At 67.5% G+C, this 57395-nt stretch carries 54 protein-coding genes and 1 riboswitch (2 of these 55 cut by a window edge); of the genes, 43 read left to right on the top strand and 11 right to left on the bottom strand.

From position 1 onward, the window contains the following. From AB0I14_RS18325 to proB, 9 genes are all read left to right on the top strand, one after another. On the top strand, positions 1-1883 hold the 3' portion of the coding sequence (locus tag AB0I14_RS18325; protein WP_358024265.1) for a valine--tRNA ligase. The gene continues 769 nt to the left of window position 1, outside the view; 1883 of the gene's 2652 nt are visible here — the last part of the coding sequence; its start codon lies off the left edge, out of view; its stop codon occupies positions 1881-1883. Further along, on the top strand, positions 1880-3286 hold the full coding sequence (locus AB0I14_RS18320) for a folylpolyglutamate synthase/dihydrofolate synthase family protein (protein ID WP_358024262.1): 1407 nt from the start codon (positions 1880-1882) through the stop codon (positions 3284-3286). The genes AB0I14_RS18325 and AB0I14_RS18320 overlap by 4 nt, the downstream gene beginning before the upstream one ends. Beyond that, positions 3283-3702: a DUF4233 domain-containing protein gene (locus AB0I14_RS18315; RefSeq protein ID WP_358024258.1), complete on the top strand. Its 420-nt coding sequence runs from the start codon at positions 3283-3285 to the stop codon at positions 3700-3702. The genes AB0I14_RS18320 and AB0I14_RS18315 overlap by 4 nt, the downstream gene beginning before the upstream one ends. 86 nt (positions 3703-3788) lie before the next feature. Beyond that, a complete protein-coding gene (gene ndk / locus AB0I14_RS18310; RefSeq protein ID WP_064930728.1) occupies positions 3789-4211 on the top strand; it encodes a nucleoside-diphosphate kinase in 423 nt (140 codons plus the stop codon). Between the two features lie 289 nt (positions 4212-4500). Further along, a complete protein-coding gene (locus AB0I14_RS18305; protein ID WP_358024254.1) occupies positions 4501-7521 on the top strand; it encodes an Rne/Rng family ribonuclease in 3021 nt (1006 codons plus the stop codon). A 166-nt stretch (positions 7522-7687) separates the two neighbouring features. Next, complete coding sequence (gene rplU, locus AB0I14_RS18300) at positions 7688-7999, top strand: 50S ribosomal protein L21 (protein WP_135456321.1); 312 nt, start codon at positions 7688-7690, stop codon at positions 7997-7999. A gap of 13 nt (positions 8000-8012) precedes the next feature. Next, positions 8013-8279 carry a 50S ribosomal protein L27 gene (gene rpmA, locus AB0I14_RS18295; RefSeq protein ID WP_358024251.1) on the top strand — a complete coding sequence of 89 codons (267 nt, stop codon included), beginning with the start codon at positions 8013-8015 and terminating at the stop codon, positions 8277-8279. Between the two features lie 90 nt (positions 8280-8369). Further along, the gene (gene obgE / locus AB0I14_RS18290; RefSeq protein ID WP_358024249.1) at positions 8370-9818 is read left to right on the top strand and encodes a GTPase ObgE; all 1449 of its coding nucleotides are present in this window, start codon (positions 8370-8372) and stop codon (positions 9816-9818) included. Beyond that, on the top strand, positions 9815-10936 hold the full coding sequence (gene proB, locus AB0I14_RS18285) for a glutamate 5-kinase (RefSeq protein WP_358024246.1): 1122 nt from the start codon (positions 9815-9817) through the stop codon (positions 10934-10936). The genes obgE and proB overlap by 4 nt, the downstream gene beginning before the upstream one ends. Before the next feature lie 48 nt (positions 10937-10984). On the opposite strand, the gene AB0I14_RS18280 is transcribed toward proB, so the two are convergent. After that, entirely contained in the window at positions 10985-11620 is a 636-nt protein-coding gene (locus AB0I14_RS18280) for a TetR/AcrR family transcriptional regulator (RefSeq protein WP_358024243.1), read from the bottom strand. Positions 11621-11687: 67 nt separating this feature from the next. On the opposite strand from AB0I14_RS18280, the gene AB0I14_RS18275 reads away from it, so the two are divergent. Continuing rightward, positions 11688-12965, top strand: a complete 1278-nt coding sequence (locus tag AB0I14_RS18275) for a cytochrome P450 (protein WP_358024240.1) — start codon at positions 11688-11690, stop codon at positions 12963-12965. On the opposite strand, the gene AB0I14_RS18270 is transcribed toward AB0I14_RS18275, so the two are convergent. Continuing rightward, positions 12937-13776 carry an NAD-dependent protein deacetylase gene (locus AB0I14_RS18270; RefSeq protein WP_358024237.1) on the bottom strand — a complete coding sequence of 280 codons (840 nt, stop codon included), beginning with the start codon at positions 13774-13776 and terminating at the stop codon, positions 12937-12939. The two genes, AB0I14_RS18275 and AB0I14_RS18270, sit on opposite strands and share 29 nt — an antisense overlap. 22 nt (positions 13777-13798) lie before the next feature. After that, positions 13799-14338, bottom strand: coding sequence for an isochorismatase family cysteine hydrolase (locus AB0I14_RS18265; RefSeq protein ID WP_358024234.1), 540 nt, complete (start codon positions 14336-14338; stop codon positions 13799-13801). Positions 14339-14395: 57 nt separating this feature from the next. Between AB0I14_RS18265 and AB0I14_RS18260 the strand changes: the two genes are divergently transcribed. Continuing rightward, positions 14396-16438, top strand: a complete 2043-nt coding sequence (locus tag AB0I14_RS18260; RefSeq protein ID WP_358024230.1) for an NAD(+) synthase — start codon at positions 14396-14398, stop codon at positions 16436-16438. A 134-nt stretch (positions 16439-16572) separates the two neighbouring features. Beyond that, positions 16573-19284 carry a CocE/NonD family hydrolase gene (locus AB0I14_RS18255; protein ID WP_358024227.1) on the top strand — a complete coding sequence of 904 codons (2712 nt, stop codon included), beginning with the start codon at positions 16573-16575 and terminating at the stop codon, positions 19282-19284. A 20-nt stretch (positions 19285-19304) separates the two neighbouring features. On the opposite strand, the gene AB0I14_RS18250 is transcribed toward AB0I14_RS18255, so the two are convergent. Together AB0I14_RS18250 and AB0I14_RS18245 are read right to left on the bottom strand one after the other, a co-directional pair. After that, on the bottom strand, positions 19305-20129 hold the full coding sequence (locus tag AB0I14_RS18250) for an enoyl-CoA hydratase/isomerase family protein (RefSeq protein WP_358024224.1): 825 nt from the start codon (positions 20127-20129) through the stop codon (positions 19305-19307). A gap of 45 nt (positions 20130-20174) precedes the next feature. Beyond that, positions 20175-21035 carry a PfkB family carbohydrate kinase gene (locus AB0I14_RS18245; RefSeq protein ID WP_358024221.1) on the bottom strand — a complete coding sequence of 287 codons (861 nt, stop codon included), beginning with the start codon at positions 21033-21035 and terminating at the stop codon, positions 20175-20177. An 84-nt stretch (positions 21036-21119) separates the two neighbouring features. Between AB0I14_RS18245 and AB0I14_RS18240 the strand changes: the two genes are divergently transcribed. The 10 genes from AB0I14_RS18240 to AB0I14_RS18195 all read left to right on the top strand — a co-directional run bounded on the left by AB0I14_RS18240 (position 21120) and on the right by AB0I14_RS18195 (position 29164). Further along, a complete protein-coding gene (locus tag AB0I14_RS18240; protein ID WP_358024218.1) occupies positions 21120-22379 on the top strand; it encodes a glutamate-5-semialdehyde dehydrogenase in 1260 nt (419 codons plus the stop codon). A gap of 30 nt (positions 22380-22409) precedes the next feature. Beyond that, entirely contained in the window at positions 22410-23297 is an 888-nt protein-coding gene (locus AB0I14_RS18235; RefSeq protein WP_358024215.1) for a MoxR family ATPase, read from the top strand. A 13-nt stretch (positions 23298-23310) separates the two neighbouring features. Then, positions 23311-24765, top strand: coding sequence for a VWA domain-containing protein (locus tag AB0I14_RS18230; protein WP_358024212.1), 1455 nt, complete (start codon positions 23311-23313; stop codon positions 24763-24765). A 69-nt stretch (positions 24766-24834) separates the two neighbouring features. Then, positions 24835-25485: a nicotinate-nucleotide adenylyltransferase gene (nadD, locus tag AB0I14_RS18225; RefSeq protein ID WP_358024209.1), complete on the top strand. Its 651-nt coding sequence runs from the start codon at positions 24835-24837 to the stop codon at positions 25483-25485. Then, on the top strand, positions 25482-25859 hold the full coding sequence (gene rsfS / locus AB0I14_RS18220) for a ribosome silencing factor (protein WP_358024206.1): 378 nt from the start codon (positions 25482-25484) through the stop codon (positions 25857-25859). The genes nadD and rsfS overlap by 4 nt, the downstream gene beginning before the upstream one ends. A gap of 7 nt (positions 25860-25866) precedes the next feature. Then, the gene (gene gpgP, locus AB0I14_RS18215) at positions 25867-26556 is read left to right on the top strand and encodes a glucosyl-3-phosphoglycerate phosphatase (protein WP_358024203.1); all 690 of its coding nucleotides are present in this window, start codon (positions 25867-25869) and stop codon (positions 26554-26556) included. Then, a complete protein-coding gene (gene octT, locus AB0I14_RS18210; RefSeq protein WP_358024200.1) occupies positions 26546-27298 on the top strand; it encodes a diglucosylglycerate octanoyltransferase in 753 nt (250 codons plus the stop codon). The genes gpgP and octT overlap by 11 nt, the downstream gene beginning before the upstream one ends. 2 nt (positions 27299-27300) lie before the next feature. Then, positions 27301-28146: a DegV family protein gene (locus AB0I14_RS18205; protein WP_358024197.1), complete on the top strand. Its 846-nt coding sequence runs from the start codon at positions 27301-27303 to the stop codon at positions 28144-28146. A gap of 200 nt (positions 28147-28346) precedes the next feature. Then, positions 28347-28811 (top strand): hypothetical protein, encoded by a 465-nt coding sequence (locus AB0I14_RS18200; protein WP_358024194.1) that lies wholly within the window; start codon positions 28347-28349, stop codon positions 28809-28811. After that, positions 28808-29164 (top strand): transcriptional regulator, encoded by a 357-nt coding sequence (locus tag AB0I14_RS18195; RefSeq protein WP_358024191.1) that lies wholly within the window; start codon positions 28808-28810, stop codon positions 29162-29164. The genes AB0I14_RS18200 and AB0I14_RS18195 overlap by 4 nt, the downstream gene beginning before the upstream one ends. On the opposite strand, the gene AB0I14_RS18190 is transcribed toward AB0I14_RS18195, so the two are convergent. Beyond that, on the bottom strand, positions 29142-30194 hold the full coding sequence (locus AB0I14_RS18190; protein ID WP_358024189.1) for a dihydrodipicolinate reductase: 1053 nt from the start codon (positions 30192-30194) through the stop codon (positions 29142-29144). The genes AB0I14_RS18195 and AB0I14_RS18190 overlap by 23 nt on opposite strands. 163 nt (positions 30195-30357) lie before the next feature. Here AB0I14_RS18190 and AB0I14_RS18185 point away from each other — a divergent pair, with 163 nt between their 5' ends. The 4 genes from AB0I14_RS18185 to holA all read left to right on the top strand — a co-directional run bounded on the left by AB0I14_RS18185 (position 30358) and on the right by holA (position 34613). Beyond that, positions 30358-31149 carry an SPFH domain-containing protein gene (locus AB0I14_RS18185; RefSeq protein ID WP_358024186.1) on the top strand — a complete coding sequence of 264 codons (792 nt, stop codon included), beginning with the start codon at positions 30358-30360 and terminating at the stop codon, positions 31147-31149. A 99-nt stretch (positions 31150-31248) separates the two neighbouring features. Beyond that, positions 31249-32085 carry a ComEA family DNA-binding protein gene (locus tag AB0I14_RS18180; protein ID WP_358024183.1) on the top strand — a complete coding sequence of 279 codons (837 nt, stop codon included), beginning with the start codon at positions 31249-31251 and terminating at the stop codon, positions 32083-32085. 52 nt (positions 32086-32137) lie between these two features. Continuing rightward, positions 32138-33637, top strand: coding sequence for a ComEC/Rec2 family competence protein (locus AB0I14_RS18175; protein ID WP_358024418.1), 1500 nt, complete (start codon positions 32138-32140; stop codon positions 33635-33637). Positions 33638-33650: 13 nt separating this feature from the next. Next, entirely contained in the window at positions 33651-34613 is a 963-nt protein-coding gene (holA, locus tag AB0I14_RS18170) for a DNA polymerase III subunit delta (RefSeq protein WP_358024181.1), read from the top strand. A 33-nt stretch (positions 34614-34646) separates the two neighbouring features. Here the strand turns inward: holA and rpsT are convergent, their stop codons facing one another. Continuing rightward, positions 34647-34907 carry a 30S ribosomal protein S20 gene (rpsT, locus tag AB0I14_RS18165; protein ID WP_358024178.1) on the bottom strand — a complete coding sequence of 87 codons (261 nt, stop codon included), beginning with the start codon at positions 34905-34907 and terminating at the stop codon, positions 34647-34649. Between the two features lie 396 nt (positions 34908-35303). Here rpsT and AB0I14_RS18160 point away from each other — a divergent pair, with 396 nt between their 5' ends. Genes AB0I14_RS18160 through AB0I14_RS18150 form a run of 3 tightly spaced genes read left to right on the top strand, consistent with a single transcriptional unit; the run spans position 35304 to position 38640 of the window. Next, positions 35304-36806 carry a circularly permuted type 2 ATP-grasp protein gene (locus tag AB0I14_RS18160; protein WP_358024415.1) on the top strand — a complete coding sequence of 501 codons (1503 nt, stop codon included), beginning with the start codon at positions 35304-35306 and terminating at the stop codon, positions 36804-36806. A gap of 19 nt (positions 36807-36825) precedes the next feature. Continuing rightward, on the top strand, positions 36826-37800 hold the full coding sequence (locus AB0I14_RS18155; RefSeq protein ID WP_358024175.1) for an alpha-E domain-containing protein: 975 nt from the start codon (positions 36826-36828) through the stop codon (positions 37798-37800). Then, positions 37801-38640: a transglutaminase family protein gene (locus tag AB0I14_RS18150; protein WP_358024172.1), complete on the top strand. Its 840-nt coding sequence runs from the start codon at positions 37801-37803 to the stop codon at positions 38638-38640. Here AB0I14_RS18150 and AB0I14_RS18145 read toward each other — a convergent pair. Then, the gene (locus AB0I14_RS18145) at positions 38624-39121 is read right to left on the bottom strand and encodes a MarR family winged helix-turn-helix transcriptional regulator (protein ID WP_358024169.1); all 498 of its coding nucleotides are present in this window, start codon (positions 39119-39121) and stop codon (positions 38624-38626) included. The genes AB0I14_RS18150 and AB0I14_RS18145 overlap by 17 nt on opposite strands. Before the next feature lie 87 nt (positions 39122-39208). On the opposite strand from AB0I14_RS18145, the gene AB0I14_RS18140 reads away from it, so the two are divergent. Together AB0I14_RS18140 and AB0I14_RS18135 are read left to right on the top strand one after the other, a co-directional pair. Further along, entirely contained in the window at positions 39209-39916 is a 708-nt protein-coding gene (locus tag AB0I14_RS18140; RefSeq protein WP_358024166.1) for a hypothetical protein, read from the top strand. Positions 39917-39924: 8 nt separating this feature from the next. Then, positions 39925-40776: a TIGR03560 family F420-dependent LLM class oxidoreductase gene (locus AB0I14_RS18135; protein ID WP_358024163.1), complete on the top strand. Its 852-nt coding sequence runs from the start codon at positions 39925-39927 to the stop codon at positions 40774-40776. Here AB0I14_RS18135 and AB0I14_RS18130 read toward each other — a convergent pair. Beyond that, a complete protein-coding gene (locus AB0I14_RS18130) occupies positions 40773-42302 on the bottom strand; it encodes a HEAT repeat domain-containing protein (protein WP_358024160.1) in 1530 nt (509 codons plus the stop codon). The two genes, AB0I14_RS18135 and AB0I14_RS18130, sit on opposite strands and share 4 nt — an antisense overlap. Before the next feature lie 84 nt (positions 42303-42386). Continuing rightward, on the bottom strand, positions 42387-43247 hold the full coding sequence (locus tag AB0I14_RS18125) for a ribonuclease Z (RefSeq protein ID WP_358024157.1): 861 nt from the start codon (positions 43245-43247) through the stop codon (positions 42387-42389). A gap of 104 nt (positions 43248-43351) precedes the next feature. Here AB0I14_RS18125 and AB0I14_RS18120 point away from each other — a divergent pair, with 104 nt between their 5' ends. From AB0I14_RS18120 to AB0I14_RS18095, 6 genes are all read left to right on the top strand, one after another. Then, on the top strand, positions 43352-43783 hold the full coding sequence (locus AB0I14_RS18120) for a CBS domain-containing protein (protein ID WP_358024155.1): 432 nt from the start codon (positions 43352-43354) through the stop codon (positions 43781-43783). A gap of 61 nt (positions 43784-43844) precedes the next feature. Next, entirely contained in the window at positions 43845-44453 is a 609-nt protein-coding gene (locus AB0I14_RS18115) for a GNAT family N-acetyltransferase (RefSeq protein ID WP_358024152.1), read from the top strand. A gap of 20 nt (positions 44454-44473) precedes the next feature. Continuing rightward, positions 44474-44606: riboswitch (cobalamin riboswitch) on the top strand. Between the two features lie 40 nt (positions 44607-44646). Then, a complete protein-coding gene (locus AB0I14_RS18110; protein WP_358024149.1) occupies positions 44647-45684 on the top strand; it encodes an ABC transporter substrate-binding protein in 1038 nt (345 codons plus the stop codon). 44 nt (positions 45685-45728) lie between these two features. Then, positions 45729-46703: an ABC transporter substrate-binding protein gene (locus AB0I14_RS18105; protein WP_358024412.1), complete on the top strand. Its 975-nt coding sequence runs from the start codon at positions 45729-45731 to the stop codon at positions 46701-46703. Beyond that, on the top strand, positions 46700-47725 hold the full coding sequence (locus tag AB0I14_RS18100; protein WP_358024146.1) for an iron chelate uptake ABC transporter family permease subunit: 1026 nt from the start codon (positions 46700-46702) through the stop codon (positions 47723-47725). Before AB0I14_RS18105 ends, AB0I14_RS18100 begins: the two co-directional genes overlap by 4 nt. Next, on the top strand, positions 47722-48522 hold the full coding sequence (locus tag AB0I14_RS18095; protein ID WP_358024143.1) for an ATP-binding cassette domain-containing protein: 801 nt from the start codon (positions 47722-47724) through the stop codon (positions 48520-48522). The genes AB0I14_RS18100 and AB0I14_RS18095 overlap by 4 nt, the downstream gene beginning before the upstream one ends. Here AB0I14_RS18095 and AB0I14_RS18090 read toward each other — a convergent pair. Continuing rightward, on the bottom strand, positions 48496-49131 hold the full coding sequence (locus AB0I14_RS18090) for a type II toxin-antitoxin system PemK/MazF family toxin (RefSeq protein ID WP_358024140.1): 636 nt from the start codon (positions 49129-49131) through the stop codon (positions 48496-48498). The genes AB0I14_RS18095 and AB0I14_RS18090 overlap by 27 nt on opposite strands. A 79-nt stretch (positions 49132-49210) precedes the next feature. On the opposite strand from AB0I14_RS18090, the gene lepA reads away from it, so the two are divergent. The 6 genes from lepA to AB0I14_RS18060 form a co-directional block, all read left to right on the top strand. Next, positions 49211-51100 carry a translation elongation factor 4 gene (gene lepA, locus AB0I14_RS18085; protein ID WP_358024137.1) on the top strand — a complete coding sequence of 630 codons (1890 nt, stop codon included), beginning with the start codon at positions 49211-49213 and terminating at the stop codon, positions 51098-51100. A 77-nt stretch (positions 51101-51177) separates the two neighbouring features. Beyond that, complete coding sequence (locus tag AB0I14_RS18080) at positions 51178-52482, top strand: NtaA/DmoA family FMN-dependent monooxygenase (RefSeq protein WP_358024134.1); 1305 nt, start codon at positions 51178-51180, stop codon at positions 52480-52482. Next, on the top strand, positions 52479-53861 hold the full coding sequence (locus tag AB0I14_RS18075; protein WP_358024131.1) for an LLM class flavin-dependent oxidoreductase: 1383 nt from the start codon (positions 52479-52481) through the stop codon (positions 53859-53861). The genes AB0I14_RS18080 and AB0I14_RS18075 overlap by 4 nt, the downstream gene beginning before the upstream one ends. Positions 53862-53986: 125 nt before the next feature. Continuing rightward, complete coding sequence (locus tag AB0I14_RS18070) at positions 53987-55474, top strand: APC family permease (protein WP_358024128.1); 1488 nt, start codon at positions 53987-53989, stop codon at positions 55472-55474. After that, entirely contained in the window at positions 55471-56472 is a 1002-nt protein-coding gene (locus AB0I14_RS18065; protein ID WP_358024125.1) for a GNAT family N-acetyltransferase, read from the top strand. Before AB0I14_RS18070 ends, AB0I14_RS18065 begins: the two co-directional genes overlap by 4 nt. Then, a protein-coding gene (locus AB0I14_RS18060) for an acyl-CoA dehydrogenase family protein (RefSeq protein ID WP_358024121.1) crosses the window boundary here: on the top strand, positions 56473-57395 show its 5' portion. The gene runs 313 nt beyond the window's last position; 923 of the gene's 1236 nt are visible here — the first part of the coding sequence; it begins with the start codon at positions 56473-56475; its stop codon lies beyond the right edge, outside the window.

Here is a 57395-nt window from a genome sequence, read left to right as displayed (position 1 = left end):
ACCCGTTCGTCGACCACGAGATGATCGTGGTCGCCGATACCCACGTCGACCCCGAATTCGGTACCGGCGCAGTCAAAGTCACCCCCGCACACGACCCCAACGACTTCGAGATCGGGCTGCGCCATCAGCTTCCGATGCCGACCATCATGGATACCAAGGGCCGGATCGCCGACACCGGAACGCAATTCGACGGCATGGACCGGTTCGAGGCTCGGGTCAAGGTGCGCGAAGCGCTGGCCGGGCAGGGCCGGATCGTCGCCGAGAAGCGGCCCTACCTGCACAGCGTCGGGCACTCCGAGCGCAGTGGCGAGTCCATCGAGCCGCGTCTGTCCCTGCAGTGGTGGGTCAAGGTGGACGGCCTGGCCAAGGCGGCCGGTGATGCGGTGCGCAACGGCGACACCGTGATTCACCCGCCGAGCCTGGAGCCGCGCTGGTTCGCCTGGGTCGACAACATGCACGACTGGTGCATTTCCCGGCAGCTGTGGTGGGGCCACCGGATCCCGATCTGGCACGGACCCAACGGCGAGACGGTGTGCGTCGGCCCCGATGAGACCCCGCCGGCCGGCTGGGAGCAGGACCCCGACGTCCTCGACACCTGGTTCTCCTCGGCACTGTGGCCGTTCTCCACCATGGGCTGGCCCGACCACACCCCCGACCTGGCCAAGTTCTATCCGACCTCGGTGCTGGTCACCGGCTACGACATCCTGTTCTTCTGGGTGGCCCGGATGATGATGTTCGGCACCTTCGTCGGCGACGACCCGGCGATCACGTTCGATGGCGCCCGAGGCGCGCAGGTGCCGTTCGAGAACGTCTTCCTGCACGGCCTGATCCGCGACGAGTTCGGCCGCAAGATGAGCAAGTCGCGCGGCAACGGCATCGATCCGCTGGACTGGGTGGAGAAGTTCGGTGCCGACGCACTGCGCTTCACCCTGGCCCGTGGCGCCAGCCCCGGCGGTGACCTGTCCATCGGTGAGGACCACGCCAGGGCCTCCCGTAACTTCGCCACCAAGCTGTTCAACGCCACGCGTTTTGCGCTGATGAACGGCGCGGCTCCGGCTCCGCTGCCCGAGGTCGCCGACCTGACCGACGCCGACCGTTGGATCCTCGGGCGCCTCGAAGAGGTCCGCTCCGAGGTGGATGCGGCGCTCGACAGCTACGAGTTCAGCCGGGCCTGCGAATCGCTGTACCACTTCGCGTGGGACGAGTTCTGCGACTGGTATGTGGAACTGGCCAAGGTGCAATTGGGCGAGGGGGTCTCTCACACCACAGCGGTGCTGGCGGCGGTCCTCGACGCCCTGCTCAAGCTGCTGCATCCGGTCATGCCGTTCGTCACCGAAACGCTGTGGAAGACGCTCACCGATGGCGAGTCGATCGTCATTGCGCAGTGGCCGGAAGCGTCGGGCATAGCGCTTGATCCGGTTGCGGCGCAACACATTACCGACATGCAGAAGCTGATCACCGAGGTGCGCCGCTTCCGTAGCGACCAGGGCCTGGCCGACCGGCAGCGGGTTCCGGCCCGGCTGTCGGCGATCAACGAGGCCGGCCTGACCGAGCAACTGCCCGCGGTCACCGCGCTGGCCTGGCTGACCGATGCCGGTGACGGATTCACCCCGTCGGCCTCGGTCGAGGTGCGGCTGGCGCAGGCCACCGTGCTCGTCGAGGTCGACACCTCGGGCACCGTCGATGTCGCGGCCGAGCGGCGCCGGTTGGAGAAGGATCTGGCCGGCGCGCAGAAGGAACTGGCCACCACGACGGCCAAGCTGGGTAACGAGGCGTTCCTGGCCAAGGCGCCCGAGAACGTCGTCGACAAGATTCGCGGCCGTCAGCAGTTGGCCGGGGAAGAGGTCGAGCGGATCACTGCCCGCCTGGCCGGTCTGAAATGACGGACCCGATCCCCACTCCAGACGAGATCGCCGCGCTGCTGCAGGTCGAGCACCTACTCGATCAGCGCTGGCCCGAGACCAAGCTGGACCCCAGCACGGCACGGATCGCAGCCCTGCTGGAGCTGCTGGGCTCGCCGCAGCGGGCCTACCCGTCGATCCATGTCGCCGGGACCAACGGCAAGACGTCGGTGGCGCGCATCATCGATGCGCTGCTGACCGCACTGCACCGGCGCACGGGACGCACCACCAGCCCGCACCTGCAGTCCGCGGTGGAGCGCATCTCGATCGACGGAAAGCCCATCACGCCAGCGCAATACGTCAACGCCTACACCGAGATCGAACCGTTCGTGGAACTGGTGGACCAGCAGTCCGAGGCCGCCGGTGGTCCGAAGATGAGCAAGTTCGAAGTCCTGACCGCAATGGCGTTCGCGGCTTTCGCCGACGTGCCCATCGACGTCGCTGTCGTCGAGGTCGGGATGGGTGGACGCTGGGACGCCACCAATGTCGTCAACGCCCCCGTCGCGGTGATCACCCCGATCGGCATCGACCACACCGACTATCTGGGTGACACGATCGCCGCGATCGCGGGGGAGAAGGCGGGCATCATCACCCGGCAGCCCGATGACCTGGTGCCGACCGACACGGTGGCGGTCATCGCCAAGCAGGTTCCCGAGGCCATGGAGGTACTGCTGGAAGAGGCGGTGCGCGCCGACGCGGCCGTCGCCCGTGAAGACTCGGAGTTCGCAGTGCTGTCCAGGCAGGTCGCCATCGGCGGACAGGTGCTGGAGCTGCAGGGGCTGAGCGGGACGTACTCCGACATCTTCCTGCCGCTGCACGGTGAACATCAGGCCCACAACGCCGTTCTCGCACTGGCCGCGGTCGAGGCGTTCTTCGGTGCGGGCGCCGACCGCCAACTCGACGTCGAGGCGATCCGGGCGGGCTTTGCGGCGGTGCACAGCCCCGGCCGCATGGAGCGTATGCGGAGTGCGCCAACAGTTTTCATCGATGCGGCACACAATCCGGCCGGAGCGGCGGCATTGGCGCAGACGCTGCAGCAGGAGTTCGACTTCCGCTATCTGGTCGGGGTGGTGTCGGTGATGGGGGACAAGGATGCCGGCGGCATCCTGACCGCGCTGGAGCCGGTGTTCGACCAGATCGTGGTCACCCACAACGGCTCACCGAGGGCGATGGATGTCGAGTCGTTGGCGTCACTGGCCGAGGAGCGTTTCGGGCAGGATCGGGTGATCACCGCCACGACGCTGCCGGATGCCATCGAAACGGCCACCGCTCTGGTCGAGGAGGGCGGCGCAGACGAAGGCCTGTCCGGGGCCGGCATGGTGATCACCGGTTCGGTGGTGACTGCCGGCGTGGCCCGGACCCTGTTCGGACGGGACCCACAATGAACGATCAGACCCCGAGTGATCAGACGCCCGGCGACAAGCCGGCACCGCCCGACCCCTGGAAGAGCTTCCGCGGGGTGATGGCGGGGACGTTGATCCTCGAAGCCATCGTCGTATTGCTGGCCCTGCCGGTGGTCGGTGCCAGTGGCGCAGGGCTGACCTGGACGTCGGGCGGATTCGTCGTCGGCTTGACCGTCGTGTTGATCCTGATGTCGGGGCTGCAGGGCCGACCGTGGGCCATCTGGGCGAACCTTGGCATCCAACTGGTCGTGATCGCCGGGGCGCTCATCCATGGGGCGATCGGCTTCATCGGCGTGATCTTCGCCGTGGTCTGGGTGCTGATCGTGTACCTGCGGGGTGAGGTCAAACGCAGGCAGGATCGTGGCCTGCTGCCCGGTCAGCAACCGCCCAGCGAATAGCCGCGCCGTAGCTGGGTCAATGTGCGGGCTCCGTCGGGGGGCCCGCGATGGCGCGGCGAGGTTACCGACCGGTACGCTCTCTGCTCGTGACTGAGCAGACCCTTGTGTTGATCAAGCCCGACGGCGTGCAGCGCCACCTGGTCGGGGAGATCCTCGGCCGGATCGAGCGCAAGGGTCTGACCCTGGCGGCGCTCGAACTGAAGAACGTCAGCATCGAGCTGGCCAAGCAGCATTACGCGGAGCACGACGGCAAGCCGTTCTTCGACTCGCTGCTGGAGTTCATCACCTCCGGACCCGTCGTCGCCGCGATCGTGGAGGGTCCGCGCGCTATCGCGGCGTTCCGTCAGATCGCCGGTGGCACCGACCCGGTGGAGAAGGCTGTGCCCGGCACCATCCGCGGTGACCTGGCGCTTGTGACCCAGGACAACCTCGTGCACGGATCGGATTCGCCGGAGTCGGCGGCCCGTGAGATCGCCCTGTGGTTCCCCGGCGAAGCCTCCGCTGGATAGACCTTCTCGCAGTCTGGTCTGTACCGCGTCAGTGATGTGGGATACTGGGTGCGGGTAGCCAGCCTCAACCGAGGCTGAACACCCGAATGAAGACTTCGACGAGCGCGACCACCGCAATCCGGTGCGGCGCGGGCCGTCCAGCCATCATTCAGCCAGGCACCGGGTGGGTTCGGTATCGAACCGCCCGGAGCGAGACCACAACAAGCCCGGGGAAAGTGTCCCGGGCCAATAGCGGAAGCCCTCGCGTGGCCGCGTCGTTACGACGCGCCCGGGGGCTTGAGGAGAATTCGTGGCCGAAGATGCCCAGAATGACGACCTATCAACCCAGACTCCGCAGCAGGAGGGACTGCCCGAGCGGCTGAGAGTCCACTCGCTGGCGCGGGTGCTCGGCACCACCAGCCGGCGGGTGCTCGACGCCCTGGCCGAGTTCGATGGGCGTCGGCGCAGTGCGCATTCCACGATCGACAAGGTCGACGCCGAGCGGGTCCGTGACGCACTGGCCCTCGGCGCGGTCGAACCGGCGCCGGTTGAGCAGGCAGAACCGGTCCAGGTCGAGGCCGTCAGCGTCGCCGTGACCGAGTCCGACGCGGCTCCGGTCGAGACCCCAGTTGACGCCCCGACGACCGAAACCCAGCTGGCGGCCGAGGCCGACGCCGTCCTGGTGGCCGATGAGCCCGAGTCGCGGTTGATCCTGGAGACCGCGAACATCCCCATGGTCCGGGAAGCCCACTCCGAGCGGGCCGATTATCTGCCGCTGTTCGTCGCGCCGCAGCCCGTCAGCTTCGTGCCGGTGCGCGTCCAAGAAGTCGATGACGACGAGGACGACGACGAGGACGAGGACGACGACGGCGATGCCGGCAGCGATGCCGACTCCGACACCGACGACGACCAGGCGGATCGCCCCGCCGCGCGTCGACGCCGTCGGGGCCGTCGGGGCCGCGGTCGTGGCCGCGGCGAGCAGAGCGATGAGAACGGGCCTGATGGCGGCCCGGATTCCGACCTCGACAACCCCGATGATCAGGGCGAGCCCGGCGACCAGGATTCCGACGACGACTCCGATGAGTCGGACGACAGCAACGACGAGGACACTGCGGGCGGCGACGGAAACACCCGTCGTCGTCGGCGTCGTCGTCGGCGCAAGTCCGGCTCCGGTGACAACGACGACGCGAGCTCGCCCGATGACCCGCCCAACACCGTGGTGCACGAGCGTGCGCCCCGGCCCGAGCGGTCGGGCAAGAGCAGCGATGACTCGGAGATCCAGGGGATCAGCGGATCGACCCGCCTGGAGGCCAAGCGTCAGCGCCGCCGCGATGGCCGCGACGCCGGCCGCCGTCGGCCCCCGATCCTGAGCGAGGCCGAGTTCCTGGCCCGCCGCGAGGCCGTCGAACGCACCATGATCGTGCGCGACAAGGTCCGCACCGAGCCGCCACATGAAGGTGCCCGCTACACGCAGATTGCCGTGCTGGAAGACGGCGTCGTCGTCGAGCATTTTGTTACCTCGGCGGCATCCGCCAGTCTGGTCGGCAACATCTACCTCGGCATCGTGCAGAACGTGCTGCCCTCGATGGAGGCCGCTTTCGTCGACATCGGCCGCGGTCGCAACGGTGTGCTCTACGCCGGTGAGGTGAACTGGGAGGCTGCCGGCCTCGGCGGGTCGAACCGCAAGATCGAGCAGGCCCTCAAGCCGGGCGACTATGTCGTCGTCCAGGTCAGCAAGGATCCGGTGGGACACAAGGGCGCCCGGCTCACCACACAGGTGTCGCTGGCCGGCCGCTACCTGGTCTACGTGCCGGGCGCGTCGTCGACCGGCATCAGCCGCAAGCTGCCCGATACCGAACGCCAGCGGCTCAAGGAGATCCTCAAAGAGGTCGTTCCTGCCGATGCCGGCGTGATCATCCGCACCGCGTCGGAGGGCGTCAAAGAAGAGGACATCCGATCCGATGTCGAGCGGTTGCAGCAGCGTTGGACCGAGATCGAGGCCAAGTCCGCCGAGGTCACCGCGAAGAAGGCCGGCGCGGCCGTCGCTCTCTACGAAGAGCCCGATGTTCTGGTCAAGGTCATCCGTGACCTGTTCAACGAGGACTTCTCCGGCCTGATCGTCTCCGGCGACGAGGCCTGGGGCACGATCAACTCCTACGTCAACACCGTTGCGCCCGACCTCATGGGCCGGCTCACGAAGTACGAACCCGCCGGTGGTGCGGATGCTCCCGACGTGTTCGCCGTGCACCGCATCGACGAGCAGCTGGCGAAGGCGTTGGACCGCAAGGTGTGGCTGCCCTCGGGTGGAACCCTGGTCATCGACCGCACCGAGGCGATGACCGTCGTCGACGTCAACACCGGCAAGTTCACCGGGGCCGGCGGCAATCTGGAGCAGACCGTCACCCGCAACAACCTGGAAGCGGCCGAGGAGATCGTGCGGCAACTGCGGTTGCGCGACATCGGCGGCATCGTGGTCATCGACTTCATCGACATGGTCCTCGAATCGAACCGGGATCTGGTGCTGCGCAGGCTGACCGAGGCACTGGGCCGGGACCGCACCAGGCATCAGGTGTCCGAGGTGACCTCACTGGGCCTCGTGCAGCTGACCCGAAAGCGGTTGGGTACCGGTCTGATCGAGGCGTTCTCGACCACGTGCACGCACTGCGCCGGCCGCGGCATCGTGCTGCACGGTGACCCGGTCGACACGGCCTCATCGTCGAACGCCGGCCGCAAGACCGAATCCAGCGGTGGCGGTGGCCGCCGCAGTAAACGGGGCAAGCGGGGCAATGCCCGTCCTGAGCCCGAAGAGGTCCCGGTCGTCGTCAAGGTGCCCGACCATCCGGCCGGCGAACACCCGATGTTCAAGGCCATGGCTGCGGCCAATGGTCGCCCCGAAGACGACGAAGGTCATGAGGGCCACGAGGACTTCGACGAGCACGCCGCCGCCGAGACTGACGACGGCGAGGGTGACGAGCAAGTGACGCCCGAGCACGCGGACGTGACCGACGAATCTACCGACGGCGAGTTCGACGCCCAGGACGCGGACGAGGCCGAGGAATCGGACGAGGACGAAGTCGAGATCGACCTCGACGATGAAGACCTCGATGACGACGACGAGGACCTCGACGACGACTCGGACGACGAGGATGACTCGGACGACGAGGACGAGGACGACTCGGATGATGAGGACGACGAGTTCGAGGACTCCGATGAGCCCGAGGAGGACGTCTACCAGGCGCCGGAGCCCGTGGTAGTGGAGGTGCCACCGAGCCGCGGCCGCACTCGTCGACGTGCCGCAGCCAGGCCCGCGGGGCCGCCCACCCCCGAATAGAGGGCGGTTTGACCCTCTACCCGCTGGTCAAGTACCCTTGACCAGTTGTCTCCAGTGCCTGGCAGTAGTCGCAGGCCGGTGACGGCGGGGCATCCCGCCACCCAAGACCCGCGCACGCACCGACCGGTAGCGCGCGCCCGCAGAGAGCAGCAGAGCAGAGGACACGATGGCGACATACGCAATCGTCAAGACCGGCGGCAAGCAGTACAAGGTTGCCGTCGGTGACGTGGTGAAGGTTGAGAAGCTCGAGACCGAGCCCGGCGCGTCGGTATCACTGCCCGTCGCCCTGGTGGTCGACGGCGCCAAGGTCACCAGCAAGGCCGATGACCTGGCCAAGGTCGCCGTGACCGGCGAGGTGCTGGAGCACACCAAGGGTCCCAAGATCCGCATCCACAAGTTCAAGAACAAGACCGGCTATCACAAGCGGCAGGGGCACCGTCAGCAGTTGACCGTGCTCAAGGTCACCGGAATCAAGTAGGAGGCGCTCAGACATGGCACACAAGAAGGGCGCTTCCAGCTCTCGTAACGGCCGCGAATCCGCAGCACAGCGCCTCGGCGTCAAGCGGTTCGGTGGTCAGGTCGTCAAGGCCGGCGAGATCCTCGTCCGCCAGCGTGGCACCCACTTCCACCCCGGCGTGAACGTCGGTCGTGGCGGCGATGACACCCTGTTCGCGCTGAGCCCCGGCTCCGTGGAGTTCGGCTCCAAGCGTGGCCGCAAGCACGTGAACATTGTTCCCGTGCCGCGCCCGGAGGCCTGAGACTCCGAGGATTCTCCGCGAATGTGAAGCTGCTGCGAGTTCTCGATAGCACTTTCGCGATAGCTTCACATTCGACGGAGAGGATGTCTGATGCCCCGGTTTGTCGACCGCGTCGTCATCCATGCGAGCGCAGGCAACGGCGGCCACGGCTGCGCGTCTGTGCATCGCGAGAAATTCAAACCCCTCGGCGGTCCTGACGGCGGCAATGGTGGTCGCGGCGGCAGCATTGTGCTTGTCGTGGATCCACAGGTGCACACCCTGCTGGACTTCCACTTCCATCCCCATGTCGTCGCGCCCTCGGGTAAGCAGGGTGCGGGCAGCAATCGTGACGGCGCTGCCGGCGACGATCTGATCGTCCGAGTGCCGGACGGCACCGTGGTGCTCGATGAGAACGGCCGCATGCTGGCCGACCTGGTCGGGGCCGGTACCCGCTTCGAGGCTGCGGCGGGTGGTCGCGGTGGCCTCGGTAATGCCGCACTTGCTTCCCGGGCCCGCAAGGCACCCGGCTTCGCCCTGCTCGGTGAGAAGGGGCAGACCCGTGATCTCACGCTCGAGCTCAAGACCGTCGCCGATGTCGGCCTGATCGGCTTCCCCTCGGCGGGCAAATCATCTCTGGTGTCGACCATTTCGGCGGCCAAGCCCAAGATCGCCGACTATCCGTTCACCACGCTGGTGCCCAACCTGGGTGTGGTGTCGGCCGGCGAGAACACCTTCACCGTCGCCGACGTCCCCGGTCTGATCCCCGGCGCGTCCGAGGGCCGCGGCCTGGGCCTGGAATTCCTGCGGCACCTTGAGCGCTGCGCGGTGCTCGTGCACGTCGTCGATTGCGCCACCATGGAACCCGGGCGTGACCCGATCTCCGACATCGAGGCGTTGGAGGCCGAACTCGCGGCATACACCCCGACGCTGCAAGGTGATTCGACCCTGGGTGACCTGGCGTCGCGGCCACGTGCGGTGGTGCTCAACAAGATCGATGTTCCCGACGCCCGCGAGTTGGCCGACTTCGTCCGTGAAGAGGTGCAGTCCCAGTTCGGCTGGCCGGTATACGAGATCTCCACAGTAAGCCGTGATGGTTTGCGGCCGTTGATCTTTGCGCTGTGGGAGATGGTGAAGGCCTATCGCGATGCGCAGCCTGAGGTGGTGCCCAGGCGTCCGGTGATCCGGCCGATCGCGGTCGACGAGAGCGGCTTCACCGTGGAGACCGACGGTTACGGCGGGTTCATCGTGCGTGGTACCCGTCCCGAGCGCTGGATTGCCCAGACCAACTTCGACAACGACGAGGCCGTCGGGTACCTCGGTGACCGGTTGGCGCGGTTGGGCGTCGAGGACGCGTTGTGGAAGAAGGGCGCCAAGCCCGGTTGCGCCGTGACCATCGGCGATATGACCTTCGACTGGGAGCCCCAGACCCCTGCCGGTGTGGACATGCCGCTCACCGGGCGTGGTACCGACATCCGGCTCGAACAGACCGACCGGATCGGTGCCTCTGATCGTAAGGCGGCGCGGCGCGAACGGCGCCAGCCCGGGAGTGACGACGAGTGACGAGTGCAGGCTCGGCGCCCTCGGTACATCGGGACGCGGTTCGGACCGCACGCAGTGTCGTCGTCAAGATCGGCACCACTGCGCTGACCACTCCGTCCGGGGTGTTCGACGCCGGCCGGCTCGCGGTCCTGGTCGAGGCCATCGAAGGCCGGATGCGTGCCGGCTCTGATCTGGTGATCGTGTCCTCGGGTGCCATCGCTGCCGGAATCGAGCCGCTCGGGCTGTCCAAACGCCCCACCGATCTGGCCACCAAGCAGGCGGCAGCCAGCGTCGGGCAGGTAGCCCTGGTCAACGCCTGGAGTTCGGCCTTCGCCGTCTACAACCGCACGGTGGGGCAGGTACTGCTGACCGCCCAAGACATTGCGATGCGGGTGCAGCACAACAACGCTCAGCGCACCCTGGACCGGTTGCGTGCCCTGCACGCGGTCGCGATCGTCAACGAGAACGACACGGTGGCCACCAATGAGATCAGGTTCGGTGACAACGACCGGCTTTCGGCGCTGGTGGCCCAGCTGGTAGGTGCCGACGCGCTGATCCTGCTGTCCGATATCGACGGTCTGTATGACTCCGATCCCCGAAAAGGTAACGCGCGCTTCATTCCTGAGGTCGGCGCGCAGGGGGATCTCGACGGGGTGGTGGCCGGCGGCGGCAGCCACCTGGGCACCGGCGGCATGTCCTCCAAGCTGTCCTCGGCACTGTTGGCCGCCGATGCCGGGGTGCCCGTGCTGTTGGCCGCCGCGGCGGATGCCGGTGCGGCACTCAGCGATGCCTCGGTCGGCACCGTGTTCGCACCGCGTTCCGAGCGGATGTCGGCGCGGCGGTTCTGGGTTCGCCACGCCGCGGAGTCGCACGGGGCGCTGACCCTCGACGACGGTGCCGTACGCGCGGTCGTCAAGCAGCGGCGCTCGCTGCTGCCTGCCGGGATCACCGAGGTCACGGGGCACTTCCACGGCGGCGATGTGGTGGACCTGAAGGCGCTCGACGGGGAGATCGTTGCACGTGGCGTGGTGGCCTATGAGGCCTCGGAGCTGGCTGCGATCATCGGCCGCTCGACGCCCGATCTGCCGGCCGAACTGCGTCGGCCCGCGGTGCACGCCGACGATCTGGTCGCCACCTAGCGATTTGGGTGCATCCACCGGCGCCCACCGCCGCTAGATGCGCCGAAATCACCGGGGTGGGGACTCCAGATACAGGGCACCCCAGATGATTTCGGTGAGCGTGTCGGCCAGCTCGGCGTCGTAGGTGCTCGGATGTGACGGCAGATTCTGATGGCAGGTCCGCTCGACCATCCAGGTCAAGGTGCTGGCGGTGGCCGCCGCGGGGAGTTGACGCCTGATCGACCCGTCGGCCTGGCCGTCCTCGATCACCCTCGTGAGCCGGCCGGCGATCCCGGTCAGCAGCTCGCGGTAGGTCTGCCCGACGAGTGGGTCATAGCCCGACATCTCATTGAGTGCGATCAGCACCGGTTGGTGCCGCCGATAGCTGGCGATGATGCCCGCCATGGCGGCGTGGACGTCGGCGGGGTCGCGCCGGCCGGCGACGCCCCACCACTGCTGGGCGGCCTGGGTGAGATCACCGAACACCTGGGTGGCTAGCCGGCGCAGCAGATGGCCCTTGTCCTCGAAGTAGATGTAGAACCTGGCCCGCGAGATCCCGGCCTCGGTGGCCAGCTTGTCCACGCTGAGTTCGGTGAAGCTGGTGCCGTCAGCCATCAGCCGGTCGGTGGCGTCGAGCAGTTGCCGTTCGATCCGCTCGCGGCGTTCCTCCCGCTTGGCCTGCGGTTTTCGCGTTACCGATGGCATGAGGTCCAGCGTATCGGTTTACGTCACACCTTGACTAGACATAGTGTCTAGACTTATCGTCACTAGTATGACTGTGTCGCCCATCACATCGGCCCCTTCTTCCCGCGTACGCCCTTACGACCCGATCGACTTGTCGTCGCGGGTGTTCTGGGCCACCACGGCCGCCGACCGCGAGGTCACCTTCGCCGAGCTGCGTGCCTCCCGCCCGGTCAGCTGGCACCCACCGGTCGAGGACGCCCTCATGCACGATCCCGACGATCGCGGGTTCTGGGCGGTCACCCGGCATGCCGACATCGTGACGGTCAGCCGCGACAGCGAGACATTCCTGTCGGGCAAAGGAGTGCTGTTCGAATCCGTTCCGGAAGAGCTGCTGGAGGCCTCGCAGTCGTTCCTGGCGATGGACGCGCCCCGGCACACTCTGATCCGCAAACTGGTCCACGCGGCATTCACGCCCCGCCAGGTGGCCCGTATCGAAACCTCGATCAAGGAGAACGCGCGCCAGATCGTCGCCGAGCTGAAAGAGGTCGGCAGTGGGGTGGACTTCGTCGACCAGTGCGCCAAGGAACTGCCCATCCGCACGCTGTCGGACATGGTCGGGATCCCCGAGTCCGAACGCCAGCGGGTGGCGCATGCCGCCGATGCGCTGGTGTCCTGGGCCGACCCGGTCTATCTGGCCGGACGTAACCCGCTGGAGGTGCTGCTGCAGAATCAGATGTACCTGCATCAGGTGGCGAATGCGCTTGCCGCGGAACGCAGGGAGCACCCCGGCAACGATCTGATCAGCGCGCTGGTGCACGCCGAGGTCGACGGGGATCGCCTGACCGATGCCGAGGTCGCGGCGTTCTTCGTGCTACTCGCGGTGGCGGGTAACGACACCACCCGCCAGACCACCAGCCACGCGCTCAAGGCGCTCACCGACCACCCCGACCAACGGGCCTGGCTGATGGCGGATTTCGACGATCGCATCGGTGGAGCCGTGGAAGAGTTCGTACGGTGGGCCACCCCGGTGATGACCTTCCGCCGCACCGCGGCTGTCGACGTCGAACTCGGTGGGCAGCAGATCGTGGCGGGGGAGAAGGTGGTGATGTTCTATTCCTCGGGCAACCGGGATGGCGAGGTGTTCGACCGGCCCGAGGTTTTCGACTTGAGCCGAAAGCCCAACCCGCACCTCGGGTTCGGTGGCGGCGGGCGTCACTTCTGCCTGGGCGCGCATGTCGCCCGGACGCAGTTGCGGGCAATCTTCGGTGAGTTGCTGCACCAGCTGCCCGACATCGCCGCGGGCGAGCCGGCCTATCTGGCGGGCAACTTCGTGCACGCTATCCGGTCGATGCCGTGCACGTTCTGAGCTCACCGGCCAACAGGGCCAGCATCTCCGAACAGCCCGCTTCAACCTTGACGGTGGCCAGGTCGTCGCCGCGGGTGGGCCCGCGGTTGATGATTCCCACCGGGATGTCGTGCGCGGCCGCGTGCCGGACGAATCGATAGCCGGAATACACGGTCAGCGAGGACCCGGCGACCAACAGTGCTTCGGCTTCGTCGATCATCGAATACGCCTGATCGACACGGGGTTTGGGAACGCTCTCGCCGAAGTAGACGATGTCGGGTTTGAGCATGCCCGCACAGACCGGGCAGTCCACGATGATGAACGAGTCCGTCTCGCTGACCACGGCGTCGGCGTCGGGTGCCACCGCGATACCACCGACCGACTCGGCGCGTTCGAGGAAGCCGGGATTGGCCGCCTCCAGTGCGGCGGCCAGCTCGTCCCGGGCCATCGTCGCGCCACAATCCAGGCAGATCACCTGTGCGTAGGTGCCGTGCAGGTTGACCACCGATCGGCTCCCGGCCTTGCTGTGCAGGAGGTCCACGTTCTGGGTGACCAGTCCGGTGACCACCCCGCTGGACTCCAGCGCGGCCAGGGCGCGGTGCCCGGCGTTGGGCAGGGTGTCGTCCATGTGGCGCCAGCCGACATGATTGCGGGCCCAGTACCGCTGGCGGAACACCGGATCGGCGGTGAACTGCCGGATCGTCATCGGATTGCTCGGCGGGGAGTCGGGGCCGCGGTAATCGGGGATGCCTGAATCGGTCGACATCCCGGCGCCGGTCAGCACCGCGACGCGGCGTCCCTGCAGCAGGGCGACGAGTTCGGGGGCATCCACGCCCGCCAGGATAGGCCGCCGCTCATTTCAGGCACTCGGATGCCGCCACCACCTCGGCGCTCATGTTGCGGCGCATCATCTCCAGTGCGGCCTCGCCCAGGTCGGCATCGATGTGCGCCACCGCGTCGGAAGGGATCACCACATCGAAATGCCGCACGTAGGCATCCAGTGCGCTGTAGAGGATGCACTGCTCGGTGACCTGGCCGGCCAGCACCACCCGCCGGGTGCCCAACCGGCCCAGCAGGTAATCCAATGCGGTGGCATAGAAGACGCTGTGGCGCACCTTGGTCAGCAGGGGGCAGCTCTCGGCGGGGACGATCGGGCGCACCAGATCCGGGCGTTCTCCGGCGAGTGCCGCGGCGACGATGTCACTGAACTGTGCGGTGAAATCGCCATAGTTGTCGTTGACGTAGATGAGGTCGACATCGTTGCGTTCATGGGCTGTCCCGATCAGTCCGACCAGCGGATCGATGATCGTCGCCACGTTGGGTGCCAGCAGTTCGGCATCCTCATGCCGGTAGTTGTTGAGCATGTCCACAACCACCAGTGCGGTATCGCTCATGCGTCATTTGGTACCCAGTGGCCCGATCTTGACACTTTTCGGGTGACAATGGGCGCGATGGACTTCTACAGCGCCTACCACCACGGTTTCGCGCGGGTTGCCGCCTGCACCCAACACACGGCGCTGGCGGATCCGCCGGCCAACGCCGAATCGGTGCTCCGGTTGGCGCAGGACTGCCATGACGACGGGGTGGCCGTCGCGGTGTTCCCCGAGTTGACGTTGTCGGGCTACTCGATCGACGACATCCTGCTGCAGGACACCCTGCTCGAGTCGGTGGAGCAGGCGCTCATCGAAATCGTCGCGGCCTCGGTGGTGTTGACACCGGTGCTGGTGATCGGTGCGCCGCTGCGGTACCGGCACCGGATCTACAACACTGCGGTCGTCATCCACCGCGGTGCGGTGCTCGGTGTGGTTCCCAAGTCCTACCTGCCGACGTACCGGGAGTTCTACGAGCGCAGGCAGATGGCGACCGGCGCGGATGTGCGCGGCACCATCCGGGTGGCCGGTGCCGAGGTGCCGTTCGGGCCGGACCTGCTGTTCGTGGCATCTGATCTTCCCGGGCTGGTGCTGCACGTCGAGATCTGTGAGGACATGTTCGTGCCGGTCCCGCCCAGCGCGCAGGCCGCATTGGCCGGCGCGACGGTGCTGGCCAATCTCTCCGGCAGTCCGATCACCGTCGGCCGCGCCGAAGACCGTGCGCTGCTGGCCCGTTCGGCCTCCTCGCGGTGTCTGGCCGCCTATGTGTACGCCGCCGCGGGCGAGGGGGAGTCGACGACGGACCTGGCCTGGGACGGCCAGACCATGATCTGGGAGAACGGGCTGCTGCTCGCGGAGAGCGAGCGCTTCCCGCGCGGTGAACGACGCTCGGTGGCCGACGTGGATCTGGAGTTGCTGCGCTCCGAGCGGCTGCGGATGGGCACGTTCGACGACAACGCCAGACACCATGGCGCCCAAGTGGATTCGTTCCGTCGCGTCGAGTTCCAGCTCGACCCGCCGACGGGTGACATCGGGCTGCTGCGCGAGATCGAGCGGTTCCCGTTCGTGCCGGCGGATCCCGCACGGCTGCAACAGGATTGCTACGAGGCCTACAACATCCAGGTCGCAGGCCTGGAACAGCGGTTGCGGGCGCTGAACTACCCCAAGGTGGTGATCGGGGTGTCCGGCGGCCTGGATTCCACCCACGCCCTGATCGTGGCGGCGCGGGCGATGGATCGGGAGAACCGCCCGCGCAGTGACATTCTCGCGTTCACGATGCCCGGCTTCGCCACCGGTGAACACACCAAGAACAACGCGATCCGATTGAGCCGGGCCCTGGGCGTGACGTTCGCCGAGATCGATATCAAGAAGACCGCCGAGCTGATGCTCACCGAGATGGACCATCCGTTCGGTCGCGGTGAGAAGGTCTACGACGTCACGTTCGAGAACGTCCAGGCCGGCCTGCGCACCGATTACCTGTTCCGGCTGGCCAATCAGCGCGGCGGCATCGTGCTCGGCACCGGTGACCTGTCGGAGCTGGCGCTGGGTTGGTCGACTTACGGTGTCGGCGACCAGATGTCGCACTACAACGTCAACGGCGGGGTGCCGAAAACCCTGATCCAGCATCTGATCCGTTGGGTGATCTCATCGGATCAGTTCGGGGACGAGGTTAATGGGGTGCTCCAATCGGTGCTGGACACCGAGATCACCCCCGAGTTGGTGCCGACCGGTGAGGACGAGGAGATCCAGCGCAGCGAGGCCAAGATCGGCCCCTATGCGCTGCAGGATTTTTCGTTGTTCCAGGTGCTGCGCTACGGGTTCCGCCCGTCCAAGGTGGCGTTTCTGGCGTGGCATGCCTGGCATGACGCGGCCCACGGCGACTGGCCCGCCGGGTTCCCCGAGGACAAGCGCCCGGCGTATTCGCTCAGCGAGATCCGGCACTGGCTCCAGGTCTTTGCGCAGCGGTTCTTCTCGTTCTCACAGTTCAAGCGTTCTGCGCTGCCGAACGGCCCCAAGGTGTCGCACGGCGGTGCCCTCTCGCCGCGTGGGGACTGGCGGGCACCATCGGATATGTCGGCGCGGATCTGGCTCGATGAGATCGAGCGGAGCGTTCCCGAGCAGTAGTTTTGCGTCGCCCAACGGTCACTTCCAATTGACGACGCAAAAAATTGACAAGCTAACCTTCTGGACCACATCGACGCGCTAATGTGCGTCGGGTCACAGTTCGGCATCGCCGAACGTCGGTCTAGGAGGTCGCGTTGGGTGCTGCGAAATACGTCGGTCGGGTAGGCGGATTGGCGGTTGCGCTCGGGGTCGGGTCGGCCGTCGTTCTGGGTGGGCAGGTTCTGGGTGCCCCGGTGGCCTCGGCTTCGCCCGGCTCCAGCGACGCATCGTCGGAATCCCCGTCCACCCCGGCGGCCAAGAAGGGCCCCGCCAACGACCGGCAGAGCGCCCGCCCGTCGCGGCAGGCGACGGCGGGTGCAGCGATCAAGGACCGGGCAGCCAAGCTCGGTGAGTCCGGTCGGCACCGCGTGAGTTCGGCGACACCGAAGTCCGATGTCGTGCAATCGATCACCGACCGGCTGTCGGAGGCGCAGGACAAGATCGAGGCCGACCTGAACCGTCGTGGCGGCAGCGACGCAGGACAGGACTCTGCGACGGTCGAAAAGCCCAAGGCCACCTCGCCCGCCGAAGCGCCGGTGCGGGGCCTGCCGTTGGTCAGGCCGAACCTGCCCCGCCCCGTGCGTGAACACGCCCAGGCGCCGACGTCGGGCGTGACCGCCGACGAGCCCACGATCGCGGCCATCGACACCGGCGTGGCCGACGAATCCGCTGCGGCCCCGGTGGTCACCACGACGGCGAAGGCTGGACCCTCGCCGACTGCGGCTGTGGCTCCCGTGCGGGGTCTGATCGCGACCGTGGTCAACGACATCGCCACGACGCTGGCCGGAAACTCGCCGACCGCACCGCCGGCCGACTCGCCGGCCGGGTGGGTTCTGCTGGCGGCCGCGCGCCGGGAGTTCTCCACCTCGGCCGTCGCACCCTCCATCAGTGCCACCGGTGGCATCACGGCGAATCCCTCGGTCGGCATCACCGACGGCATCATCCACGGCACCACCGGGGCCACGAGTTCCGGTGGTCTGCCGCTCACCTACACCGTGATCGGAGACCCGAGCGCAGGCGGCAAGGTGCGGCTCAACTCGGCGAACGGCACCTTCACGTTCCTGCCCTACGCGACCGTCGTCGACAGCGGCGGAACGGAGAAGTTCACCGTCCTGGTCGCCGAGACCACGGCGTTTGACGCTGCGCTGCAACAGATTCCGATTGTGGGCTCGTTCGTGCCGCAGGTGCTGGTGATCGTGCATCAGGTTCCGGTCGTGAACGACCTGCTGGCGCCGCTCATCGGCAAATCAGAGGTGGTCGACGTCAATGTCGACGTCGGCGAGCTGGCACCGGCCGGCACCCCGGTGGCCTACACGGTCAAGGTGACGTCCTTCGACGGCACGCAGATCAGCATGAACTACTTCCCGGCATCGGGCCTTCAGGAAGGGGACGAGGCGCCGACCATCTTCAGCGGCGCGGGCCTGTCCAGCGCCGGTGACACCAACCCGTACAGCGGCGGCGCCACCGGCGTCGGCACGTTCCGCAACGCGGGCTACAACGTCGTCACCTGGGACTCGCGCGGCGAGCACGACTCGGGTGGGATCCTGCAACTCGACAATCCGTTCTTCGAGGGCCGCGACGTGTCGGCCATGATCGACTACGTCGCCAAACAGTCCGGCACGCAACTCGACGCCGCGAATGATCCGCGGATGGGCATGGTGGGCCCTTCATACGGCGGAGGCATCCAGTGGGTGGCTGCGGGCACCGACAACCGGATCGACGCGATCGTCCCGACGATCTCGTGGAACTCGCTGAACAGTTCGCTCTACCCCAACGAGGCGTTCAAGACGTCCTATGCGGCACTGCTGCTGCTATCCCTGGTGACCTCGGGCGCGAACATCAACAACCAGCTGTACGGCGGCATCTTCACCGGTGCGCTGCTGGGCGTCCTCACCCCCGAACAGCAGGCCTTGCTGGCCAGTAGCGGCCCGACTGCCCTGGTCAACAAGGTCACCGCGCCGACGCTGATCATTCAGGGCACCGTCGACGTGTTGTTCCCGCTGCAGCAGGCCATGGACAACGCACAGATCCTGGATGCCAACGGGGTGCCGGTGAAGATGGTCTGGTTCTGCGGTGGCCACGGCAACTGCGAGACTCCGCCCGGTGACAGCGCCGAGATGGTCCAGACCGCGACGCTGAGCTGGCTGGACACCTACGTCAAGCACAAGGGCGAGGATGTCGATGGCGGCCTGGCGGATAGTCTTCCTACGTTCCAGTGGATCGACCAGAACGGCGACCACTACACGGCCGATCTCCTGCCGACCGACCCGAATTTCACCGGGGCTCCCGTCACTGCGTCGGGCAGCGGTGGGCTGCTGGGGATCGTCCCGATTCTCGGTGGTTCCGGACCGGGCGCGGCGGGGATTCCGTTCGGGCTCGGGGATGGCACCAAGGCGGCGAACGCGGTGAACGTCAAGGTGACCGCGCCGTCGGGCACTGCCACCCAGGTGGTCGGTGCGCCGGAGTTGACGATGACGTACTCCGGTATCGGCACCAGCCGCCACGTCTACGCCCAGATCGTCGACGATCAGACCGGGCAGGTGATCGGCAATGTGGTCACACCGATTCCGGTCACTCTCGACGGCAAGGAGCACACCGTCACCATTCCGATGGAGGCCGTGGCCTACACGCTGGAGCCCGGGCACACGGCGACGGTGCAGATCACGACTTCGGCCACGCCGTTCCTCAACTTCACCGAGTTCGGCGCCATCAATATCTCCGGTGTCGAGGTGTCCCTGCCCACCGTGGGAGCCGGAGCCAATGCGCAGCCAGCGGCAGACGCCGAGCAGCAGTTGGTCAGCGTCTAGCCGTGCGAGGGCCGCGGCTTCTAGATGCGGCCCTCGACGCGCAGGTCCGGGTGGACCCACTCCGGTGAGCGTCGTGCCTTGAACGCGCGGAATCCCTCGGCGGCCTCGTCGCCGCTGTAGCTGGCCTTCATGCCGATCCGGTCGTAGAGGCCCATGTAGCTGTCCAGGCTGGACTTGACCACTCCGCGTGCCCGGGGCGCGGTCCGGCAGCACCGGGCGAGCACTTCGGTTGCGGCATCGGACAATTCGTCGTGTGGCACCACCCGGGCGACCATGCCCCAGTCGACGGCCTCCTGCGCGCTGAGCGTGCGGCCGGTGAACATCAGGTCGCGGGTGCGGACCGGGCCGATCAGGCGGGCCAGCATCTGGCTGTAGTAGGTGTCGGCGATGCCGCGGTACAACTCGGGCACCCGGAATGTGGCGCGGTCGCTGACCACCGCCATGTCACTGCAGATCGCGATCTGCAGCCCACCGCCCTGGCACAACCCGTTGACCGCGCTCACCACCGGCTTGGCCGATTGGCGCAGCGTTTCGAACGGTGTGACATCCATCGACAGGGCCGCACCGAAGCTCATCCAGTCGTCGACCCCGTTGCCGCCGCCGAGGTCACCGCCGGGCGCGAACACGTCTCCGGTTCCGGTGATCAGCAGGCCGGCCAGATCGGGGTCCGCCTCGACGTGGGTGACCGCGTACCGGATGCCGAAGTACATGGCCGGGGTCATCGCGTTGCGGGCCTCGGGCCGGTCCAGGGTCACCACGCCGAATGGGCCCTGCCGGTCGAACTTGAGATATGGCGTGCCGAGCCAGTCGCCTTCGGGGGGTCGCGGAGTATTTCCCTGGGTCATATCGGCGACTATAACGACAACGGTATCGGCTTCAGTTCGGCCGTCTCAGTGCGTCAGGACGGCGTCGATGTCGGAGGCCGACGGCGCGCAGTCGCCGGCCCCGCGCACCAGGGTGGCCAACGCTCCGGCCGCGCATGCGCGCCGCAGTGCCGACTCGTGGCCGGCGGTCCAGCCGGCGGCCAGCACCCCGGCGAACACGTCACCGGCGCCGGCGGTGTCCAGCGCCCGCACCGCGGGGGCAGGCACGTCGAAGCGCTCGTCGGTGCCCACGTAGCTGGCCCCTCGTGCGCCCCGGGTGATGATCAGATGTCGCACCGGCCAATGCCACTCGGCTGCCTCGGTCTCGTTCACCACCACCACGTCGACCAGTTCCGACAAGGCGAGCAGCTGATGGGCGGCGGTGCCTCCCGGTGAGGCGTTGAGCATCACCACCGCCCCGGCCGCGCGCGCCAGCCGGGCTGCCGAGATCGCCGTCGCCACCGGGATCTCCAGTTGGATCAGGACGACCTCGCTCCAGACGATGGCCGTGCGCGCCGCGGCCGAATCCACCTCGAGCCGGGCGTTGGCGCCCGGCGCCACCACGATGCAGTTCTCACCGACCGCGTCGACCAGGATCGCGGCCGATCCGCTCGGACCGGGCACACACGTCAGGGAATCGGTCGCAACCCCGTTGGCCTGGAGGTGTTCCCGCAGGTTTGTCGCGGCGGCATCGTCACCGACTGCGGCCACCAGTGCGACCTCGGCGCCGGCTCGCGCGGCGGCGACGGCCTGGTTGCCGCCCTTGCCGCCGGGCGCGGACGCGAGTGACGACGCGAGCACGGTCTGGCCTGGGCGCGGCAGCGCGCCGACGGTGAACGTGAGGTCGGCGTTGATGCTCCCGACGACGCAAACCCGCGCAGCGGCCATAAACGAAAAGGCTAGCCCGGCGTGCTTGTCCTGGGGCGCCTGACACCTGTCGAAGGGCGTCAACAGGTCCGATACGCTGGCTAGATGAGCGTTCAGACGCAGTCGCCGGCGGTGCCGGAAGCAGACCTGCGCGAGCAGGTGCACGGGGCCGCACGTCGTGCCCGCATCGCTGCTCGCACCCTGGGCACCCTGAGCGCCGAGACCAAGAACCGTGCACTTCATGCCGCTGCCGACAGCGTGCTGGCCGCCGTCGACGCGATCCTGGCTGCCAACGCTGCCGATGTCGAGGCCGCCCGCGAGGCCGGAACCCCTGAGGCGATGCTGGATCGCCTGGCGCTCAACCCGCAGCGGGTCGACGGCATCGCGGCCGGGCTGCGCCAGGTCGCCGGGTTACCCGATCCGGTCGGCGAGGTGCTGCAGGGCCGCACCCTGGCCAACGGGCTGCAGCTGCGTCAGCAGCGGGTGCCGCTCGGCGTGGTCGGCATGGTCTACGAGGGCCGCCCCAACGTCACGGTGGACGCGTTCGGTCTCACTCTGAAATCCGGCAACGCCGCTCTGCTGCGCGGCAGTTCGTCGGCCGCCCGGTCCAACCAGGCACTGGTGACCGCCTTGCGGTCGGCGCTGGAGTCGGTGGGGTTGCCGACCGACGCCGTGCAGTTGCTGCCCAGTCACGACCGCGCCAGTGTCACCCACCTGATCCAGGCCCGCGGCCTGGTCGACGTGGTGATCCCGCGTGGGGGAGCCGGGCTGATCGAGGCCGTGGTGCGCGACGCACAGGTCCCCACCATCGAGACCGGTGTCGGCAATTGCCATGTCTACGTTCATGAGTCGGCCGACGTCGACCTGGCCGAGAAGATTCTGCTGAACTCCAAGACGCGGCGCCCCAGCGTCTGCAATGCCGCCGAGACCCTGCTCGTGGACAAGGCGCTGCAGGCGACCGCGCTACCCCGGCTCACCGCCGCGCTGCGAGAGGCCGGGGTGACGGTGCACGCCGACCCGACTGACGAGGAACTGCACACCGAGTTCCTGTCGATGGACATCGCCGTCGCGGTGGTCGACGGGCTCGACGCCGCGATCGCCCACATCAACGAGTACGGCACCGGACACACCGAGGCCATCGTGACAACAGATCTTGCTGCGGCCCAGCGGTTCACCGAACAGGTGGACGCGGCCGCGGTGATGGTCAACGCGTCCACCGCGTTCACCGACGGAGAGCAGTTCGGTTTCGGCGCAGAGATCGGCATCTCCACCCAGAAGCTGCATGCCCGCGGACCGATGGGCCTGCCCGAACTGACCTCGACCAAATGGATCGTGTGGGGAGACGGTCAGACCCGCCCGGCGTAGACGCCGACCAGATAGAGACCAGGAGACCACATGAGCGTGCCCGCTCGCCCAGCTCCGTTGTTCGCCGACATCGACGATGTCGCGCGGCGCCTGGCAGAGACCGGCTACCTGCCCGATACCGCTACCGCGACAGCGGTTTTCCTCGCCGACCGGCTGGGCAAGCCGCTGCTCGTGGAGGGGCCCGCGGGCGTCGGCAAGACCGAGTTGGCCCGCGCGGTGGCTGCGACCACGGGCTCCGAACTCGTGCGGTTGCAGTGCTACGAGGGTGTCGACGAGGCCCGCGCGCTCTACGAGTGGAACCACGCCAAACAGATCCTGCGGATCCAGGCCGGCCAGAACGCGAACGGCGGCGACTGGGACCAGACCAAGATGGATGTGTTCAGCGAGGAATTCCTGCTGACCCGTCCGCTGCTGACCGCGATCAAGCGCACCGACCCGACCGTGCTGCTGATCGACGAGACCGACAAGGCCGACATCGAGATCGAGGGCCTGCTGCTGGAGGTGCTCTCCGACTTCGCGGTCACCGTCCCGGAACTCGGCACGATCACCGCGGAGCGGCCGCCGTTCGTGCTGCTCACCTCGAACGCCACCCGTGAGCTCTCCGAGGCGCTCAAGCGTCGCTGCCTGTTCCTGCACATCGACTTCCCCGACCCGGATCTGGAGCGCCGCATCCTGCTGTCCCGGGTGCCCGAACTGCCCGAGCACATCGCAGGAGAGCTGGTGCGGATCATCGGGGTGATGCGCGGTATGCAGCTCAAGAAGGTGCCGTCGGTCGCCGAGACGATCGACTGGGGCCGCACGGTCCTGGCATTGGGTCTGGACACCATCGACGACGAGATGATCGCCGCCACCCTCGGCGTGGTGCTCAAACATCAGTCAGACCAGGTCAAAGCGTCCGGCGAACTGAGACTGAACTGATGGGGCTGAACTAGTGGTGCCCCGCCGGGTTCGACCGCCCCAGCCGCTGGCCCCGCACGGCCTGCCGGGGCACCTCGTTGAGTTTGTCGAAGCCCTTCGCGGGCAAGGAATCTCGGTCGGGCCGTCGGAAACCGTGGACGCCGGCCGGGTGATCACCGTGCTCGGGTTGGGCAATCGAGAGGCGTTACGCGAGGGCATCGCCTGCGCGGTGCTGCGGCGTCCCGATCACCGCGAGACCTACGACGCGATGTTCGACCTGTTCTTCCCGGCGGCGCTGGGTGCGCGCACCGTGCTCTCGGATGATGACGAGGGCGACGCCCGTGATGAGGATCGGCTCCAGCTGCCGCCCGAGGACATCGAGGCGATGCGCGAGGCGTTGGTGCGGATGCTGGCCGACAACGAGGATCTGGCCAATCTCGATGACCGGATGGCGGCGATGATCGCGCGGATCGTCGAGGCCTACGGTCGCTACAACTCCAGCCGCGGCCCGTCGTACTCGTCGTATCAGGCGCTCAAGGCCATGAGCCTCGACGATCTGGAGGGCCGGCTGCTGGCCGGGCTGCTCGCCCCCTACGGCGACGAACCCACGCCGACCCAGGAGGAGATCGCCAAGGCGCTGGCGGCCCAGCGCATCAGCCAGCTGCGCAAGATGGTCGAGTCGGAGACCAAGCGGCGCACCGCCGAGCAGTTGGGCCGCGACCACGTGCAGATGTACGGCGTGCCGCAGCTGGCCGAGAATGTCGAGTTCCTGCGGGCCTCCGGCGAGCAACTCCGCCAGATGCGCAAGACCGTGCAGCCGCTGGCGCGCACGCTGGCGACGCGGCTGGCGGCGCGGCGCCGGCGGTCCCGGTCCGGGGAGATCGACCTTCGCAAGACGCTGCGCAAGTCGATGTCCACCGGCGGTGTGCCCATCGACGTCGTGCTCAAGAAGCCGCATCCGGCCCGTCCGGAACTCGTCGTGCTCTGCGATGTGTCGGGGTCGGTGGCCGGGTTCAGCCACTTCACGCTGATGCTGGTCTCGGCACTGCGTCAGCAGTTCTCCCGGGTTCGGGTCTTCGCCTTCATCGACACCACCGACGAGGTCACCGACATGTTCGGTCCGGAGGCCGATCTGGCGGTCGCGGTGCAGCGCATCACCCGTGAGGCAGGTGTCTACACCCGCGACGGGCACTCGGACTACGGGCACGCGTTCGTGTCCTTCCTGGACAAGTACCCCAACGTGCTGTCTCCGCGCACCTCGCTGCTGGTACTGGGCGACGGTCGGAACAACTACCGCAACCCCGAGACGGCGCTGCTGGCACACATGGTGTCGGCGAGCCGGCACGCGCACTGGCTCAACCCGGAGCCCAAGCACCTGTGGGGCAGCGGGGATTCTGCGGTTCCCAAATACCTCGAAACGATCCCGATGCACGAGTGCCGCTCGGCCAAGCAGCTGGCCGCGGTGATCGACGGGTTGCTGCCGGTCTGAGCCCGCGCAACCGCAGCGTCTGCTTCGCGGGTGCCGACGCTCGTCAACGCTCCCGTAAGCTGCCTCTTTGTGGCAAGACGGCGCAGGCTGGGTGTGATGGGTGGGACGTTCGATCCCATCCACAACGGACACCTGGTCGCTGCCAGTGAGGTGGCCGATCTGTTCGAACTCGACGAGGTGGTGTTCGTCCCGACCGGTCAGCCCTGGCAGAAACACGACCGGCGGGTCAGCGCGGCCGAGGACCGGTATCTGATGACGGTGATCGCCACCGCGTCGAACCCGAGGTTCTCGGTCAGCCGGGTCGACATCGATCGAGGTGGGGCGACCTACACCAAGGACACCTTGCGAGATCTGCGTGATCTCAACGCCGCCGACACCGACTTGTACTTCATCACCGGGGCCGACGCCCTGGCCTCGATCCTGTCCTGGCAGAACTGGGAGGACCTGTTCTCCATGGCGAGGTTCGTCGGCGTCAGCCGGCCAGGCTATGAGCTGGACGGTGAACATATCGAGGCGGCGCTGCGTGAGCTGCCGCCTGACACGTTGACATTGGTCGAGGTGCCCGCGCTGGCCATCTCGTCCAGCGACTGCCGCAAGCGGGCCTCCGAAGGCCGGCCGATCTGGTACCTGGTGCCCGACGGCGTGGTGCAGTACGTGACCAAACGCGGGTTGTATTCCGCAGACGGGAAGGGTGAACACATCATGGAGCCGGTTCGATGAGCGCCACCGCTGAGGCCGTGGCGATGGCGACCGTGGCCGCCCAGGCTGCCTCGGCCAAGCTGGCCGACGATGTGGTCGTCATCGACGTGTCGGGTCAGTTGGTGATCACCGACTGCTTCGTGATCGCGTCGGCCTCCAACGAGCGTCAGGTCAACGCGATCGTCGACGAGGTCGAGGACAAGATGCGGCAGGCCGGCTACAAGCCTGCGCGCCGCGAAGGTACCCGCGAGGGGCGCTGGACGCTGCTCGATTACGTGGACATCGTCGTGCACATCCAGCATCAGGACGAGCGGGAGTTCTATGCCCTGGAACGGCTGTGGCGTGACTGCCCGACGGTTCCGGTCGAGCTGGAATCGCCTGAGGTCGAAGAATGAGGGCGCGATGACGGTCCGTCGGCTGGTGCTGTTGCGTCACGGCCAGACCGAGTACAACGCGGGCAGCCGGATGCAGGGTCAGCTCGACACCGAGTTGTCCGATCTGGGCCGCGACCAGGCCGCCGCGGCGGCCGAGGTGCTGGCCAAGCGTCAACCGCTGTTGATCGTGTCTTCGGATCTAAAGCGTGCCCTGGATACCGCGATGACCCTCGGTGACCGTGCCGGGATCGCGGTGGCCGTGGACAAGCGGTTGCGTGAGACACATCTGGGGGACTGGCAGGGTCTGACGCACCAGGAGGTGGACACGGCAGCCCCGGGCGCCCGCGCGGCGTGGCGCGAGGACGCGCGGTGGGCACCGCACGGTGGTGAGAGCCGCGTCGACGTGGCCGATCGCAGTGTTCCGGTGGTCGCTGAACTTGTTGCCGGGCAAGCTGATTGGGGCCTGGATCAGGTCGGGGGAGGTGCGGACCGCCCGGTCGTGCTGGTTGCTCACGGCGGTCTGATCGCGGCGCTGACCGCCGGTTTGCTGGGCCTGCCGGTGGACAATTGGCCGGTGCTCGGCGGCATGGGTAACGCCAGTTGGGTTCAGCTGTCGGGACATTCCGACGATTCCGGGAACACCGCGGACTTCGACGCGATCCGCTGGCGGCTGGACGTGTGGAATGCCTCGGCGCAGGTGGCCAACGATGTCCTCTGATCGCCTGCCGACTGAGTCACGGCGCACGCTGCTGGTGTTCTGTGACTCCCTGTCCTATTTCGGCCCGACCGGCGGTCTGCCGTCCGACGATCCGCGGATCTGGCCCAACATCGTGGCCGAGCAGTTGGGCTGGGACGTGGAACTCATCGGCCGGATCGGCTGGACCACCCGCGACGTCTGGTGGGCCTCGACCCAGGACCCGCGGGCGTGGGCGGCCTTGCCGCGCGCCGGCGCGGTGGTCTTCGCCACCGGCGGCATGGATTCGCTGCCCTCGCCGCTGCCGACGGCACTGCGCGAGCTGATCCGGTATGTGCGGCCGGGCTGGCTGCGGCGCTGGGCACGCGACGGCTACGGCTGGATCCAGCCTCGGTTGTCGCCGATCGCCCGAGCGGCGCTGCCACCGCATGTGACGGTCGAGTACCTCGAGATGACGCGCAACGCCATCGATTTCAACCGGCCGGGTATTCCGGTGGTGGCCTCGCTGCCGTCGGTGCACATCGCCGACACGTACGGCAAGGCCCATCACGGTCGAGAGCCCACGGTCAAGGCGATCACGGCATGGGCGGCCGAGCACGACGTGCCGTTGGTGGACCTCAAGGCTGCGGTGGCCGACGAGGTGCTCAACGGGCGAGGTAATCCCGACGGCATCCACTGGAACTTCGAAGCCCACCGGAGGGTGGCCGAGCTGATGCTCAAGGGCCTGGCCGATGCCGGTGTGCCACAACTGGATTCCACCGACTGACGATGGCGGTCATGGTGGTGACCGACTCGACGTCGCGGTTGCGGCCCGAGTTGTGCGAAAAGTGGGGCATTCGGCAGGTGCCGTTGCACGTCCTCGACGATGGCAACGACCTGTGCGACGGTGTGGATCCGATGCCGGCAGGCATCTATGACCGGGCCAGGGTCACCACCTCCGGGGCCTCCCCGGCCGATCTCGCCGACACCTATCGGCAGGCGCTGGCCGACAGTGACGGCGACGGTGTTGTCGCAGTCCATATTTCGGCTGCGCTGTCGAGCACGTACAGCACCGCCGCCGCGGTAGCCCGTGAGATCGGGCAGGCCGTACGGGTGGTGAACTCCCGTGCGGCAGCGATGGGGGTGGGTTTCGTCGCCCTCGCCGCCGCCGAATCAGCCCGTGGCGGTGCAACACTCGACGCGGTAGAGGCGGCGGCTCGTGCCGCGATACCGCGCGGGCAGGCGTTCATCGTCGTACACCGCCTCGACAACCTGCGGCGCAGTGGCCGGATCGGTGCGGCAGCATCGTGGCTGGGTACCGCGTTGTCACTCAAACCGCTGCTGCGCCTCGATGTGGACGGCCGGCTGGTGCTCTCACAGCGCATCCGGACGATGTCGAAAGCCCATGCGGCACTTGTCGATCAGATCGCCGATGCCGCGGGGGACCGCGCCGTGCGCGTGGTCGTGCACCACGTCGACAACCCGGACGGCGCCGAGGAGATCGCGGCGGCACTCGCCGGCCGGCTGCCGAACCTGCGATCTCTGTCGGTGACCGACATGGGCCCGGTACTGGCCGTTCATGTCGGTGGCGGCGCGGTCGGCGCCTGCATCACTGTGGAGGACGCTCCGAGCTAGCCGGCGATTGCCGACGGCGCTTTCTATATCAGGGCTGTGGATCGGCGGCGCGCACAACCGTCAGGTAGAAAACGGTGCAGCAGGACAACGCAATCCAGGGTCGGTGTCGTGGCTGAGACGTTTCGCTGCGCGTGAACCCTTGACTTTCCCAGTTGGAAACTGGGATCCTGACTTTCCATACAGGAAAGTGAGGATCGATCATGGGGGACACCACGCCGGCCGATGCTCGTGCCGCACTGGATGCCGTCGACCGTGCCACAGCGCGGGTGGCCGATGAAGTAGGGCTGCCCCGGTGGTACTGGTGGCTGCTGGCGGCGGCCTGGGTCTGCCTCGGGGTCATCGGCGATTTCGGCCCGCAGTGGCTCGTCATCACCGCGACCCTGGCGTTCGGCGTCGTTCATTCCGCGATAGCGTCCCGCCGCCTGGACGGACGCCGCAGGACCAACCGTCTGCAGGTCAGCGCGGATACGGCCTGGCGCCGGATACCGCTGGTGGTGATCGGCATGCTGGTGGCACTGGTCGCCGTGACGATCGCGGCGGGGTTCGCGCTGAATGCCGACGGCACCCGTCACGCTGGAACGGCGGCGGCGGTGTTCGTCGCCGCGATCGTCGGATTGGGAGGCCCCGAGATTCTGCGGACTCTGTGCCGTTGGGCCAATGCATGACCACTGAGCCCTGCTTCGACGAACTGATCCACCCCAGCACGCGATTGACACTGGTGGCGACGTTGGCCGCAGCCGACTGGGCTGAGTTCTCCTACCTCAAAGAAACTCTGCGACTTTCAGATTCAGCATTGTCCAAGCAGCTGGCGATTCTGGAAAGTGCGGGGTACGTCACCACCGAGCGGCGCCTCGATGCGAGCCGCCACAAGGTGCATGCCAGGCTTACCGACGCCGGCCGAGTGGCATTCGAGGGTCACGTCGCGGCGCTGCGCAGCATCGTCGACGGAGCCGACGGAACGGGCCGGCGCACCGGTGAGGACGTCGCCGCGGGCGTCAGCCGGCGAAGCGGCCGGTGACCGGCGGCAGATCCTTGAGCGTGAGGATGCCCGGCGCGGCGGCCACCACTGCGGGCACCGCGTTGGTGACCGGCAGCGCGGTGTAGATCATGCCGAGCCCGTTGAGGCTGACCTCGCTCCAGTCCTTCGACGGCAGGCAGTACACGACAGTGCGCATGTTGGGCACGCCGAACACCTGGATCACGTGACCGTGCGCGACCGGCTTCGGCGGGGTGACGTGGTTGCCCATGATCCAGTTGAATCCGACGCTGACGACGTTCTTGTCGCCCACCCAGCCGCGGTGGTAGCCGTACACGCTGGCCACCGTGCCCTTGGGGATCTGCATGAACCCCAGATCGGAATCGTCGGTGGCCGCGGTGAACGTGACGTCGAAGGTGATCCGGTCCAGCTTGGTGCCGATGGCGTCGGCCATCATCGCCGCCGACTCGGCGAACACTTCGCTTTCCAGACGCACGTTCTCGGCCAGCCCCGGCGTTTCCGGGTCCTTGCCGAAGCCCATCGCGGCCATGGTTCCGGCCGATTCGTAGACCCCGCAGTCGACGGACTCGGTGATCCGGATTTCGTCGACGCTCTCGCAGGCGCTGGACAGCACCATGCCCATCATGTTCGTCAGTCCGGGGTGGGCCCCGCTGCCGAAGATCGTGGAATTACCTGTCTGGCAAGCCTTCTGGATTCGCTCCAGGTCTTCGGGAGATTGCTTGCCGCCGGTGATCCAGGCGGCAGTGGAACACACGTTGATCCCGGCCTCCAGCAGGCGGACCAGTTCGTCGACGCTGGGCCAGATCGGGTTGTAGCAGCAGGCATCGGGCTTCAGGGCGATCAGATCGTCGATGGAGTTGGTGGCCTTGATGCCGGTTGGCTCGGGCCAGCCGGCCAACTCGGCGGCATCGACACCGACCTTGTCGGCGCCGTAGGCGTACACGCCGACCAGTTCCATGTCGTCGCGGGCGATGATCGCGTGCAGCGAGCGTCGTCCGATGTTGCCGGTGGTCCACTGGATGACCCGAATCGGCCTACCCGCTGCGGTCATGATCGCCTCCCTCGCTGAGCCCTGCGCTGGACTCTAGACACTATCGGGGACTTGTTCACCCGCGGTAGGCGCACCGGTCCCTCCTGGCGGGAGACGCACCGGCGTCGCACAATCGAACTGTGGGACGAGTTCGCCCCGCGAAGCCATGAATCGAGGTCAGATCATGGACATGCTCTACGCACTCGTATCGGCGGGGGCCGGCGCCATCGCTCTGGTCTGGCTCGGCTTGAGCAATATCCGCGTCGTCAGACAGTACGAGCGGGGGGTGGTCTTCCGGTTCGGCCGGGTCCGCGACAACGTCCGGCAACCAGGATTGACGATGCTCATTCCCGTCGCCGACCGGTTGCAGAAGGTCAACATGCAGATCATCACGATGCCGGTCCCGGCGCAGGACGGCATCACCCGTGACAACGTCACCGTGCGGGTCGACGCCGTCATCTATTTCAACGTGATCGACCCCGTTCGGGCCGTGGTCGACGTCCAGGACTACATGTCGGCGATCGGCCAGGTGGCGCAGACCTCACTGCGGTCGATCATCGGCAAGAGCAATCTGGACGACCTCCTGTCCAACCGGGAGCGGCTCAATCAAGGCCTCGAACTGCTCATCGACAACCCAGCGGTGGGCTGGGGGATCCACATCGACCGGGTCGAGATCAAAGACGTCGTGCTGCCGGATTCGATGAAGCGGTCCATCGCGCGTCAGGCCGAGGCGGAGCGGGAACGCCGGGCCCGCGTCATCACCGCCGACGGCGAACTGCAGGCGTCCGAGAAGCTCGCCGCGGCGGCCGATGTGATGTCGGCCGACCCGGCGGCCCTGCAGTTGCGGCTGCTGGAGACCGTCGTCGAAGTGGCTGCGGAGAAGAATTCCACCGTGGTGCTGCCGTTCCCGGTGGAACTACTGCGATACCTGGAACGGGCCGCGCCCCAGCAGCCGTCCACCCGGGCCGTGGGATGACCACGCAGGTTATCCACACCGCGAGGTTCATCCACAGTCGGTCGGGGTCGCTGTCGCGGGAGCCCGGAATCGTCGCGGCCCGCACCTACCGTCGCGGGCATGGGAACCGAATTGTCGGTGGAGCGGCTCAGTCGTCTGGGCGGGGGCCGTCCGGGCGGCGGGGATGACGCCGATACCGAGGGAGACGGCGGCGCCGGCCAGGACACCGCGTCTGAGAGCGCGCTGTCGAGATGGCTGCCCGATATGGCGCCGGGGGACGGCCCGGGCTGGTTCACCAGGGTGCGCGCCGACCCGGGCCGCGCGGGGGCCCTGGTGTTGGCCGGGGTCGGGGTCCTCGCGATCCTGGTCACCGTTTTCACCCTGATCCGTCAGCAGCCACCGCCGGTTGCTTCGGCGAATCTGCCACCGGTACAAATGGTTTCGTCGGCAGGCCCGACACCGGAAGCGAACGCCACTGGCGGGCCGGTGGTGGTCAGCGTGGTCGGTCTGGTGCACAAGCCGGGGCTGGTGACCCTGCAACCCGGCGCGAGGATCGCCGATGCGCTGGAAGCCGCCGGTGGGCCACTCGACGGTGCCGACCTGATCGGGTTGAACATGGCTCGCCGGGTCGGTGACGGTGAACAGATTGTGGTCGGTATCGACGCGCCGCCGGGTCAACCGACGACCATGGGCAGTTCGGTCGCCGGCGATGCCCCGGCGTCCCCGTCGCGGGGCTCGTCTGCTCCCGCGTCGGGCGTGCCGTCGGGGCCGGTCGACCTCAACACGGCGACCGTCGAGGACCTCGACGCGCTGCCCGGCGTCGGCCCGGTGACCGCCGAGGCGATCGTGGCCTGGCGGGCCGCCCACGGTCGGTTCGACAGTGTCGATCAACTCGGCGACGTCGACGGCATCGGTCCGGCACGGCTGGAGAAACTGCGTGAGCTGGTCCGGGCGTGATGCTTCCGACAGTGACGGGCAGGCCGACGATGGGTGGGCCGCGGGGCAGCCACTGGATCTGCGCCTGGTCCCGGCCGCCCTGACCGCGTGGTCGGTGTCGGCGGCCGCAATCGTCTGGCACCCGGGCGCTGCCGTGGTGGTGGGCGTCGGCGCCGTGGGGTTGACCTGGCTGGCCGCACGGTGGGCAGACGGTGACGGTACGGGCGTCGCCGCTGCGGTTCTGGCTGTGGCGGCCATCGCGGCCGGATTCACCGTCGCGGTCGGACTGCGCGTGCACCAGGTCGAACATCATCCGGTCAGCCGCCTCTACGGCGGAACCGCGACGGCGGAGGTCGTCCCCGCTGAGACACCGCGGACGATCAAGGGCGGTCGGTTGATGTTCCGTGCCGCGCTGCGCCGGGTCGATCAGGCCCCGATGTCGGGGCAGGTCCTGGTGTTCGCACCACCGGGCTTCGGCGAGGTAGTTCCGGGGCGTCCGGTGGCATTCCGGGCCTCCGTGGGGCGCCCGGGCCGCAAGGACCTGAGTGTGGCCGTGCTGGCGGCGTCGGGACAGCCGTCGCTGGGGGAGGCTTCGGCCGTACAGCGCATCGCCCAGCAGATCCGTGCGGGCTTCGCGGAGGCGGCGCGCGCGGCGCTGCCCGCCGATCAGGCAGCCATGCTGCCCGCATTGGTGCTGGGGGATACCTCGACGGTCACCGGCACGACCACCGCGCAGTTCCGCACGTCGGGTCTCACCCATCTGACCGCGGTGTCGGGCGCCAACGTGACCATCGTGTGCGGCGCGCTGTTGCTCAGCGCGGCACTGGTCGGGCCGAGAGCCGCCGTGCCGCTGGCCGGCGCCGGATTGGTCGGCTTCGTCATCGTCGTGCAGCCCTCGGCCAGCGTGCTGCGGGCTGCCGTGATGGGTGCGGTGACCCTGCTCGCGGTGTTGACCCATCGGCGACGACAGGCGGTCCCCGCGCTGGCCGCCAGCGTGATCGCGCTGATGATCGCCGCACCCGAACTCGCGGTCGATGTCGGGTTCGCGTTGTCGGTGTGTGCGACGGCAGGCATCGTCGTACTCGCCCCGGTGTGGTCGGGCCGGCTGCAGGCCCGTGGCTGGCCGCGCCCGGTGGCGGCAGCGGTCAGCGTCGCGGTGGTGGCCCAGTTGGTCACCGCCCCATTGGTGGCCGGGATCTCGGGGACCGTCAGCCTGGTCGCCGTCGCCGCCAATCTCGCGGTGGCCGGGGTGATTCCGCCGATCGCGGTCCTCGGTACCGCGGCGGCCGTGTGCTCGACGGTCTGGCCGGGCGGAGCCCAGCTACTGATCCGGTTCACCGGACCGGAACTGTGGTGGCTGCTGTCGGTGGCGCGGTGGGGTTCGGCGCTACCGGCGGCCGCCCTGCCGTCGCCCTCGGGGTTGGCCGGCGTGGTGTCGGTAGCGCTGGCAGGGGTGGCGCTGACGGTGTTGTGGCGGCTGCGCTGGATGCGTCGCGGACTGGCCGCGGCGGTGCTCGGCCTGCTGGCCTGGGCGCTGGCGGGCCAGGTGGTCGGAGCTGTCGGGCCGGCGTGACACGATCATCGGTGTGAGTCAACAGATCGACGGCCTGCACCTGGTTCTGGGCGATGAGGAACTACTGGTCGAACGAGCGGTCGGGGCGGTCCTGCGGGCGCTGCGCCAGCAGGCCGGATCCGATGACGTTCCGGTGGACCGGATGCGGGCCGGCGAGGTCAGCACCAGCGAGCTTGCCGAGCTGCTGAGCCCGTCGCTGTTCGCCGAGGAGCGCCTGGTGGTGCTGGAGGCTGCCGCCGAGGCCGGTAAGGATGCCGTGGCCCTGATCGCCTCGGCCGCAGCCGATCTGCCGCCCGGCACCGTTCTGATCGTCATCCACTCCGGCGGTGGGCGGGCCAAGGCTTTGGCCGACCAACTGAAAAAGATTGGCGCACAGGTGCATCCGTGTGCACGTATCACCAAACCGGCAGAGCGTGCGGATTTCGTACGTGCCGAATTCCGTCAGTTGCGGGTCAAGGTTTCCGACGACACGGTCACCGCGGTGCTCGACGCGGTCGGATCGAACATCCGTGAGCTCGCGGCGGTGTGTTCACAGCTGGTGGCCGACACCGCCGGGCAGGTCGACGCGGTCGCGGTGCGCCGCTATCACAGCGGTAAGGCGGAGGTGAAGGGCTTCGACATCGCCGACAAGGCGGTCACCGGAGATGTCGCCGGTGCGGCCGAGGCGTTGCGGTGGGCGATGCTGGCCGGTGAGCCGCAGGTGGTGTTGGCCGACGCGCTGGCCGAGGCGGTGCACACGATCGCACGGGTGGGTCCGCTCTCGGGGGATCCGTATCGGCTGGCCGGTGAACTGGGCATGCCGCCCTGGCGGGTGCAGAAGGCGCAGAAGCAGGCGCGCGGATGGTCACGCGACTCGGTGGCCGAGGCGATGCGGGTGGTCGCCACGCTCAATGCAGACGTAAAGGGCGCAGCGGCAGATGCCGACTACGCCCTTGAAACAGCGGTACGCCGGGTGGCGCAACTCGCCACCCGGTGAACCGGAAGAACTATTCGGGGTGGAACCCGAGGATCAGAGCTTGTTCAGCGCCCCAGCGAGGGCCGACTTCTTGTTGGCGGCCTGGTTGGCGTGGATGACGCCCTTGCTGGCGGCCTTGTCGAGCTGACGGCTGGTCGCGACCAGCAACTCGGCGGCCTTGTCCTTCTCGCCCGCCTCGACGGCCTCGCGGAAGCCGCGCACAGCCGTACGCAGCGACGACTTCACCGACTGGTTACGCAGCCGACGACGCTCGTTGGTGAGGATGCGCTTTTCCTGCGACTTGATGTTGGCCACGTAAAAATTCCTTCGTAATTCTCTAGCTGGGGTTACCGAAGTCTGGGTGCGCACACCCGCACTGCGGGCAGCGACTGTTCAGGGTACCAGCGAGGCGTCCGAACTCCCAAAGCGGTGCAGCTGAAACGGCGGCCGCCGACTCCCCGGTTTGGGGCTCTAATACCACCTTAACCGCCCTTTGGCCTGCCGAAACGGGCTGCACCATTGACCCGGCGAAACCGCGCCAGGTGCGGCAGCATGACAAGGGTGAGCCTGAAAACAGTCCGTACGCCAGGGGCAGGATCGAACGGGTCGCGCCCGACCGGACAGCGCGCCGCTTCGGCGCGACGCGCAAAACATCAGGGTGTCTTCGACGGCTACAACCGCCTGGGCCGCTACTCCGAGGCCTTCGACGAGATGTTCGACGGCTCTGGCAACGTCCGCGGACCGTACAAGGGCATCTTCGACGAGCTTGCTCCGTCGGACGCCTCGGAGTTGCTGTCGCGGTCGGACGCACTGGGCCGGGCGTTCACCGATCAGGGCATCACGTTCTCGTTGTCCGGCCAGGAGCGACCGTTCCCGCTCGACCTGGTGCCGCGGGTGATCTCGGCGGCCGAATGGTCCCGGCTGGAACGCGGCATCATCCAGCGGGTCAAGGCGCTGGAGATGTACCTCGACGACATCTACGGCGAGCAGGAGATCCTGCGTGACGGGGTGATCCCGCGTCGGCTGGTCACCTCGTGCGAGCACTTCCACCGTGAAGCCGCGGGCATCGTCCCGCCGAACGGGGTGCGTATCCACGTCGCGGGCATCGATCTGATCCGTGACGACAAGGGGGTCTTCCGGGTGCTGGAGGACAACCTGCGGTCACCCTCGGGGGTGTCCTATGTGATGGAGAACCGGCGCACCATGGCGCGCGTTTTCCCGAATTTGTTCGCCACCCACCGGGTACGCGCGGTCGGTGACTACTCCTCGCACCTGCTGCGGGCGCTGCGCAACGCCGCACCCACCAACGTCGCCGACCCCACCGTCGTGGTGCTCACGCCCGGCGTCTACAACTCGGCGTACTTCGAGCACTCGCTGCTGGCCCGGCAGATGGGGGTCGAGTTGGTCGAGGGCCGCGATCTGTTCTGCCGCGACAACGCCGTCTACATGCGCACCACCGAGGGCGAGCGTCACGTCGACGTCATCTACCGCCGCATCGACGATGCGTTCCTGGACCCGATGCAGTTCCGGCCCGACTCGGTGCTCGGGGTGGCCGGCCTGCTCAACGCGGCCCGGGCCGGCAACGTCGTGATCTCCAGTGCGGTGGGCAACGGGGTCGGCGACGACAAGCTCGTCTACACCTATGTCCCGACGATCATCGAGTACTACCTCGGTGAGAAGCCGGTGCTCGCCAACGTCGACACCTACCGCTGTTGGTTGGACGCCGAACGGGAGGAGGTGCTCGACCGGATCGATGAACTCGTCATCAAGCCGGTGGAAGGTTCGGGTGGGTACGGCATCGTGTTCGGACCGGACGCCTCGGCCAAGGAGTTGACGGCGATCTCCAAGAAGATCCGCAACGACCCGCGCGGCTGGATCGCCCAGCCGGTGATTCAGCTGTCCACGGTGCCCACCCAGATCGACAACAAGCTGGCGCCCCGGCACGTGGACCTGCGCCCGTTCGCGGTCAACGACGGCAACGACGTCTGGGTGCTGCCCGGCGGGCTGACCCGGGTGGCGCTGCCGGAAGGGTCCCTGGTGGTCAATTCCAGCCAGGGCGGTGGGTCGAAGGACACCTGGGTGCTGGCGTCGCGTACATCTGCCGCAGATCGCGAACTCGCCGCGGCCCAGGTGGTGCGGTCGCTGCCCGAATCCGACAACGGGCCCAAAAGTGATGGCGCGCCTGATGGTTCGTCGTCCCAACAACAGCAGTAGTAGCAGGGGGGTGCGGTAGATGCTGGCGCGCAATGCCGAGTCGTTGTACTGGATCGGACGTTATGTGGAACGGGCCGACGACACTGCACGCATCCTCGATGTCACGGTGCATCAGCTGCTGGAGGACTCCAGTGTCGACCCGGACGTCGCCTCACGGACGCTGTTGCGTGTGCTCGGTATCGAGCCGCCGACGCAGCGCCTGGACGTGTGGTCGTTGACCGACATCGTGGCGTTCAGCCGCGACAGCAGCGGTAACTCGATCGTCGATTCGATCTCGTCCGCGCGCGAGAACGCCCGCGGTGCCCGCGAAGTCACGTCGACCGAGATCTGGGAGTGCCTCAACACCACCTACAACGCGCTCGCCGAACGGGAGCGCGCGGCCAAACGCCTGGGCCCGCATGAGTTCCTGTCCTATGTCGAGGGGCGCGCGGCGATGTTCGCGGGTCTGGCCGATTCGACGTTGAGCCGCGACGACGGCTACCGGTTCATGTTGTTGGGCCGCGCGATCGAGCGGGTCGACATGACGGTGCGGCTGCTGCTGTCGCGGGTCGGGGACAGTGGGTCGTCGCCGGCCTGGGTCACGTTGCTGCGCTCTGCCGGTGCCCACGATACGTACCTGCGTACCTACCGCGGGGTGCTCGACGCCGGTCGCGTGGTCGAGTTCATGTTGTTGGACCGGCTGTTTCCCAGGTCGATCTTCTATTCACTGCGGTTGGCCGAACACAGTCTCGACGAGTTGCTCAATCGGCCGCACAGCCGGCTGGGGGCCACCGCCGAGGCGCAGCGGCTCTTGGGCCGGGCGCGCAGTGAGCTCGAGTTCCTGCAGCCGGGCGCACTGCTGGAATCCCTGGATGCTCGGCTGGCCGCGTTGCAGAAGACCTGCCGCGATGTCGGAGAAGCGTTGGCGCTGCAGTACTTCCACTCGGCGCCGTGGGTGGCCTGGACCGACGCCGGACATGAGGATGTGGTTGTGATCGAGGAGGGCGAGGTCTAGATGTGGCGGTTACGCGTGGTGCATTCGACCGGATATGCCTACCGGTCGGCGGTGACGGCGTCCTACAACGAGGCCCGATTGACCCCGCGGTCGGATTCGCGTCAGAACGTGATCCTGAACCGGGTCGAGACCATCCCGGCGACCAGGTCCTATCGGTATGTCGACTACTGGGGTACGGCGGTGACAGCCTTCGATCTGCATGCTCCGCACACCGAGTTGGAGGTCTCGGGATCCTCGGTGGTCGAGACCGAGGTCGCGGAGAAACCCGAGGAGCTCGCCGGGTGGGACGATCTGGACACCGAGGCCGTGATCGACCGGTTCGACGAGGTGCTCAGCCCGACCCACTACACACCGCACAGCAAGCGGATCACGCGCGTGGGACAGCGAATCGCCAAGGATCACGACCCGTTCGAGGCGGTCGGCGCGGTGGCGCAGTGGGTGCGCAGTGAACTCGACTACGTGCCCGGTACCACCGGGGTGCACTCCTCGGGCCTGGATGCTTTGCGTGAGGGCAAAGGCGTGTGTCAGGACTTCGCCCACCTGTCGTTGATCGTGTTGCGGTCCATGGGGATTCCGGCGCGGTACGTGTCGGGCTATCTGCATCCGGCGCAGGACGCGGTGGTGGGGGACACCATCGACGGTCAGAGTCACGCCTGGATTCAGGCGTGGACCGGAGGTTGGTGGCACTACGACCCGACCAACGACAGCGAGATCAATGAGCAGTACGTCAGTGTCGGCGTGGGGCGGGACTACTCGGATGTGGCCCCGCTCAAGGGAATCTATTCGGGTGAGGGGTCGACGGATCTCGACGTGGTCGTGGAGGTCACCCGGCTGGCTTGACCGGGCCCGCACCCGCGCGGCCCAGGTTGCGGAAGCCGGGGTGCACGTGCGGGGTCAGCTCATGTTGATCGGCCAGCGTCTGCAGCAGCTCGCGGAGGTTCTCTCGTTGTGCCGCATCGAGGCCCGCGGTCATGCGCTCGTCGTGTCGGCGCGCCAGCTCTCCGATGCGGCGCAGCGTCTTCTTTCCTGCGGTGCTGAGAAACAGCGCGTGCAGCCGGCGGTCGTCGGGATTGCGGCGTCGTTCGACGTAGCCGCGGTCCTCGAGGTCGTCGACGTAGCTCACCACCCGGCTCGGTAACAGGCTCAGCTGGGTGCTCAGGGACTGCTGGCTTAGTCCCGGCTGCCCGCCGATGGCGCGCAGGATGCCGGCGTGCGGCGGCGTGAGCTCGAGGGTCGCCATCTGTTCGGCGAACAGTGTTGCCGCCCGGTGGCCGAGTTGTGCCAGAAGGAATGCCACGGAGTCCGACGGGCCAGGTTCCATGCCGAAACCGTATCAGCAACAAATGGTTCACGACTGAAAATATTCAGGCAGTTGCCGCCGGGCGGATACGGGCATATCGTTCAAGTCATGAATGATTCAACAGAAGATCGAATTCGGGCCACGCGACCTGCCGGCCGACAAGGCGGACCGCCCTTGGCCCCGGTGGCAGCGGTTTCACTCGCGTTGGTGCTGGTCGGATTGGGCGTCGGCGTCGCACTCGGCGGGGTGATGCCGCTCCCGTACGGTGCGGCCGCAGACGTCCTTCGATATGTCCATGATCATCACGCGGCGGTGCAGGCCGGCGCGGTGGGCGCGTTCGCGGCGTCGGTACCGCTGGCGATCTATGCCGCCACCGCGAGCACACGTCTGCGGCAACTCGGCGTGACGGCGCCCGGTGCGACGATCGCACTGACGGGCGGGATTCTCGCCTCCGGAGCCCTCGCGCTGGCAGGGCTGATCTGCTGGACGATGTCGCGGCCCGAGGTGGTCGTCGACGACGGCCTGATCCGCGCGCTGTACTACCTGGTGTTCCTCACGGGCGGGGTCGGGCACATCGTGGCACTCGGCCTGCTGCTTGCCGGGATCGCGGTGCCCAGTCTGGTCCTCGGACTGTTGCCGCGGGCGCTGGCCTGGACGGGCCTGGCCATTGCTGTGCTGGCCGAGGTGGCGACGCTGGTGCTCATCTGGCCCGAAGCGGCAGTGATCCTGCCGGTCGCCCGGTTCACGGGCTTCCTCTGGCTGATCGTCGCCGGTGCGCTTCTGCCGAAGCGTCGGGCCGAGTTGCGGCACGTATGAAGCTCAGCGTGAGTGTCACGAACTACTCGTGGCCCGATGCGATTCACGAGCGACTCGCCGATCTGGCGACGTTCCTCGATGGCACCGCTGTCGACACCCTGTGGGTGGCCGACCATCTCATGCAGGCGGATCCTTCCTGCCGGACTGACGAGCCGATGCTCGAGGCGTACACCGTGCTCGGTTACCTCGCCGCGGCGACGCGACGCATCCGGCTGGGCACGATGGTGACGGCGGCGACCTTTCGGGCGCCCGCCCTGTTGATCAAGGCGGTGACGACGCTCGACGTGCTCTCGAATGGCCGGGCGTGGCTCGGTCTCGGCGCCGGTTACAACGCGGACGAGGCGACCGCGATGGGATTGTTCCTACCGGACACTGCGGAACGGTTCGAGCGGATGACAGAGCTGTTGCAGTTGGCCGATCAAATGTGGCGCGGCGACCAATCGAGTTACCGCGGTGAGTATCTGACCGCGCGGGAGCCGATCGGCAGCCCGCTACCCGTGACCGCGCCGCATCCTCCCGTGCTGATCGGCGGTACCGGGGAGCGACGCACACTGCGGCTGGTCGCGCAGTATGGCGATGCGTGCAACCTGTTCGACGTACCCGACGGTGGCGCCTCGATCCGAAGACAGCTCGACGTTCTCGATCTGCACTGCGCAGATGTCGGACGCCGGTCCGACGAGATCGACCGCACGGTGACCACCGCGCTTCACGACGGCGAGGGCTCCGACGCGCTCGTCGAGCGCTGCCACTCGTTGGCCGACTCAGGGATCCAGCACGTCGTGGTGATCGCCCGCGGTCGACCGCTGACCGAGACCGACCTCAATTGTGTTGCGGGCGCGGCAGATCAGCTCGCGGCCTAATCCGACAGGCCGAGGTGCCAGCGCAGGAGGCGGGCGTCGTGGACGCCGATACTCGGCTCTGCGGCATCGATGAGCGGGCCCAGGCGATCGAGGGTGGACGGGCTCGGCATCTGGTACGCCGTCGAGGCCTCGCGGTCCAGCCATCCGGTGAGATCTGTACGGGCATAGGCGCGCAGCGTTTCGTCGAGGTCGACGACGCCCCGGAGGTCCACCTCGATCCGGGTCCAGGTGTCCCTGCCGACCAGCAGGCTGAACGCGGCGCGCCGGACGTGCGGTGGTTGGTCTGTGCGCAGCAATTCCCACAACCGATCCGTCGGTGGCAGGTCCGGCTGCCCACGCAGGGCCGCCAGCACCGCGCGCACGACGATCGGGGCTCGGTCGGTGACCAGGCCCGAGATCGTGTCGAGGGGGCCACCCAGTCGGCGCACGGCCCGCACCGCCTCGGCACGCACCCGCGGACGGTCATGCCCGTGATAACCGCAGACCAGCTCCGCGTCATCGACTGTGCCGCACTCACCGAGCCCGGCGATGACGCCGCGCAGGTGTGAGTCATCAACGGAGAACAGCAATTCCCGGTAACGCTCGGCCGCGTCCCGGCCGGCGCGCCGCATTGCCCACTGGGCGGTGGCCCGCAGCGCCGCCGACCGGTCCGCGAGGAACGCGTCCCCTGCCTCCGGGTGCCCGATCTGGACCAGTCCGGCAAGCGCCTCGACACGCACCAGCACGAAGCGGGCGCCGAGCAGATGTTCCAGGGTGTCCCGATCGTGGTGGCGTACGGAGGCGCGGACGGCCGCGTCGACGCACAGGCTCCGGCAGACGTTGTCTCGCTCGGTCAGGGCCGCCTCGACGACCGCAGCCGAGCCGGCACGGCCCGGCTCCAGCCACAGACGGTAGGCGAGTCGGCGCACGGGCAGGTCGTCGCTCATGCGGGCGGAGTCGAGCGTTCCGTCCGACCGCGTGCGCAACACCTCGGTCACCGCTTCGACGGCATGCCCGCCCCGACACCAATCCCGCATCGCCAGAGCCACGCCGGCCGCCCGAATCAACGCGGCCGCATCCGCGGTGGCGAGCGCTGCCGGAAGCGCCCGCCGGGCGTCGACCCGAACCGGTTCCACCCAGTCGGCGGTACGGATCACCAACAGCGGAAGCAGTCGCTGATCGCTACCCATCGGTCGCGAATTCACGGCACGCTGTCGGCGCCGTCCGTCTGCCGAACAGGCGTTGAGCAACAGGGCAAGGGGATCGGATCTGAACCACCCGGCGTTGGTGATCCGTTCCCACCGATAGCCGGGATAGAAGGACTCGTACCCCCTCCGCTGTTCGATGTCCAGCCGCAGCCAGGTGCGCGGGCGCACGGTCGACAACACGCGCATGACCTCGTCCGGGTCGGCCCGATCGCGGGCAAGCTGCACCAGGGTCTTCATGGTGCCGTAGAGGCTGCCGCCGCGGTCGGCGTCCGCCACAACGGCGGCCAAGTTTTCAAGCGCATCGCCGTCTGGGGACCGCCGGAACCACTCCGTCGCCATCGCGCCCCCTTTCCCGCTCGGTGCGGTTCAGTGTGAACGCAACGACCGGTCAATTCCATCGGATTTCGCGGCCGCAGCGGCCGATCAGCTGCGCGCTCTGGCGCACACTCCCGGGTGAACCTGGACGCGGTGCAGATCGTCGCCGAGTTCGATCTGGCGGTCGAATGCACTGGCCGCCAATGCCCGCCAGTCGTCTTCGGTGCCCGCAGCGATGGCCGGCACGTAGTGGGTCAGGATCAGGATGCCCACCCCGGCCCGGGCGGCGGTGGCGGCCGCCTCTTCCACCGACGAGTGGTAGTCGCAGATGTCGCGGATCCGTTGCATCGGAAGCTGATTCACGAGGTCTTTGCGAATCACGGTGTGTACCAGGGCCCCCGCGCCGGCGGCCAAGGTATCGAGGCTCTCGCACGGCACGGTGTCCCCGGCCAACACCACCGACGCTCCGGCATGCTCGATCCGGAACCCGATGGTCGGTGTCACCGGCCGGTGATCGGTGGGCGCGACCTGGATATGCACCCCGTCGTGATCCCACACCGCACCCGCGGTGTGCTCGTGTACCTCCACCGGTGGCGGAGCCGTCAGATCCGCATGATGGGCGATGCGGTAACCGATGTCGTGTCCGAAGGCCCGCAGTGTCGCGTCGACCACCTCGGCGGTGCCCGGGGGACCGATGATCGTCAGGGGCGGAGCGTCCGGCGTGAACGTGCTGACCCAGCGGGTGATGATCACGTCGCCCAGGTCGGCGATGTGGTCGCTGTGTAGATGGGTGAGCAGCAACGCGCTGAGCTGGTTGGCGGCGGACCCGGCGGCGGCCAGGCGCTGCAGCACGCCGCGGCCACAGTCGATCAGAAACGTCTGATCGCCGGCGCGCGCCAGGGTTGCCGGCCCGGCCCGCTCCGGATCGGGAATCGGGCTACCGGTGCCGAGCAGCGTGACCTCGATCATGGCCCCATTCCTACTCCGTTATGGCCTATCGGGCGTGGCTTCTTTCTTCCTGACGAACACCGACCTAGCCTGGTTGTGAGGTGGATCACGATCGGAGGCTGCCGATGCGAATCGCGGACGTGCTGAAAAACAAGGGCACGGCGGTGGTGACGATTTCGCCGGAGACGACGGTGACCGAGCTGCTGGCCGGGCTGACCGAATTGAACATCGGTGCCATGGTCGTGATGGGGCCTGACGGGTTGGCCGGCATCGTCTCCGAACGCGATGTGGTGCGCAAGCTGCACGAACGTGGCAGCAGCCTGTTGGCGCAGCCGGTGTCGGAGATCATGACCACGGTGGTGGCGACCTGCACGCCACGCGACACCGTCGACCACCTCAGCGCTTTGATGACCGAGAACCGGGTGCGCCACATTCCGGTCCTCGATCGCGGCAGGCTGGCCGGCATCGTCAGCATCGGGGACATCGTCAAGACCCGGATGGAGGAGCTGGAGGCCGAGCAGCAACAGCTGCAGGACTACATCACTCAGGGTCGCTGATCGCGCCGAGACGATGGTCGTTGGCGCGAAACCGGTGTCAGTCGTGTGCGATGGTGGGCGGGTGGCCGCCGTCGACGTCCGTCCCGCACACCGATCTGACATCAAGCAGCTTGCCGTCGTTCTGGGGCGGGCGTTCCATGAGGACCCGGTGATGGTGTGGATGCTGCCCGACGCGGCCCGCCGGAGACAGGCGCTGGCCCGGATGTTCGCCACCATGACCCGCCACCATTTCCTGGCCGGCGGGGGCAGCGAGGTGGCGGTGCGGGCAGGCGTCATCGGGGCGGCGGCGCTGTGGGATCCACCCGGGTCCTGGCGGCACACGCGGCTGCAGGAATGGCTGATGATGCCCGCCTTCGCTCGGGCCTTCGGTCGCCGGGCCGGCCGGGGCCAGCAGATCGCCGCACTGATGAAGAAGCATCACCCCGAGGAACCGCACTGGTATCTGGCGGTGATCGGCAGCGATCCCACCGTGCGCGGTGGCGGCTTCGGTCACGCGCTGATGCAGTCCCGGTTGGACCGGGTGGACGCCGAACACGCGCCGGCGTATCTGGAATCGAGCAACCCCGAAAACGTGCCGTACTACCTGCGTTTCGGGTTCGAGGTCACCGGGGAGATCGTGTTGCCCGACGGCGGGCCCACGCTGACGCCGATGTGGCGTCAGCCGCGGTAGTGGCCACCTGATTCCGGGCCATCGCGCCGCGGCGCGGCTGTTACAGTGCGGAGGCCGACCAACAGGGGAATCCGGTGAAAAGCCGGAACTGACGCGCAACGGTATGAGGCGCTGCCTCGAGTCCGATTACCTGTAGCCGGAATGACTGTCGACGGCTCCGCGACCGAGCCCTGCATCGAAGGAAGTCTTGGGCGTGCGTGTATCCGCCGTACTGCTGTTCCTCTTGTCCGTTACCTTGTCCGTCACGGTGGCCTGTGGGCATCCAGAACCCGCCGCGCCCGTGGAGATAGACGGGGCCGGGACCGGTCCGACCGGCTATCCACTCACCATCGAGAACTGCGGGGTGAACGTCACTTTCGACGGGCCCCCGCAGCGAGCGGTATCGCTGTACCAGGCCTCGACCGAAATCATGCTGGCACTGGGTCTCGCCGATCGGATGGTCGGCACCTCGACCTGGTTCGATCCGGTGCTTCCCGAGCTTGCGGCCGACAACGCCACGGTGCCCAGGCTGGCGGACAACGACCCGGGACTGGAGACTGTGCTCGCCGCCGAGCCGGACCTGGTCACCTCGGCCAGCGCTCACACCTTCACGCCCGCGGTGGTCGCCGACCGTAGTCGGTTCACCCAGCTGGGAATCCCGACGTATCAATCACCCTCGGTGTGCACCGGGGCGGCAGTCGAGGGCGAGACCGTCACCCGCACCGAATCCCTGGCCCTGGACACCCTGTTCCGGGAGATCCGCGAGCTCGCACAGATCTTCGATGTGCAGGAGCGTGGCCGCGACCTGATCGCCCGGCTCACTCGGCGGCTGGAGGACACCCCGTCGATCACCGAACCGGATACCACTGTCGCGTTCTGGTTCTCGGGGCTACAGACGCCGTATCTGGCCGGCTGCTGCTCGGCACCCGGGCTGTACGCCGCTGAACTCGGCGTCACCAATGTCTTCGCCGATACCGGCGAGGACTGGCCGGAGGTCAGTTGGGAGGCACTGGCCGACCGCGACCCCGACGTGCTGGTCCTGGCCGACCTCAATCGAAGGCGCGTCGACGGGGACGCTCTGGACGCGAAAGTGAGCTTCCTGGAATCGAATCCAGTGACCAGGAACATGACCGCGGTGCGCGACAAGCGCTACGTCGTATTGTCCGGGTCCGAACTCGACCCCGGAATCCGTGAGATCGATGCCCTGGAGAAGCTGGCCGCCGGTTTCAGGGCGTTCGGGCTGGCCAAGTGAAGGGCCGGGTCCGGCTTGTCGTCGGGGTGGCGAGCGCGCTGCTGATGGGCGGGTGTGCCCAGGCCGCCGGCCCGGCAGCGGCTCCTGAGACGGCGCCCGGATATCCGCTGACCGTGCAGAATTGCGGCAGGCAGGTGGTGATCGATGCACCGCCGGAGCGGGCCGTCTCCTTGAACCAGGGCTCGACCGAGATTCTGTTCTCGCTGGGCCTGGCGGACCGCATGGTCGGCACGGCGACATGGACAGATCCGGTTCACTCCGGCCTTGAGGCCGAGAACGCCCGGGTGCCACGCCTGGCGGTCAACAAGCCGTCGCTGGAGACAGTGCTCAACGCCGAACCCGATTTTGTGTCGGCGTCCTTCGGCGGCACCCTGGGGCCAGGCGGCGTCGCCGACCGCGATCAGTTCGCACAACTGGGCGTGCCGACCTATCTCGCGCCCAGCGATTGCGAGGGCAAGACGTCGGTCAACGGTGACGGCGCGCGCACCACCGCATTCACCATGGATGCCGTTTACACCGAAATCCGGGAACTGGCAACGATCTTCGATGTCACTGACCGTGGCGATCGGCTCATCGCGCAGCTCCGCCGGCGGATGGACGCGATCGCGGCAGCCCCCTCCGCCGTCGACATGGCGTTCTGGTTCTCCGATGTTCGTGCCCCTTACTTCGCCGGTTGCTGCGGATCGCCTGGCGTGATCGCCGGGACCGTCGGGGCGCGCAACGTATTCGCCGACACCACCGATGAATGGCCGCAGGTGAGTTGGGAGAGCGTGGCCGATCGCGACCCGGATGTGTTGGTGCTGGGGGACCTGAGCCGCCGCACGATCGACGGTGACGCCCTGGAAACCAAAATCGATTTCCTGGAATCCAATCCGCTCACCCGGGGATTGTCGGCGGTGCGGCACCGCCGCTACATCGTGGTGAACGGGGCCGATCTGAACCCTTCGATCCGCACCGTGGACGGCGCCGAGAAGGTGGCCCGCGGCTTGCGGGAACTCGGGTTCGGCTCGCCGCGGTGAGTATCCGCACCGGATGGCTCGGTGGGTTGTGGGCTGCCGGGCTCGTCCTGCTGGTGTTCTCTGCCGCGGTGGCCATCACCATCGGGCCCGCTGCGTTGTCGGTGGGGGACGTGTACCGCATCGTCGGCGATCGTCTCGGCGCCGGGCCCTCGGGGGCGACCCCGCTACAGGAGAGCATCGTCTGGCAACTGCGACTCCCGCGGGTTGTCCTGGCGGCCATCTGCGGTGCCGGGTTGGCGCTGTGTGGGGCGATATTGCAGTCGCTGCTGCGCAATCCGCTGGCAGACCCGTTCGTGTTAGGCGTCTCATCGGGTGCCTCTACGGGCGCCGTGCTGGTCGCGGTGCTCGGCATCGGCGCGGGCACGCTGACCGTGTCCGGCGGCGCGTTCGCCGGTGCGGTGCTGTCTTTCGCCGTGGTGCTGCTTCTCGCCCATGCGGCGGGCGGCGGGACCGATCGGGTGGTACTGGCCGGAGTGGCCGGCACTCAGCTGTTCTCGGCGCTGACGTCCTTCATCGTGTTGTCCTCGGCTGACGCCGAACAGACCAGGGGAGTGCTGTTCTGGCTCCTGGGTTCGCTGGCCGGGGTGTCGTGGTCCGACGTGGTCGCGTGCACGGTCGTCGTCGGTGCCGGGCTGGTGGTCTGTCTGGCCTGTGCGCGCACCCTCGACGCCTTCGCGTTCGGGCAGGATGCGGCCGCGGCGTTGGGGGTTTCGGTGACCCGGGTGCGCGTCATGCTGCTCGTGATGACCGCGTTGGTGACCGCCGCGCTGGTCAGTGCCGCTGGGGCGATCGGGTTCGTCGGCCTGGTGCTGCCGCATGCCGCGCGCTTTGTCGTCGGCCCCGGTCATCGGCGCCTGCTGCCGACCGCGGCGATCCTCGGTGCGGTCTTCATGGTCTGGGTGGACACGCTGGCCCGGACGGTATTCGCGCCGCAGGAGTTGCCCACCGGGGTGGTCACGGCGCTGCTCGGCGTCCCCGCCTTCGCGTTGATCTTGTTGCGGCGCAGGGGGATGCACAGATGAGCCTGCGAGCGGTCGAGGTGTGCTGGACCCGCTCGGGGCGGGTCGTGCTGGACGGTGTGACGGTGGACCCGGTTCCCGGTAGCACCGTGGGGTTGTTGGGACCCAACGGTTCCGGCAAGTCGTCATTGTTGCGGCTGTTGGCCGGTATCGACCGGCCCGACTCCGGGAGTGTGCAGCTCGGTGGCCGTGAGCTGCACACGATGTCGCGCCGCGCGGTGGCGCGGCGGGTGGCGGTGGTCGGTCAGCACGCGGACACCGATCTGGACATCGGGGTGCGTGACGTGGTTCGGCTGGGGCGGATCCCGCACCGTTCGGTATTCGGCGGCGGTGGCGACGACACTGCCGCGGTGGCCGCCGCATTGGCGGCCACCGGCCTCGACGGTATGGCCGACCGCCTGTGGCACACCCTCTCGGGCGGCGAGCGTCAGCGCGTGCAGATCGCCAGGGCTCTCGCGCAGGAGCCCAGGGAGTTACTGCTCGACGAGCCGACCAATCACCTGGACATTGCTCATCAACTGGAGATCCTCGCTCTGATCCGCACGCTCGACGTCACCAGCGTGGTGGCTCTGCATGACCTCAACCTCGCGGCGATGTTCTGCGACCACATAGTGATGCTGTCGGCGGGAAGGATGGTGGCCACCGGCAGACCGGTCGACGTGCTCACCGAAGACCTGGTGGCCGATGTGTACGGGGTGCTGTGCCGGATCACCGTCGACGACGCCGGACCTTACGTCCGGTTCGAACACCGCCGCCGCGCTGACATCGGCGGGCTAGCTCCAGGAGTACTCGGCCCGTAACCGGACGGCGACCGCCTCGAACCGGCCGCGGTCCAGGATCGCGCCCTCGCGGCGGATGCCTTCCTCTGGGACGTCGAGCACCCGGTCCAGCCGGACCCAGCTCGGCCTGCCGTCGTAGTCCCAGCTGCCGATACCGATGCCGATCCAGTCCGGATCGTCTCGGTGGTAATCCTGGCTGGACAGCATCAGCCCGAGCAGGGTGCGCTGATCGCGGCCCACCACCAGAACCGGGCGGTCCTTGCCCTGGGTCGGATCGTCCTCGTAGACCACCCAGGTCCATACGATCTCGCCCGGATCGGCCTGCCCGTCCAGATCGGGCGCGTAAACGACTTTGCGGGCCCGGTGCGCGGTGGGCGTGCTGTTCCTCGACACCGGCCGTCCCGCGGTGATCGCCTGGGGCGGCGGGACCGCCGCACCGGCGAGCACACCCAGGCCCAGCCGGAGGCCCTGCTGAAGGCCCTGTTGGATGCCTTGTTGCACGGTCCGCGGCACGTTGTCCGTGGTCTGTAGCTGGCGCACGAACTTGGGTGCCTCGTTGAACACCAGGTTTTCGGCGCCGTCCACTACGCCCTTGAGGACGTGTTGGAACGCCTTCCACTGCGACGCCATGGTGTCGAGCATATGCGAGTGGATCCCCGGCGATTGTGTCGTGACGGTGCTTGCTCGATACCCTTGAGGAGCACAGCACGTGCTGGACACCCACGCTCACCAGGAGATTCCCATCAGCAGCTTCGCCGACAAGACGTTCACTGCGCCGGCGCAGATCAGGAACTTCTGCATCATCGCCCACATCGACCACGGCAAATCGACGCTGGCGGACCGGATGCTGCAGCTCACCGGCGTCGTCGACGACCGGTCGATGCGTGCGCAATACCTGGACCGGATGGACATCGAGCGTGAGCGCGGCATCACCATCAAGGCGCAGAACGTGCGGCTGCCTTGGTCGGTCACCAAGGATGACGGGTCCACCGAACAGATCGTCCTGCACCTGATCGACACCCCGGGCCACGTCGACTTCACCTACGAGGTGTCCCGCGCCCTGGAGGCCTGCGAGGGTGCGGTGCTGCTGGTCGACGCTGCGCAGGGCATCGAGGCGCAGACGCTGGCCAACCTGTACCTGGCGCTGGACCGCGACCTGACGATCATCCCGGTGCTCAACAAGATCGATCTGCCGGCGGCGGACCCGGAGCGTTACGCCGGCGAGCTCGCGCACATCATCGGCTGCGAGCCGTCCGACGTGCTGCGGGTGTCCGGCAAGACGGGCGAAGGTGTGGCCGAGCTGCTCGACGAGGTGGTCCGGAAGGTGCCTGCGCCGAGCGGTGATGCCGACGCTCCCGCACGGGCGATGATCTTCGACTCGGTCTACGACATCTATCGCGGTGTGGTGACCTATGTGCGCGTCGTCGACGGCAAGATCACCCCGCGCGAGAAGATCGCGATGATGTCCACCGGCGCCACCCACGAACTGCTCGAGGTGGGCATCGTCTCACCGGAGCCGAAGCCGAGCGACGGTCTCGGCGTCGGCGAGGTCGGCTATCTCATCACGGGTGTGAAGGACGTTCGGCAGTCCAAGGTCGGCGACACCGTGACGACGGCGCGCAAGGGCGCCACCGAGGCGCTGACCGGCTACCGGGAACCCAGGCCGATGGTCTATTCCGGGCTCTACCCGGTGGACGGCTCGGACTATCCGGTACTGCGCGAGGCACTGGACAAGTTGCAGCTCAACGACGCCGCGTTGACCTACGAGCCGGAGACATCGGTGGCGCTGGGTTTCGGATTCCGCTGCGGCTTCCTCGGGTTGCTGCACATGGAGATCACCCGCGAGCGCCTGGAACGCGAGTTCAACCTCGACCTGATCTCCACCGCGCCCAACGTGGTCTACCGGGTGGTCAAGGACGACGGATCCGAGATCGTCGTGACCAACCCGTCGGACTGGCCCGAGGGCAAGGTCCGCGAGGTCTACGAGCCGGTGGTCAAGACCACGGTGATCGCGCCGAGCGAGTTCATCGGCACCATCATGGAACTGTGCCAGTCTCGGCGCGGCGAGCTCGGCGGCATGGACTACCTGTCGCCCGAGCGCGTCGAGCTGCGCTACACCATGCCGTTGGGCGAGATCATCTTCGACTTCTTCGACTCGCTGAAATCCCGCACTCGCGGGTACGCCAGCCTCGACTACGAGGAGGCCGGCGAGCAGATGGCCGATCTGGTCAAGGTCGACATCCTGCTGCAGGGCGAGGCCGTGGACGCGTTCAGTGCCATCGTGCACAAGGATTCGGCGGCGGCCTACGGCAACAAGATGACCACCAAGCTCAAGGAGCTCATCCCGCGCCAACAGTTCGAGGTGCCGGTGCAGGCTGCGATCGGGTCGAAAATCATTGCCCGCGAGAACATTCGGGCGATCCGCAAGGACGTGCTGTCCAAGTGCTACGGCGGTGACATCACCCGTAAGCGCAAGCTGCTGGAGAAGCAGAAGGAGGGAAAGAAGCGCATGAAGACCATCGGTCGCGTGGAGGTTCCTCAGGAGGCGTTCGTCGCGGCGCTGTCCACCGACGCGGCCTCGGACAAGCCCAAGAAGTAGGCGGCCCCGCACGGGGGATTGCTTCGCGCTGAGCGCAACCCTCGGCGCGGGCCGGCCGCGATCGTAGTGTCGCCGGAGTGTCCAGAGAGCTGCATCTGCTCGCCTTCGGTAATACCCGGTCCGCCGGGCCGTGGCGGCATCCCGACATCGACAACAGCCCCGCCGGGGTCCGCCGGCATCTGATCGGCTATGCGCAGACCGCCGAGGCCGGCACCTTCGACGCGCTGTTCTTCGCTGACGGACTGAACTACGGCCCACCCGCGACCTGGGCGTACAAGATCACCGAGGACTTCGAACCGCTCACCGCGACGGCTGCGCTGTCCTCTGTCACCGAGCGGATCGGGCTGGTGGTCACCGGGTCGGCCACCCTGGCCCATCCGTATCATCTGGCCCGCCAGCTGCTTTCGCTCGATCACCTCAGCGGCGGCCGGGCCGGCTGGAATCTGGTCACCAGCTTCGCGCAGGCCGCGGCCGACAATTTCAGTGCTCGCGGCGTGGTGGCCCACGACGAGCGCTACCGCATCGCCGAGGAAGCGCTTGCCGTGGTGCGCAAGCTGTGGGACGGCTGGGGCGAAGACACGATCGTCGAAGACCGCGCCGCAGGGATCTTCAATGACATCAACAGAATTCAACCGACCGATCATCATGGGCGCTACTTCGACGTGGCCGGCCCGTTGGGTTCGGCTCGGTCGGCACAAGGACAGCCGGTCATCTTCCAGGCCGGATCATCGGAAACCGGACGGGGTTTCGCCGCGCGGCACGCCGAGGTGATCTTCACCAGTCACGGCAACCGGGCGCGGGCGCAGGATTTCTACACCCAGATCCACGAGGAGTCACGTCGACTGGGCCGGGCCAGGCCGCCGCTGATCACGCCGTCGCTGCGGTACGTCGTCGGCTCCACCGAAGCGGAAGCCCGCCGCGCGGAGCAGCTGGAGTACGAGTTCTTCAGCCCCGAGTATCAGGCCGGGTGGCTGCTGGAAGTCGATGTCGACGTCACCGGTGCCGATCTGGACGGTCCGGTTCCGGAGTCGGCCTTCCCGGCGCACACCGAGACCCATCAGACCGCGTTGGCCGGCTACCGAATGCTGGCCACCGACGGAAACCCGACGGTGCGAGAGTTCCTCTACCGCACGGTGAACGGTTGGGGTGCGTCGGTGGTGGGCACTCCTGAGCAGATCGCCGATGAGTTCGAGCAATGGTTCACCACCGGTGCCGCAGACGGATTCGTGCTGCGCGATTCCGGGTTACCTGGCCAGCACGAACTTTTCGTCGAGCAGGTGGTACCGGTGCTGCGCAAGCGCGGACTGTTCCGCCATGAGTACGCCGGCGCCACACTGCGATCCCATCTGGGGCTCGACGTACCGCGGCGGCAGCTGTCATGACCGAGCCGTACGTGCTGTCGGCGTTCACCATGTCGACGGTGTCGCACGGCAATTTCGGGCTGTGGCGTCACCCGCAGGACCGCACCGCCGATTACACGAATGTCCGGTACTGGGTGGAACTGGCGAAACTGCTCGATGACGGCGGATTCGACGTGCTGTTCATCGCCGACGCGGTCGGGCAACTCGACGTGTTCGGCGGTGATGCCGGCGCGGCCCTGGCGCGGGCGGTGCAGACGCCGGTGACCGATCCGCTGTTGGCGGTGTCGGCGATGGCCGCGGCGACCCAGCGTTTGGGGTTCGGAATCACGGTGTCCACCACCTATGAGAGTCCCTACCTGCTGGCGCGCAAGTTCAGCACTCTGGATCACCTCACCGGCGGCCGGATCGGCTGGAATGTCGTTACCTCCCTGCTCGACAGCGCTGCGCGCAACATCATCGGGCGGGACCGGCAGATCCCGCACGATGAGCGGTACGCGATGGCCCAGGAATTCCTGGAAGTGACCTACAAACTCTGGGAAGGGTCGTGGGAGCCGGGCGCCGTGCTGCGAGATGCCGAGCGCGGCGTGTACACCGACCCGGCGAAGGTGCATGACATCGCCCACCACGGGCGGTATTTCACGGTCCCTGGGGCGCACCTGGTCGAACCCTCACCGCAGCGCACTCCGGTCCTGTTCCAGGCGGGCACCTCGCCGGCCGGCCGGGAGTTCGCCTCGCGCAACGCAGAACTGGTATTCGTCAGCGATCCGCGGCCCGACGTCCTGCGTGGTCACATCGAGGACATCCGGCGCCGGGCTGCCGGGCACGGGCGAGATCCGCAATCGCTGAAGTTCGTCACCTCGGTCGAGATCGTCACGGACAGTACTGATTCCGCAGCCCAGGCCAAGGCGCGCGAACTTGCCGACTACCACGACCTGGAGGGCGGGCTGGTGCTGCTCTCGGCATTGTCCGGGGTGGACTGGTCGACCTACGGGGTCGATCGCCCGATCGAGCAGTTCGACACCGACGCCAGCCGGTCGATCCTGGCCGCGGTCACCGATTCCGAAATCCGTGAGCACCTGACGTTGCGGGACTACGTCGGGGGACTGGGCGGATTCGGCGGCGAGTTGTTCGTCGGATCGGCCACCACGGTGGCCGATGCCCTGGATGCGTATGCCCGCCGGACCGGGGTGGACGGGTTCAACATCGCCTATCACGTCACGCCCGGCAGCTTCGTCGACGTGGCCACCTACCTCATCCCAGAGCTCCGCCGGCGCGGCCGTGCCCGCGAGGTTTCCGAGCCGACCACGTTGCGGCAGAAGCTGTTCGGCGGCGACGACGGATTACTGGCTGAAGCGCATCCGGGCGCCGCATTTCGTAGGAATTCCATTCATTCGCAATAGAATCCCGCCGATTCCATCGCTGACGACGCGAATCCGATTGCGGCAGTGTGGCAACCATACCGACATATCAACCACCCGTCCCGGTTCGCGGACGGGAGGTGTCGCGGTCAGAAAGGGACATTGCCGTGACTACTACAGACGACCCGAAGGCACATCCGACGACGGAGGCCGGGGGCCGCACCCTGATCGCGGCCGAATCCACGGGTCTGGAATCCGGGGCGCTCGGCCCGTGGGGTGTGTTTGCCCAGGGCCTGGCGGCCGCGGCACCGAGTGTGGCACTGGCCGTGGTGCCCTTCTCGTTGTTCGTGGCGGCGGGCAAGGGGGCGGCGTGGGCCGCCGTGATCGGCCTGTCCATTGTGGTGCTGGTCGCCATCACCATCAGTTTCCAGGCCAAACGCACGGTGTCCTCCGGATCGCTGGGCACCTACACGGGTAACGGCCTGGGCCCTGGCTTCGCCTTCGCCGCGGGGTTCAGCCTGCTGTTCGGCTACATCGGATTCGCCACGACGGGCACCCTCGGCGGAGTGCTCTACCTCGATGCGTTCCTGGAGTCGATAGGCCTTGGATCGCAGGCGGTGTGGTTCCGCCTGCTGCTGGTGATCGTGGTGGTCGGCGTCGCGGTGTACCTGCCGTACCGGGGGGTCTCGCTGGCGGCCAAGTATGAACTGGCCTTCGAGTTGCTGGCCATCGCGTCGATCCTGGTGATCATCGTGGCCTCCTATATCGGCTACGGCTTCCGCATCGACTGGGAGCAGTGGAATCCTCAGCATCTCGGGTCCAGCGCGACGTTCATCGCGGCGGTCACCGCGGTGGGCTCCTACGCCGGTTTTGAAAGTGTGGCCTCTCTCGGGGCCGAGGCCAAGGACGCGCACCGCAACATCGCCAGATCCCTGCTGCGCGTGGTGATCCTGATCGGAGCCCTGTACATCTTCGCGACCTACCCGCAGATCCTGCACTTCGGCGAGATCGACGGCGACAAGGCGGTGCTGCCGCAGCTGGCCACCAGCGTCGGGGTCGAATGGGTGAACCAGATCGTCAGCGGCGCGGTCGCGATCGCGTTCATCGTGTTCGTCACCGCGGTCACCACCGCCGCGGCCCGATCGCTGTTCACCTTCGCCCACGAAGGGGCATTGCCGACGGTGTTCACCAAGGTGCACGCGACCTACAAGACGCCTTGGGCCGGAGTGGTTTTCGTCGGGACCCTGGCCCTGGCGTTCTCGATCGTGGCCACGTTCAGCTCAGCGGGCCGGCTGGTGTTCGACGTCTACGGCGGCTATGTGGCCAACTGGGGCTTCCTGGTGAGTTATCTCCTGGTGGTCATCGCCACGCCGATCTGGCTGCGCAGGATCGGCGCACTGACACCGCAGCGGCTCGCCGTCGCGGTCGCGGCCACCATCGGTCTGGGTTATGTGATCGTCAGCAATTTCTACCCGGTGCCCGAGTTCCCGTTCAACATCCTGCCTTTCGTGTTCGCCGCCATCCTGCTGGCCGGGCTGTCCTGGTACTGGTACCTCAAGCGGACCCGGCCCGAGGTGGCCAACCGGATCGGCACCATCCAGAGCGTTTCACCCGAGGAACAGCAGCGGTGGATCGATGCGGGCGTGACGCCGTGACACTGATCGATGACACTTTGTCTGCGACGTCGGACGTGACCGGTTGGAGCGTTGCCGAGGTAACCCCACGACACTTCCCGTTGATTGCCGACTTCCTGGCCACCACACCCGGGCTCGGCGGACGCACGTTCGCTGCCGATTCCCGCGATATCGCAGAACAACTCGACGGCGCGTATCCCGGCTCGGCCATCGTCCTCCTGGATCAGGCCGGTGCGGTGGCTGGATACGCAGCCCTGCACCGGCCGGACGGTGCGGAACCGGAGGTGTTGGGGAACTTCGTCTTCGATCCGCATGCCCCGGCCGAGGCGGTGCGGGCGATCGTGGACGACAGTGTCGGGCAGTTCGGGCGGGTGGCCGTGGACGGCGCTTACCTGCGGGTGTTCATCGGCGCCGACCAGGCAGTGACGATCGATTCCCTGGTCGCCCGCGGAGCCCGCCGAGAACGCCAATTCGCCGGCACCCGAAAGGCGTTGCGCGGCGAGGACCCGGAGGCTCTGGCCGATGCCGGGATCGAGTCGATCACTATCCTGTCGTGGCCGCAGGTCGTGGCCGGAGGTCTCACCGAGCAGGTCCGGCAGGTGCAGTTCGACACCTTCCGCGAGCACTTCGGGAACATGTCGAAGACCCCGCAGCGCTGGGAACATCATCTGGCCAGCCGCGCGTTCACCCCGGATTTCAGCCTGGCGGCCGTAGATGACGACGGCGTGGTGGTCGGCTACGTGCTCGGTTCCACCTACACCTCGGGAACCGGTGCGGAAGAAATCCGAAGTGCGCACACCGACTACATCGGCGTGCGTGCCGACCGCCGCAAGGCCGGGACCGCTGAGCTGCTGCTGCGCAAGCTCTGGCTGGCGGCGCTGCGGCGGGGCTTTCGCCATGCCTCGTTGGGCACCGACACCGCCAATGCCAGCAATGCCCACCTGCTCTATGCCCGCTTGGGGTATCGCACTGTCCGCGACGAGTACGCGTACCGGATCGACGCCGAGGAGGAGTCGTAAATGTCAACGGAAAGCACGTATCTGAAGCGCCCCACAGGTTATGACGCCGAGCTGCGCTCGGTGTTCGGACCTATCTTCGAGCAGATCGCCGAGGGGAATCGACAGCGTGAGGCCGACCGGGTGTTCCCGCACGAGCAGGTGCGCTGGCTGAGCGACGCAGGATTCGGCACCTTGCGGATCTCGGCAGAACAGGGCGGTTTCGGTGCGTCGCTGGAGCAGACCTTCCTGCTGCTGGCCGACCTGGGGGAGGCCGACGCCAACGTCGCGCACATCTGGCGCAACCACCTGGCATTCGTGGAGGACCGGCTCAATGCGCCGGTGTCGGAGGAAAACACCACGTGGATCAAGCGGTTTCTGGCCGGCGAGTTCGTCGGCGGCGGCTGGACCGAGGCCAACAACGTGACCCTGGCCAATCTGGCCACGACGGTGACCGAAGAAGACGGGCACTGGCTGGTGACCGGCGCGAAATACTATGCGACCGGCAGTCTTTACGCCGACTGGCTGGATGTTCTGGGCCGTGGTGGGGACGGCGAGCTGTGGACTGCCCTGGTGCGCGCCGATGATCCTGGCGTCACCCTCGTGGATGACTGGCGCGGGTTCGGCCAGCGCACGACGGGTAGCGGCTCGGCTCGCTACGACCAGGCCCGGGCCGAACGCGGCAACGTGTTCCCGGCGACCGAACGGTTCACCTACCAGGCGCACTTCTACCAGATCGCCATGCTGGCGGTGCTGACGGGAATCATCAGGGCGGCACAGCGCGACAGCTCGGCCGCACTGACGGCCCGTCAGCGCAATTACCCGCAGGGGCTGGCCGAGGTTCCGGCCGCCGATCCGCAGCTGCTGCAGGTGATCGGTGAGGTGTCGGCTGAGGCGTTCGGTGCGACGGCCGCCCTGGGGCAGAGCGCACGCAGCCTGGATCGGAT

The sequence above is a fragment of the Mycobacterium sp. NPDC050441 genome (assembly GCF_040655355.1).
GTDB lineage: Bacteria > Actinomycetota > Actinomycetes > Mycobacteriales > Mycobacteriaceae > Mycobacterium.
The sequence above is the reverse complement of the archived record's forward strand: the minus strand, read 5'-3'. Positions and strand labels throughout refer to the sequence as shown.

Excerpts from the sequence above, each read along its gene's own strand:
- AB0I14_RS18200 (WP_358024194.1), top strand. The coding sequence starts at position 28,347 with ATGGGGGACACCACGCCGGCCGATGCTCGTGCCGCACTGGATGCCGTC.
- AB0I14_RS18275 (WP_358024240.1), top strand. The coding sequence starts at position 11,688 with ATGACTGTGTCGCCCATCACATCGGCCCCTTCTTCCCGCGTACGCCCT.
- AB0I14_RS18250 (WP_358024224.1), bottom strand. The coding sequence starts at position 20,129 with ATGACCCAGGGAAATACTCCGCGACCCCCCGAAGGCGACTGGCTCGGC.
- AB0I14_RS18140 (WP_358024166.1), top strand. The coding sequence starts at position 39,209 with ATGAATGATTCAACAGAAGATCGAATTCGGGCCACGCGACCTGCCGGC.
- AB0I14_RS18145 (WP_358024169.1), bottom strand. The coding sequence starts at position 39,121 with ATGGAACCTGGCCCGTCGGACTCCGTGGCATTCCTTCTGGCACAACTC.
- AB0I14_RS18195 (WP_358024191.1), top strand. The coding sequence starts at position 28,808 with ATGACCACTGAGCCCTGCTTCGACGAACTGATCCACCCCAGCACGCGA.
- AB0I14_RS18155 (WP_358024175.1), top strand. The coding sequence starts at position 36,826 with ATGCTGGCGCGCAATGCCGAGTCGTTGTACTGGATCGGACGTTATGTG.
- AB0I14_RS18235 (WP_358024215.1), top strand. The coding sequence starts at position 22,410 with ATGAGCGTGCCCGCTCGCCCAGCTCCGTTGTTCGCCGACATCGACGAT.
- AB0I14_RS18265 (WP_358024234.1), bottom strand. The coding sequence starts at position 14,338 with ATGAGCGATACCGCACTGGTGGTTGTGGACATGCTCAACAACTACCGG.
- AB0I14_RS18150 (WP_358024172.1), top strand. The coding sequence starts at position 37,801 with ATGTGGCGGTTACGCGTGGTGCATTCGACCGGATATGCCTACCGGTCG.
- obgE (WP_358024249.1), top strand. The coding sequence starts at position 8,370 with ATGCCCCGGTTTGTCGACCGCGTCGTCATCCATGCGAGCGCAGGCAAC.
- AB0I14_RS18315 (WP_358024258.1), top strand. The coding sequence starts at position 3,283 with ATGAACGATCAGACCCCGAGTGATCAGACGCCCGGCGACAAGCCGGCA.
- gpgP (WP_358024203.1), top strand. The coding sequence starts at position 25,867 with ATGACGGTCCGTCGGCTGGTGCTGTTGCGTCACGGCCAGACCGAGTAC.
- AB0I14_RS18260 (WP_358024230.1), top strand. The coding sequence starts at position 14,396 with ATGGACTTCTACAGCGCCTACCACCACGGTTTCGCGCGGGTTGCCGCC.
- rplU (WP_135456321.1), top strand. The coding sequence starts at position 7,688 with ATGGCGACATACGCAATCGTCAAGACCGGCGGCAAGCAGTACAAGGTT.
- AB0I14_RS18160 (WP_358024415.1), top strand. The coding sequence starts at position 35,304 with ATGTTCGACGGCTCTGGCAACGTCCGCGGACCGTACAAGGGCATCTTC.
- AB0I14_RS18125 (WP_358024157.1), bottom strand. The coding sequence starts at position 43,247 with ATGATCGAGGTCACGCTGCTCGGCACCGGTAGCCCGATTCCCGATCCG.
- AB0I14_RS18205 (WP_358024197.1), top strand. The coding sequence starts at position 27,301 with ATGGCGGTCATGGTGGTGACCGACTCGACGTCGCGGTTGCGGCCCGAG.
- AB0I14_RS18185 (WP_358024186.1), top strand. The coding sequence starts at position 30,358 with ATGGACATGCTCTACGCACTCGTATCGGCGGGGGCCGGCGCCATCGCT.
- AB0I14_RS18095 (WP_358024143.1), top strand. The coding sequence starts at position 47,722 with ATGAGCCTGCGAGCGGTCGAGGTGTGCTGGACCCGCTCGGGGCGGGTC.
- AB0I14_RS18245 (WP_358024221.1), bottom strand. The coding sequence starts at position 21,035 with ATGGCCGCTGCGCGGGTTTGCGTCGTCGGGAGCATCAACGCCGACCTC.
- AB0I14_RS18105 (WP_358024412.1), top strand. The coding sequence starts at position 45,729 with ATGGGCGGGTGTGCCCAGGCCGCCGGCCCGGCAGCGGCTCCTGAGACG.
- rpmA (WP_358024251.1), top strand. The coding sequence starts at position 8,013 with ATGGCACACAAGAAGGGCGCTTCCAGCTCTCGTAACGGCCGCGAATCC.
- AB0I14_RS18090 (WP_358024140.1), bottom strand. The coding sequence starts at position 49,131 with ATGGCGTCGCAGTGGAAGGCGTTCCAACACGTCCTCAAGGGCGTAGTG.
- AB0I14_RS18320 (WP_358024262.1), top strand. The coding sequence starts at position 1,880 with ATGACGGACCCGATCCCCACTCCAGACGAGATCGCCGCGCTGCTGCAG.
- AB0I14_RS18180 (WP_358024183.1), top strand. The coding sequence starts at position 31,249 with ATGGGAACCGAATTGTCGGTGGAGCGGCTCAGTCGTCTGGGCGGGGGC.
- AB0I14_RS18190 (WP_358024189.1), bottom strand. The coding sequence starts at position 30,194 with ATGACCGCAGCGGGTAGGCCGATTCGGGTCATCCAGTGGACCACCGGC.
- rsfS (WP_358024206.1), top strand. The coding sequence starts at position 25,482 with ATGAGCGCCACCGCTGAGGCCGTGGCGATGGCGACCGTGGCCGCCCAG.
- AB0I14_RS18240 (WP_358024218.1), top strand. The coding sequence starts at position 21,120 with ATGAGCGTTCAGACGCAGTCGCCGGCGGTGCCGGAAGCAGACCTGCGC.
- octT (WP_358024200.1), top strand. The coding sequence starts at position 26,546 with ATGTCCTCTGATCGCCTGCCGACTGAGTCACGGCGCACGCTGCTGGTG.
- AB0I14_RS18130 (WP_358024160.1), bottom strand. The coding sequence starts at position 42,302 with ATGGCGACGGAGTGGTTCCGGCGGTCCCCAGACGGCGATGCGCTTGAA.
- AB0I14_RS18120 (WP_358024155.1), top strand. The coding sequence starts at position 43,352 with ATGCGAATCGCGGACGTGCTGAAAAACAAGGGCACGGCGGTGGTGACG.
- AB0I14_RS18280 (WP_358024243.1), bottom strand. The coding sequence starts at position 11,620 with ATGCCATCGGTAACGCGAAAACCGCAGGCCAAGCGGGAGGAACGCCGC.
- AB0I14_RS18075 (WP_358024131.1), top strand. The coding sequence starts at position 52,479 with ATGACCGAGCCGTACGTGCTGTCGGCGTTCACCATGTCGACGGTGTCG.